This window comes from Cupriavidus pauculus (genome assembly GCF_008693385.1).
GTDB classification, from domain to species: domain Bacteria; phylum Pseudomonadota; class Gammaproteobacteria; order Burkholderiales; family Burkholderiaceae; genus Cupriavidus; species Cupriavidus pauculus_D.
Genome location: NZ_CP044065.1, coordinates 3,078,125 through 3,133,745 on the forward strand (window position 1 = coordinate 3,078,125; position 55,621 = coordinate 3,133,745).

At 67.8% G+C, this 55,621-nt stretch carries 56 protein-coding genes (2 of these 56 cut by a window edge); 20 read left to right on the forward strand and 36 right to left on the reverse strand.

Features of this window, described 5'->3' with window-relative positions:
- A protein-coding gene (gene argS, locus FOB72_RS14145) for an arginine--tRNA ligase (RefSeq protein ID WP_150373146.1) crosses the window boundary here: on the reverse strand, positions 1–96 show its 5' portion. The gene continues 1,710 nt to the left of window position 1, outside the view; 96 of the gene's 1,806 nt are visible here — the first part of the coding sequence; it begins with the start codon at positions 94–96; the stop codon falls past the left edge of the window.
- A gap of 186 nt (positions 97–282) precedes the next feature.
- On the opposite strand from argS, the gene FOB72_RS14150 reads away from it, so the two are divergent.
- Positions 283–597 carry a DUF1840 domain-containing protein gene (locus FOB72_RS14150; RefSeq protein WP_150373148.1) on the forward strand — a complete coding sequence of 105 codons (315 nt, stop codon included), beginning with the start codon at positions 283–285 and terminating at the stop codon, positions 595–597.
- Positions 598–889: 292 nt separating this feature from the next.
- Here FOB72_RS14150 and FOB72_RS14155 read toward each other — a convergent pair whose 3' ends face one another.
- On the reverse strand, positions 890–1,318 hold the full coding sequence (locus tag FOB72_RS14155) for a YqjD family protein (protein WP_150373149.1): 429 nt from the start codon (positions 1,316–1,318) through the stop codon (positions 890–892).
- 81 nt (positions 1,319–1,399) lie between these two features.
- On the reverse strand, positions 1,400–1,564 hold the full coding sequence (locus FOB72_RS14160; RefSeq protein ID WP_109582372.1) for a DUF1328 domain-containing protein: 165 nt from the start codon (positions 1,562–1,564) through the stop codon (positions 1,400–1,402).
- Between the two features lie 262 nt (positions 1,565–1,826).
- Between FOB72_RS14160 and FOB72_RS14165 the strand changes: the two genes are divergently transcribed.
- On the forward strand, positions 1,827–3,218 hold the full coding sequence (locus FOB72_RS14165) for a CHASE3 domain-containing protein (protein WP_150373151.1): 1,392 nt from the start codon (positions 1,827–1,829) through the stop codon (positions 3,216–3,218).
- Between the two features lie 14 nt (positions 3,219–3,232).
- On the opposite strand, the gene FOB72_RS14170 is transcribed toward FOB72_RS14165, so the two are convergent.
- From FOB72_RS14170 to FOB72_RS14190, 5 genes are all read right to left on the reverse strand, one after another.
- Positions 3,233–3,640 carry a response regulator gene (locus FOB72_RS14170; protein ID WP_150373152.1) on the reverse strand — a complete coding sequence of 136 codons (408 nt, stop codon included), beginning with the start codon at positions 3,638–3,640 and terminating at the stop codon, positions 3,233–3,235.
- 62 nt (positions 3,641–3,702) lie between these two features.
- A complete protein-coding gene (locus tag FOB72_RS14175; RefSeq protein WP_109582374.1) occupies positions 3,703–4,335 on the reverse strand; it encodes a response regulator transcription factor in 633 nt (210 codons plus the stop codon).
- A gap of 233 nt (positions 4,336–4,568) precedes the next feature.
- Positions 4,569–4,937: a hypothetical protein gene (locus FOB72_RS14180; RefSeq protein ID WP_150373153.1), complete on the reverse strand. Its 369-nt coding sequence runs from the start codon at positions 4,935–4,937 to the stop codon at positions 4,569–4,571.
- A 201-nt stretch (positions 4,938–5,138) separates the two neighbouring features.
- Positions 5,139–7,988, reverse strand: coding sequence for a methionine synthase (gene metH, locus FOB72_RS14185; protein WP_263364724.1), 2,850 nt, complete (start codon positions 7,986–7,988; stop codon positions 5,139–5,141).
- The gene (locus FOB72_RS14190) at positions 7,936–9,012 is read right to left on the reverse strand and encodes a homocysteine S-methyltransferase family protein (protein ID WP_150373156.1); all 1,077 of its coding nucleotides are present in this window, start codon (positions 9,010–9,012) and stop codon (positions 7,936–7,938) included. Before FOB72_RS14190 ends, metH begins: the two co-directional genes overlap by 53 nt.
- A 130-nt stretch (positions 9,013–9,142) precedes the next feature.
- On the opposite strand from FOB72_RS14190, the gene FOB72_RS14195 reads away from it, so the two are divergent.
- Positions 9,143–9,535, forward strand: coding sequence for a rhodanese-like domain-containing protein (locus tag FOB72_RS14195; protein ID WP_150373158.1), 393 nt, complete (start codon positions 9,143–9,145; stop codon positions 9,533–9,535).
- A 48-nt stretch (positions 9,536–9,583) separates the two neighbouring features.
- Here the strand turns inward: FOB72_RS14195 and FOB72_RS14200 are convergent, their stop codons facing one another.
- From FOB72_RS14200 to FOB72_RS14215, 4 genes are all read right to left on the reverse strand, one after another.
- Positions 9,584–9,841 (reverse strand): DUF3567 domain-containing protein, encoded by a 258-nt coding sequence (locus tag FOB72_RS14200; protein ID WP_150373160.1) that lies wholly within the window; start codon positions 9,839–9,841, stop codon positions 9,584–9,586.
- Between the two features lie 232 nt (positions 9,842–10,073).
- The gene (locus FOB72_RS14205) at positions 10,074–10,964 is read right to left on the reverse strand and encodes an alpha/beta fold hydrolase (protein ID WP_150373161.1); all 891 of its coding nucleotides are present in this window, start codon (positions 10,962–10,964) and stop codon (positions 10,074–10,076) included.
- Between the two features lie 94 nt (positions 10,965–11,058).
- A complete protein-coding gene (locus tag FOB72_RS14210) occupies positions 11,059–12,210 on the reverse strand; it encodes a DUF3108 domain-containing protein (protein WP_191002259.1) in 1,152 nt (383 codons plus the stop codon).
- Positions 12,161–12,997 (reverse strand): IclR family transcriptional regulator, encoded by an 837-nt coding sequence (locus FOB72_RS14215; RefSeq protein WP_150373164.1) that lies wholly within the window; start codon positions 12,995–12,997, stop codon positions 12,161–12,163. The genes FOB72_RS14210 and FOB72_RS14215 overlap by 50 nt, the downstream gene beginning before the upstream one ends.
- 107 nt (positions 12,998–13,104) lie before the next feature.
- Between FOB72_RS14215 and FOB72_RS14220 the strand changes: the two genes are divergently transcribed.
- From FOB72_RS14220 to rfaE2, 6 genes are all read left to right on the forward strand, one after another.
- Positions 13,105–14,085, forward strand: coding sequence for a fumarylacetoacetate hydrolase family protein (locus tag FOB72_RS14220; RefSeq protein ID WP_150373166.1), 981 nt, complete (start codon positions 13,105–13,107; stop codon positions 14,083–14,085).
- 46 nt (positions 14,086–14,131) lie between these two features.
- On the forward strand, positions 14,132–14,956 hold the full coding sequence (locus tag FOB72_RS14225) for an enoyl-CoA hydratase/isomerase family protein (RefSeq protein ID WP_150373167.1): 825 nt from the start codon (positions 14,132–14,134) through the stop codon (positions 14,954–14,956).
- Between the two features lie 52 nt (positions 14,957–15,008).
- Positions 15,009–16,166 (forward strand): PhaM family polyhydroxyalkanoate granule multifunctional regulatory protein, encoded by a 1,158-nt coding sequence (locus FOB72_RS32560; protein ID WP_223851344.1) that lies wholly within the window; start codon positions 15,009–15,011, stop codon positions 16,164–16,166.
- Positions 16,167–16,240: 74 nt separating this feature from the next.
- Positions 16,241–17,443, forward strand: coding sequence for a patatin-like phospholipase family protein (locus FOB72_RS14235; protein WP_150373918.1), 1,203 nt, complete (start codon positions 16,241–16,243; stop codon positions 17,441–17,443).
- 168 nt (positions 17,444–17,611) lie between these two features.
- Positions 17,612–18,451 carry a ferritin-like domain-containing protein gene (locus tag FOB72_RS14240; protein WP_150373169.1) on the forward strand — a complete coding sequence of 280 codons (840 nt, stop codon included), beginning with the start codon at positions 17,612–17,614 and terminating at the stop codon, positions 18,449–18,451.
- Entirely contained in the window at positions 18,448–18,942 is a 495-nt protein-coding gene (rfaE2, locus tag FOB72_RS14245; protein ID WP_150373170.1) for a D-glycero-beta-D-manno-heptose 1-phosphate adenylyltransferase, read from the forward strand. The genes FOB72_RS14240 and rfaE2 overlap by 4 nt, the downstream gene beginning before the upstream one ends.
- Here rfaE2 and FOB72_RS14250 read toward each other — a convergent pair whose 3' ends face one another.
- From FOB72_RS14250 to FOB72_RS14260, 3 genes are read right to left on the reverse strand one after another with little or no spacing between them, the layout of a single operon-like run.
- Positions 18,943–19,689, reverse strand: a complete 747-nt coding sequence (locus FOB72_RS14250; RefSeq protein WP_150373172.1) for an SPOR domain-containing protein — start codon at positions 19,687–19,689, stop codon at positions 18,943–18,945. It abuts the gene before it with no gap.
- A 44-nt stretch (positions 19,690–19,733) separates the two neighbouring features.
- Complete coding sequence (locus tag FOB72_RS14255; protein ID WP_150373174.1) at positions 19,734–20,564, reverse strand: type III pantothenate kinase; 831 nt, start codon at positions 20,562–20,564, stop codon at positions 19,734–19,736.
- Positions 20,561–21,475: a biotin--[acetyl-CoA-carboxylase] ligase gene (locus FOB72_RS14260; RefSeq protein ID WP_150373175.1), complete on the reverse strand. Its 915-nt coding sequence runs from the start codon at positions 21,473–21,475 to the stop codon at positions 20,561–20,563. The genes FOB72_RS14255 and FOB72_RS14260 overlap by 4 nt, the downstream gene beginning before the upstream one ends.
- 195 nt (positions 21,476–21,670) lie before the next feature.
- On the opposite strand from FOB72_RS14260, the gene FOB72_RS14265 reads away from it, so the two are divergent.
- The 5 genes from FOB72_RS14265 to FOB72_RS14285 are packed head-to-tail and all read left to right on the forward strand — an operon-like array spanning position 21,671 to position 26,692.
- Positions 21,671–22,801: an MlaE family ABC transporter permease gene (locus FOB72_RS14265; RefSeq protein WP_150373177.1), complete on the forward strand. Its 1,131-nt coding sequence runs from the start codon at positions 21,671–21,673 to the stop codon at positions 22,799–22,801.
- Positions 22,798–23,616, forward strand: coding sequence for an ABC transporter ATP-binding protein (locus tag FOB72_RS14270; RefSeq protein ID WP_150373179.1), 819 nt, complete (start codon positions 22,798–22,800; stop codon positions 23,614–23,616). The genes FOB72_RS14265 and FOB72_RS14270 overlap by 4 nt, the downstream gene beginning before the upstream one ends.
- Positions 23,616–24,563: an MlaD family protein gene (locus tag FOB72_RS14275; protein WP_191002153.1), complete on the forward strand. Its 948-nt coding sequence runs from the start codon at positions 23,616–23,618 to the stop codon at positions 24,561–24,563. The genes FOB72_RS14270 and FOB72_RS14275 overlap by 1 nt, the downstream gene beginning before the upstream one ends.
- Before the next feature lie 23 nt (positions 24,564–24,586).
- Positions 24,587–25,348: an ABC-type transport auxiliary lipoprotein family protein gene (locus FOB72_RS14280; RefSeq protein WP_150373181.1), complete on the forward strand. Its 762-nt coding sequence runs from the start codon at positions 24,587–24,589 to the stop codon at positions 25,346–25,348.
- A gap of 30 nt (positions 25,349–25,378) precedes the next feature.
- Complete coding sequence (locus FOB72_RS14285) at positions 25,379–26,692, forward strand: VanZ family protein (RefSeq protein WP_150373182.1); 1,314 nt, start codon at positions 25,379–25,381, stop codon at positions 26,690–26,692.
- A 6-nt stretch (positions 26,693–26,698) separates the two neighbouring features.
- Here the strand turns inward: FOB72_RS14285 and pcp are convergent, their stop codons facing one another.
- The 9 genes from pcp to FOB72_RS14330 form a co-directional block, all read right to left on the reverse strand.
- Entirely contained in the window at positions 26,699–27,349 is a 651-nt protein-coding gene (gene pcp, locus FOB72_RS14290) for a pyroglutamyl-peptidase I (RefSeq protein WP_150373183.1), read from the reverse strand.
- Positions 27,350–27,362: 13 nt separating this feature from the next.
- Positions 27,363–28,313 (reverse strand): DUF979 domain-containing protein, encoded by a 951-nt coding sequence (locus tag FOB72_RS14295; RefSeq protein ID WP_150373185.1) that lies wholly within the window; start codon positions 28,311–28,313, stop codon positions 27,363–27,365.
- Between the two features lie 15 nt (positions 28,314–28,328).
- A complete protein-coding gene (locus FOB72_RS14300; protein ID WP_150373186.1) occupies positions 28,329–29,069 on the reverse strand; it encodes a DUF969 domain-containing protein in 741 nt (246 codons plus the stop codon).
- A 53-nt stretch (positions 29,070–29,122) separates the two neighbouring features.
- Complete coding sequence (pxpA, locus tag FOB72_RS14305; protein WP_150373187.1) at positions 29,123–29,863, reverse strand: 5-oxoprolinase subunit PxpA; 741 nt, start codon at positions 29,861–29,863, stop codon at positions 29,123–29,125.
- Between the two features lie 51 nt (positions 29,864–29,914).
- The gene (locus tag FOB72_RS14310) at positions 29,915–30,934 is read right to left on the reverse strand and encodes a biotin-dependent carboxyltransferase family protein (protein WP_150373189.1); all 1,020 of its coding nucleotides are present in this window, start codon (positions 30,932–30,934) and stop codon (positions 29,915–29,917) included.
- Positions 30,931–31,581 carry a 5-oxoprolinase subunit PxpB gene (pxpB, locus tag FOB72_RS14315; protein ID WP_150373190.1) on the reverse strand — a complete coding sequence of 217 codons (651 nt, stop codon included), beginning with the start codon at positions 31,579–31,581 and terminating at the stop codon, positions 30,931–30,933. Before pxpB ends, FOB72_RS14310 begins: the two co-directional genes overlap by 4 nt.
- Before the next feature lie 361 nt (positions 31,582–31,942).
- Positions 31,943–32,929: a lipoyl synthase gene (lipA, locus tag FOB72_RS14320; protein ID WP_150373192.1), complete on the reverse strand. Its 987-nt coding sequence runs from the start codon at positions 32,927–32,929 to the stop codon at positions 31,943–31,945.
- Between the two features lie 51 nt (positions 32,930–32,980).
- Complete coding sequence (gene lipB / locus FOB72_RS14325; protein WP_150373194.1) at positions 32,981–33,727, reverse strand: lipoyl(octanoyl) transferase LipB; 747 nt, start codon at positions 33,725–33,727, stop codon at positions 32,981–32,983.
- A 58-nt stretch (positions 33,728–33,785) separates the two neighbouring features.
- Positions 33,786–34,154 (reverse strand): DUF2917 domain-containing protein, encoded by a 369-nt coding sequence (locus FOB72_RS14330; protein ID WP_150373195.1) that lies wholly within the window; start codon positions 34,152–34,154, stop codon positions 33,786–33,788.
- Between the two features lie 213 nt (positions 34,155–34,367).
- Between FOB72_RS14330 and FOB72_RS14335 the strand changes: the two genes are divergently transcribed.
- The gene (locus FOB72_RS14335) at positions 34,368–35,327 is read left to right on the forward strand and encodes a transcriptional regulator GcvA (protein ID WP_150373196.1); all 960 of its coding nucleotides are present in this window, start codon (positions 34,368–34,370) and stop codon (positions 35,325–35,327) included.
- Between the two features lie 4 nt (positions 35,328–35,331).
- Here FOB72_RS14335 and FOB72_RS14340 read toward each other — a convergent pair whose 3' ends face one another.
- The 7 genes from FOB72_RS14340 to FOB72_RS14370 all read right to left on the reverse strand — a co-directional run bounded on the left by FOB72_RS14340 (position 35,332) and on the right by FOB72_RS14370 (position 43,614).
- Entirely contained in the window at positions 35,332–36,408 is a 1,077-nt protein-coding gene (locus FOB72_RS14340) for a tyrosine recombinase XerC (protein ID WP_150373198.1), read from the reverse strand.
- 31 nt (positions 36,409–36,439) lie between these two features.
- The gene (locus FOB72_RS14345; RefSeq protein ID WP_150373200.1) at positions 36,440–37,111 is read right to left on the reverse strand and encodes a DUF484 family protein; all 672 of its coding nucleotides are present in this window, start codon (positions 37,109–37,111) and stop codon (positions 36,440–36,442) included.
- A gap of 71 nt (positions 37,112–37,182) precedes the next feature.
- Positions 37,183–38,325: a rod shape-determining protein RodA gene (gene rodA / locus FOB72_RS14350; protein ID WP_150373201.1), complete on the reverse strand. Its 1,143-nt coding sequence runs from the start codon at positions 38,323–38,325 to the stop codon at positions 37,183–37,185.
- A 12-nt stretch (positions 38,326–38,337) separates the two neighbouring features.
- Positions 38,338–40,758: a penicillin-binding protein 2 gene (gene mrdA / locus FOB72_RS14355; protein WP_150373202.1), complete on the reverse strand. Its 2,421-nt coding sequence runs from the start codon at positions 40,756–40,758 to the stop codon at positions 38,338–38,340.
- Between the two features lie 46 nt (positions 40,759–40,804).
- Positions 40,805–41,317, reverse strand: a complete 513-nt coding sequence (mreD, locus tag FOB72_RS14360; protein WP_150373204.1) for a rod shape-determining protein MreD — start codon at positions 41,315–41,317, stop codon at positions 40,805–40,807.
- Positions 41,314–42,303, reverse strand: coding sequence for a rod shape-determining protein MreC (mreC, locus tag FOB72_RS14365; protein ID WP_150373205.1), 990 nt, complete (start codon positions 42,301–42,303; stop codon positions 41,314–41,316). Before mreC ends, mreD begins: the two co-directional genes overlap by 4 nt.
- 267 nt (positions 42,304–42,570) lie before the next feature.
- Positions 42,571–43,614, reverse strand: coding sequence for a rod shape-determining protein (locus FOB72_RS14370; protein ID WP_011296266.1), 1,044 nt, complete (start codon positions 43,612–43,614; stop codon positions 42,571–42,573).
- Positions 43,615–44,272: 658 nt separating this feature from the next.
- Here FOB72_RS14370 and gatC point away from each other — a divergent pair.
- The 5 genes from gatC to gatB all read left to right on the forward strand — a co-directional run bounded on the left by gatC (position 44,273) and on the right by gatB (position 49,180).
- Positions 44,273–44,572, forward strand: coding sequence for an Asp-tRNA(Asn)/Glu-tRNA(Gln) amidotransferase subunit GatC (gene gatC, locus FOB72_RS14375; RefSeq protein WP_150373207.1), 300 nt, complete (start codon positions 44,273–44,275; stop codon positions 44,570–44,572).
- Between the two features lie 75 nt (positions 44,573–44,647).
- On the forward strand, positions 44,648–46,153 hold the full coding sequence (gene gatA, locus FOB72_RS14380; protein WP_150373209.1) for an Asp-tRNA(Asn)/Glu-tRNA(Gln) amidotransferase subunit GatA: 1,506 nt from the start codon (positions 44,648–44,650) through the stop codon (positions 46,151–46,153).
- A 21-nt stretch (positions 46,154–46,174) separates the two neighbouring features.
- A complete protein-coding gene (locus FOB72_RS14385; RefSeq protein WP_150373210.1) occupies positions 46,175–46,636 on the forward strand; it encodes a hypothetical protein in 462 nt (153 codons plus the stop codon).
- Positions 46,637–46,646: 10 nt separating this feature from the next.
- On the forward strand, positions 46,647–47,681 hold the full coding sequence (locus FOB72_RS14390; protein ID WP_150373211.1) for a dienelactone hydrolase family protein: 1,035 nt from the start codon (positions 46,647–46,649) through the stop codon (positions 47,679–47,681).
- A 35-nt stretch (positions 47,682–47,716) separates the two neighbouring features.
- Positions 47,717–49,180 (forward strand): Asp-tRNA(Asn)/Glu-tRNA(Gln) amidotransferase subunit GatB, encoded by a 1,464-nt coding sequence (gene gatB / locus FOB72_RS14395; protein WP_150373213.1) that lies wholly within the window; start codon positions 47,717–47,719, stop codon positions 49,178–49,180.
- Between the two features lie 16 nt (positions 49,181–49,196).
- Here the strand turns inward: gatB and FOB72_RS14400 are convergent, their stop codons facing one another.
- The 5 genes from FOB72_RS14400 to FOB72_RS14420 form a co-directional block, all read right to left on the reverse strand.
- Positions 49,197–50,168 carry a transglutaminase N-terminal domain-containing protein gene (locus FOB72_RS14400; RefSeq protein WP_150373214.1) on the reverse strand — a complete coding sequence of 324 codons (972 nt, stop codon included), beginning with the start codon at positions 50,166–50,168 and terminating at the stop codon, positions 49,197–49,199.
- Complete coding sequence (locus FOB72_RS14405; RefSeq protein ID WP_223851345.1) at positions 50,165–52,807, reverse strand: circularly permuted type 2 ATP-grasp protein; 2,643 nt, start codon at positions 52,805–52,807, stop codon at positions 50,165–50,167. The genes FOB72_RS14400 and FOB72_RS14405 overlap by 4 nt, the downstream gene beginning before the upstream one ends.
- A 16-nt stretch (positions 52,808–52,823) precedes the next feature.
- Positions 52,824–53,591: a tetratricopeptide repeat protein gene (locus FOB72_RS14410; protein WP_150373217.1), complete on the reverse strand. Its 768-nt coding sequence runs from the start codon at positions 53,589–53,591 to the stop codon at positions 52,824–52,826.
- Positions 53,592–53,731: 140 nt separating this feature from the next.
- Positions 53,732–54,427 (reverse strand): two-component system response regulator KdpE, encoded by a 696-nt coding sequence (gene kdpE, locus FOB72_RS14415; protein ID WP_150373219.1) that lies wholly within the window; start codon positions 54,425–54,427, stop codon positions 53,732–53,734.
- Between the two features lies 1 nt (position 54,428).
- Positions 54,429–55,621: the end of a sensor histidine kinase gene (locus tag FOB72_RS14420; protein WP_150373221.1), read on the reverse strand. It continues 1,714 nt past the right edge of the window; the window shows 1,193 of its 2,907 coding nt (coding positions 1,715–2,907); the start codon falls outside the window, past its right edge — the gene reads right to left on this strand; its stop codon occupies positions 54,429–54,431.

Genomic DNA, 55,621 nt, shown 5'->3' on the forward strand with positions numbered 1-55,621 from the left:
GAACGTGACGGCGGGCAGGGCCGCATCGGCCGGGGCGAGCGACCGCACGGCATCCGTGAACGCGGCGGCAAGAATGGAGGTCTGAACAGGCAGCATGGTGGTCGGGCCCTGGGTCCCGCGGCAGCATCGTCAAGTGAACGGCGCGCCGCGCGACATGTATGAATTCGGATAAACGCCGAATTTTATCAGGTGCTATGCTGACATCATGCGGTTGCTTATGCGTGCATCCTCAAGGACACCATGGGACTCCATGGTTTCCGTGACTCGAAGAAAGGACACATCATGCTGATCACCTTCAAATCCCACGCGGCGCAGGACCTGATCATGATGAAGGACCTCGCCATCACGCTGCTTGGCATCATCGGCAAGCACCTGGGTGAGCGTGGGGTGATCACGACCGAAGAATTGCCGCGCGCCATCCAGAAGCTGGAAGCCGCGGTATCGGACGCGAAGAAGACCCACCCCGCGAACTCGTCCGTTGCCGAGGACGACGAACACGAAGAAGAGCCGCTGCACCTCGGTCAGCGCGCCTATCCGTTCCTCGACATGCTGCGCCTCTCGCAGAAGGAAGGGGCCGACGTGCTCTGGGGCGTGTAAACCCGGCCCGGCATCTCCTCCCACCGCGGCCCGCCGGGCCGCCGCCCCTCGCTCCCGGCCGCGCGCGGCGGCCGCGGGCGCTCGCCTCCGCGCCGAACTGAAAGCCCGCCGTAAGTTTCCCGCCGCCGTTCTTCCAACCCGCAACGCCCCAAAAAAAGCGCCCGGACGCACCGTGGAGGTGGCCGGGCCGCCGGATCAGGGATATATCCGGAAAGGGGGGGTGCTGCAGGGGTAAAACGGAAATCGGGATGGCGGTTACCCGCCCATCGGTTTCGTGTCAGTCGGGTGCGGGTCAGTCGCTACGGCGACCCGCGAGCAGCAGACCGATGAACGCACCGGCCAGCGCCGCGATCCCCACCGCCTTGAGCGGGGATTCCACGACGCGCTGCCGGCCGGTGTCCACGGCCGCATCGACGTGATCGCGCGCCCAGTGCACGCCATCGTAGGTTTGCGCCCGCACGCGGTCGGCAAGCTTGTGCGCGCGTTCGCGCAGACGTTCGCCGGCCTGCATGCTTTCGGCCGAGCCTTCGTGCGCGAGCACCTCGATCGTTTGCTGCAACTGCGAGATCAGCGCGCGCACTTCGTCAGACACCGGTGCCGCGGCATCGCGGGCGGCATCGCGCGTGTCGCGCGCCGAGTGCTTGATCTGGCGGACAGTGTTCTGCGCACTGTCGGCAAGGTGATTCATTTCCTTCCGGACCTTCGGATTCTGCGTAAGCATGTTCAACTCCTTCTTCACGGATTGGGCGCCTTCAAAACACGATGACCGCCCGGGGGCGGCCATCGTGCCGCTGCGCTTCAACTACCGGCGTCGCACCAGGCCCATCACGAAGGTGACGAGCGCCACGACCAGGAAGATGAAGAACAGGATCTTGGCGATTTCCACGGCGCCGGCGGCGATACCGCCGAAGCCGAAGATCGCCGCGATCAGGGCGACAATGAAAAAGACGAGTGCGTAGTGCAGCATGGCCGGTCTCCCGAGGTTAGCGAAGTGCACCGGCTTTCGGCGCCTTCTGCTTGCGCCACGGTGCGCAAGCTCATAGGCTCATCGTAGGGGCCGGTTCCTCCACCAAAAACCGAAACGGCGCCGATTCACATGTCAGCCGAGTCCTACATCGCGCCACGCTGCGCGCTGGATGCGGCCAAATGGGGCGGCCGGTACGATTGACCCCGCGCGCATGATGTGATCCCATGGCCGCGCAAATCTTCTGTCTCCCAGGCCCAACGACATGGTCAAGCACTCCTTACTTCTCAGAAACACGCTGCTGCTGGCCGGCGGCATCGTGCTGACGCTGGCCGTCCTCATCGCCTCGGAAACCGGCAACCTCAGGCTGCGCGAGGGCTATACGCAGGCCGTGCGCTCGCAGCAGCTGCAGAGCGACCTCGGCGCGCTCGTGGGCGAACTGGTCAATGCGGAAGCCGGCCAGCGCGGCTTTCTGCTGACCGGCAAGGAAAGCTACCTCGACCCCTACTACAAGGCGCTACCGCGCATCACGACCCTCATGGGTCAGATCCGCCAGCACTACGCCGACGATCCCGAGGGCCTGCGCCTGTTCGCCGAGACCTCGCAGTTCGTCACGCGCAAGGTCAACGAGATGGCGCTGACGCTCGTCTACGGCAAGCGCGACGTTGACGTGGCGCTCGACCTCATCCGCACCGACTACGGCAAGCAGACCATGGAGAACGCGCGGCGCGGGCTCGAACATCTGCAGGCGCGCGAGTCCGGTACCGTCACGCACAACCTCGAGGCGGCCGAGCACGACCTGCAGCTTTCACGCTATGGCATCGGCCTGCTGACCACGATCAACATCCTCCTGCTCGTCGCGGTGGGACTCGGCCACTCGCGCCGCATGACGATGGCGGAAGCCGCGCGCGTGCAGCTGGAAGAAGAAAGCGCGCGGCTGGACCGAAAGGTACGCGCGCGCACGCGGCAGCTCTCCGCCCTGGCCGCCCACTTGCAGCGCGTGACCGAGGACGAGAAGACGCGCCTGGCGCGCGAGCTGCACGACGAGCTCGGCGCGATTCTCACCGCCATCAAGCTCGATCTGCACTGGGTACGGCTGCGTGTGCAGGAGACCCATCCCGAAGCGCGCGACAAGATCACGCGCGTGATGCTCCACGTGGACCAGAGTATCCAGATCAAGCGCCGGCTCATCGAGGACCTGCGCCCCACGGTGCTGCTCAACCTCGGGCTGCGCGAGGCGATCGTGCAGACCGTCGAGGACGTCGGCACGCGCAACGAGTGGGAGACCACGGTCGATCTTCCGGAAACGGTGCCGCCGCTGCGCGACAGTGCCGCCATCGCGCTCTACCGTATCGTGCAGGAGTCGCTCAACAATGCGAGCAAGTACGCCGAGGCCCATCACGTGTCCGTCAGCCTCGCCTGCACACCGCAGGAACTCACGCTCGTGGTGCGCGACGACGGCGTCGGCCTGCCGCCCGATTTCGATGCGGGCAGCACGGCGGGCCATCATGGACTGCTGGGCATGGAACAGCGCGTGACCGCGCTCGGCGGCACGATGCATATCGACTCCGCGCCAGGCAAGGGCGTGACGGTACGCGTGGTGGTGCCGCTGACGACGACGGTACTCGCGCCGCCGGAAGAGGAAGTCGAAGCCTGAGGTTCAATGCCCCGTCACTGGGGCGAGGTCGCGTAGTCCTCGATGACGCGGAACACCTGTTCCAGCTCGAGCGACTTGTCGAAGAAGTAGTCGGCACCGGCCTCGGTGCACTGGCGCCGGTACATCGAGACCTGCGCGTGGTTCGTATAGACGATGCGGATACCGGACAGCCCGGTCTTCTGCATTTCACGCAGCACGTTGATGCCGTTGCCCTGGCGCAATTGCAGGTCGCAGATCACGACGTGATAGCTGCCTTCGCTCACGAGCCGGATGGCCGTGCTTTCGGTGTCGGCCCAGTCCACGCTTTCCACGAACGGGAACGCATTCAGATACTCGAGCAGCATCCCACGCAGCACCGGCGAGTCCTCGATCAGGAGGACTCGCAGCAATCGGTGCGAGGAGGCCGCGGCTTGCTCCGGCATGGCGCTGTGGGATTCGGTAACTGACTGGGCGATGGGGTGAATGCGATAGAGGTTGGCGCGGCTTACTCGACCAGGCCGTTCTTGATGGCGTAATAGGTCAGGTCGGCATTGGTCTTCATGCCCATCTTCTCCAGGATGCGAGAGCGGTAAGTACTGACGGTCTTCACGCTCAGGAACAGTTCATCGGCAATCACGGATACGGACTGCCCGCGCGAGAGCTTGCAGAAAATCTGGAACTCGCGCTCGGAAAGCGTCTGGTGCACCGGCTGCTCGGTCGGCTTGTCGAGGCCGCCGATCAGCAGGTCGGCGACGGTGGCGCTCACATACCGGCGGCCCTGCGCCACGGTGCGGATCGCCTTGACGAGGTCGTCGGGCGCGCTTTCCTTGGTCAGATAGCCCGAAGCGCCGGCACGGATCAGGTTGATCGCGTACTGGTCTTCCGGATAGGTGGACAGGATCAGGACTGGCAGATTGGGCAGACGCTGTCGGATCAGCTTGAGCACGTCGATGCCGTTGCGGTCCGGCATGGAAATATCGAGCACGAGCACGTCGAACTCGCTGTCGCGCAACTGCGCCATCACTTCATCGCCGCTGGCGGCTTCGCCCGTCACCTTGATGTCGGGTTCTTCGGAAATGAACTGGCGCAAACCCGCGCGCACGATCTCATGATCATCGGCGATCAAGACGCGGATCATCGGTGTCTCCACGGTAAAGGGGCAGCCCGGATGCACGAGGCGGAACGGGCCGGTTTCATGCATTGTAGTGCGGCGCCGTGCGCAAAGATGTCGGTGTCAGGCTGACATGACGTGCAGGATTTACAGCGGCTTGCGGGCGTAAGGGGTTGCCGGACAGGGGCCGGGCCGGCCGGTGGCGGACGCAAAAAAGGCGCCCGAAGGCGCCTTTGCTGGAGGGGTGGCGGGTCCGCCGGTTACTGGATCTTGCTGCCGGCGTCCGTGCTGCCGCCCGTCACCGCGCTCGTGCCGAGGCTGGCCTCGGTGCCCTTCTTCGACTTGGCGCCCTTCGCGTCCTTGCTCGCGTGCCTGCCGTGCTTGGCGCCCGCCTTGCTCTCTGCCTTCGTGTCTGCCTTGGTGTCTGCCTTAACGTCAGCGCCGGTATCGGTCGCGCCCTGGGTGGACGCACTGGCACCGCCCCCGACCTGCGCCCCAGCCGATGCGCCCGGCGCCGTCAGGCCGGCGCCGGCCTGCGTGCCGGTGGAGACGCCAGTACCTTGTGCCATGGCCAGCGAAGAGGCGGCGGCAATCGAGAGAGCGGACAGGGAGATCAGCAGCTTTTTCATGGGAGAGACTCCTTTCAGATGCACCGTGGCGAAACATTCGCCGCGGCATTCACGCGATGTCACGTGAACTGAGGCTCAGTCTATGGAGTCCGTCCCGCACCGTCTGTGAGCACTTGTAATGCCCTGTAAGCAGCCGTGAGCGGCAAACCGGTGCTTGCCCCGGTGTACGCGTGGCCGCGCACACCGGGCGCTGACATGCCGTTACAGGTTCGGCGCGAGCGCGCGTTCCATCGTGGCGCGATCTTCGCCGCGGCGCGCGGCCATGTCCTCGAGCTGATCGGTGCCGATCTTGCCCACGCTGAAGTACGTCGCGTCCGGATGCGAGAGGAAGAAGCCGCTCACCGAGGCGGCCGGCGTCATCGCCAGCGATTCGGTGATGCCCATGCCGATATCGGCGGCATCGAGGTACGCGAACATCGGCCCCTTCACCGTATGCTCGGGGCATGCCGGATAGCCCGGCGCCGGACGGATACCGCGATACGCTTCCTCGATCAGCTGCTCGTTGTTCAGCGATTCGGCCGCGTCGTAGCCCCAGAGGTCCGTGCGCACGCGCTGGTGCAGGCATTCGGCGAACGCCTCGGCCAGACGATCGGCCAGCGCCTTGAGCATGATGGCGCTGTAGTCGTCGTGGTCGGCCTCGAACTGCGCCTCCTTCTTCTCCACGCCAAGACCCGCCGTCACCGCGAACAGCCCGATGTAGTCGGCGATGCCGCTCTCCTTCGGCGCGATGAAGTCCGCGAGCGAACGGTTCGGGCGGCGCACGCCATCGACGACGGGACGCTCGCTCTGCTGGCGCAGGTTGTGCCACGTCAGCGCGACCTTCGTGCGCGACTCGTCGGTGTAGATCTCGATATCGTCGTCGTTGACCGTATTGGCCGGCAGCAGCGCGATCACGCCATTGGCGCTGAGCCAGCGGCCCTGGATCAGGCGCGCGAGCATGCTCTTGCCGTCCGAGAACACGCGCCGCGCGGATTCGCCGACGATCTCGTCGTTGAGGATGTCCGGGTATTTGCCGGCAAGGTCCCACGTCTGGAAGAACGGGCCCCAGTCGATGAACCGGGCCAGCTCGGACAGATCGTAGTTGCGGAACACGCGGCGGCCGATGAACTTCGGCTTCGGCGGCACGTACGTGCTCCAGTCGATCTTCGTCTTGTTCTCGCGCGCCTGCGCCAGCGTGACCATCGGCGTCGCCTTGCGGCCCGCGTGCTGCGTGCGGATACGGTCGTAGTCGCTCTTGAGGTCGTCGAGGTACTTCGCCGCGCCCTCGTCGGACAGCAGGCTCGAGGCCACGCTCACCGAACGCGAGGCGTCCGGCACGTACACGACCGGCCCTTCGTAGTTCGGGGCGATCTTCACCGCCGTGTGCACGCGCGATGTCGTGGCGCCGCCGATCAGCAGCGGAATCTTCTTCACGCGGAAATAGTCGTCGCGCTGCATTTCGGAAGCGACGTAGGCCATTTCCTCGAGCGACGGCGTGATCAGGCCCGACAGCCCGACGATGTCCGCGCCCTCGACCTTGGCGCGCGCCAGGATCTCGTTGCACGGGACCATCACGCCCATGTTGACCACCTCGAAGTTGTTGCACTGGAGCACCACCGACACGATGTTCTTGCCGATGTCGTGCACGTCGCCCTTGACCGTGGCGATCACGATCTTGCCGCGCGCGCGCACGTCGCCGCCGGCCTCGGCCAGCAGACGTTTCTCTTCCTCGATGAACGGCAGCAGATGCGCCACGGCCTGCTTCATCACGCGCGCGCTCTTGACCACCTGCGGCAGGAACATCTTGCCCGCGCCGAACAGGTCGCCGACGACGTTCATGCCGTCCATCAGCGGCCCTTCGATGACCTCGATCGGGCGGCCGCCGCGCGCGGCGATCATCACGCGCGCTTCCTCGGTGTCCTCGACGATGAAGTTCGTGATGCCGTGCACGAGCGCGTGCGCGAGGCGATCGCCCACGGACACCGGCGCCTCGGGCGTACCGCGCCACGCGAGGTTTTCTTCCTTCTTGGCGGCGCCGCCCTTGAAGCGGTCCGCGATCTCGAGCAGGCGGTCGGTCGCGTCCTCGCGGCGGTTCAGCACCACGTCTTCCACGCGCTCGCGCAGTTCGGGGTCCAGCTGGTCGTACACGCCGAGCTGGCCCGCGTTGACGATGCCCATGTCCATGCCCGCCGCAATCGCGTGGTACAGGAACACGGTGTGGATCGCCTCGCGCACCATGTCGTTGCCGCGGAACGAGAACGACACGTTCGACACGCCGCCGCTCACCTTCGCGTACGGCAGGTTCTGCTTGATCCAGCGCGTGGCCTCGATGAAGTCCACCGCGTAGTTGTTGTGTTCCTCGATCCCGGTGGCCACCGCGAAGATGTTCGGATCGAAGATGATGTCTTCGGGCGGGAAGCCGATCTCGTTGACGAGCAGATCGTAGCTGCGCTTGCAGATCTCGGTCTTGCGCGCGAACGTGTCGGCCTGGCCCTTCTCGTCGAACGCCATGATCACGGACGCCGCGCCATAGCGGCGGATCAGGTTCGCGTGATGGCGGAACTGCTCCTCGCCTTCCTTGAGCGAGATCGAGTTCACCACGGGCTTGCCCTGCACGCATTGCAGGCCTGCCTCGATCACTTCCCACTTCGACGAGTCGATCATGATCGGCACGCGCGCGATATCGGGCTCCGACGCGATCAGGTTCAGGAACCTGACCATCGCGGCCTTCGAGTCGAGCATCGCCTCGTCCATGTTGATGTCGATGATCTGCGCGCCGTTCTCCACCTGCTGCCGCGCGACGGCCAGCGCCTCGTCGAACTGGCCCGCGAGGATCATGCGCGCGAACGCCTTGGACCCCGTGACGTTGGTCCGCTCGCCGACGTTGACGAACAGGGTGCCGTCGTCGATCGAGAACGGCTCGAGGCCGGACAGGCGCATCGGGCGCGGGGGCAGGTTTTGCTGGCTCATGGCGAATGCTTTTGTTAGGGGCGCTGCGTTGAAGACGTGTCTGGCGGAATCAGGCGGCGTCGCGATAGTGGCCGGGCCACGCGCGCGGGGCCTTGTCGGCAACGCGCTTCGCGATGGCGGCGATATGCTCGGGCGTGGTGCCGCAGCATCCGCCCACCAGGTTCACGAGGCCCGAGGCCGCGAACTCTTCGACCAGCGACGACGTGACCTCCGGCGTTTCGTCGAAGCCCGTGTCGCTCATCGGGTTGGGGAGGCCCGCGTTCGGGTAGCACGAGATGGGCACGTCGCAGACCTTGGCCAGCTCCGCGACATACGGGCGCATCAGCGTGGCGCCCAGCGCGCAGTTCAGGCCGAACGTCACGGGCCGCGCATGGCGCAGGCTGTTCCAGAACGCTTCCACGGTCTGCCCGGACAGGATGCGGCCCGAGGCATCGGTCACGGTGCCCGAGATCATCACGGGTACCCGTTCGCCGGTATCCTCGAACAGCTGGTCGATCGCGAACAGCGCGGCCTTGGCGTTCAGCGTGTCGAAGATCGTCTCGACCAGGAACACGTCGGCGCCGCCTTCGAGCAGCGCCTTGCCCTGCTCGTAGTACGACGCGCGCAGTTCCTCGAAATCGACGTTGCGCGCGCCCGGGTCGTTGACGTCGGGCGAGATGCTCGCGGTCTTCGGCGTGGGGCCGAACGCGCCCGCGACAAAGCGCGGCTTGTCCGGCGTGGAATACTTGTCGCACGCGGCGCGCGCCAGGCGCGCGGCCTCGACGTTCATCTCGTACGCGAGGTCCGCCATCTTGTAGTCTTCCTGCGCCACGCGCGTCGCGCCGAAGGTGTTGGTCTCGATGATGTCGGCACCGGCGGCGAGATACTGCTCGTGGATCTCGCTGATGACCTGCGGGCGCGAGAGCAGCAGCAGCTCGTTATTGCCCTTGACGTCGATATGGTGGTCGACGAAGCGCGTGCCGCGGTAATCGGCCTCCGACAGCTTGTAGCGCTGGATCATGGTACCCATCGCGCCATCGAGAATCAGGATGCGCTCGCGCAGCAGTTGCGGCAGGCGGGCGCCACGCGTATAGGGGCGGGCGTCCGGGCGCGCGTCGGGACGGATGGCTTGGGTGTCGGCACTCATGATGGGAGTTCGGTTCGGTTCGATGCGGCAAGACCGCGATTTTACCAGTTGCGTCAATGGTTTGCGGTTGCGGACCGCGGGGCGCCGGCACTACACTGGGAGCTCTATCCGCCGCCTGTCGCTTTTCCGCATGCAACCGCTGATTCCCAACGACGCCAGACAACTGCTCGACCGCGAGCCCGACGCGCTGTTCATCGACTGCCGCAGCGAGATGGAATACCTGTTTGTCGGCCATCCCAAGGGCGCCCACAACGTACCGTGGAACGACGGCCCCGACTGGGAGGTCAACCCGCATTTCGTGCAGAACGTGAAGAAGCTCGCGGGCCATGTCTCGGCGCGGCCCGTGCTGCTGATCTGCCGCAGCGGCAACCGCTCCACTGCCGCGGCGCGCGCGCTCGAAGGCGCGGGCTTCGTCACGGTCTACTATGTCCAGCACGGGTTCGAGGGCGACCTCGATACCGATCGCCATCGCAATACGGTCAATGGCTGGCGGCACGACGGGCTGCCGTGGGAGCAGTACTGAATGAAAAACGCCCGCTTGCGCGGGCGTTTTTTTTCCGCTCATCAAGCGTCAGTGCATGACCAGCGGGTTGTTCATCACCGTATCGAACTTGCCGAGAAAATCGTCGACCTCTTCCACGGAAGGCTCACTCTCAATCAGACGTTTCACGTCCGCGCGGAAGGTCTCGGCCATCTGGCCGCCGAGGAAAATCTCGCGTTTCAGGTTCTTGTCCACAATCTCGAAGCCGCCCGAGGCTAGGGGCGCATGCTCGACGTCTGCTCCAAACTCGACAATGCAGTAATTGTCGCTGTTGTAGATCATTTGCATCGCACTACCTCCTGGCATTGGTTGGCGGCTATCGCACCGATAGACGGCGCAAGAACCGCGATTTCACCTCCAAGGTGAGGGTAGTCGCCCGTGAATCAAGTGCCTGGCGTCTGGGCGCGCTTCGAACTCTTCCCAACCCCTCTTCTTTTCCCTCTACGTACATTGGGCATCGGCATCGCGCGCAAGTTTCTTGAGCATTGCGCATCAGTGTGTTTCAACACGCTCAACCGCGTTACGGAATATCACACTGGCCTCCGCATGCCGCATGGCCCAGGAACGCGTCGAACGCCTCGTGGAACCGCTGCGGTTGCTCGATGAAAGCGAGGTGGGCGGCGTCCGGCAACACGACGAGCCGCGCGGCCGGTATCGCCTTCGCGATCGACTCGGCCATCGCCACCGGCGACCCTTCGTCATCGGCGCCCACCACCACAAGAGTGGGAACGTGGATACGTGGCAGTGCGTTGACCAGATCGAATGCCATGATGGCCTGCGCCACGCCGACGAAGCCCTGCTCGGGCGTGCCGAGCAGCATCGCGCGAATGCGTTCGACGACTTCCGGATGCGCGTCCCGGAACGGTTTCGTCAGCCATCGCTCGAGCGTGGCCTCGGCCACACCGGCCATGCCATGCGCTTCCACCTGGCCGATGCGGTTGGACCACATCGGATGCGCGGTCATCGGCGTATGGCTGATGGTATCGACGAGGGTCAGCGACAACAGGCGCTCGGCGTACCGCACGGCGAAGGTCTGCCCGACCATGCCGCCGACCGACACGCCGCAAAAGTGCGCCTGATCGATCTCCAGCGCGTCCATCGCGCCCGCGATGTCGTCCGCGAGGCGCGTCATCGTATAGGCCCCGACCGGCGCATCGCTGCCACCGTGGCCGCGCAGATCGACGCGCAGCACGCGATACCGCCCCGACAGGTGCCGGGCGGTGTCGTCCCAGAGCGTCAGGTTCGCGCCCAGCGCGTGTACGAGCACCACCCAGGGTCCCTCGGTGCCATCCACGCGAACCTGCAGCGCGATATCGCCGACGTGCACGCGGCGCGTGCCGGGTTCGGAGGAAGGTGTCCGGGACACTTCCGCGGAGGGTGTGCCGTTGGGGGTGTCGTTGTTCGAGGCCATACCTTCATGGTTGGCGATGACGAACGTTTGAACAATCACCAATGGCGTATTTTTTTGTCGGTGGAACGCTGACGTTGTAAATCGCCCACCGAAATCAGCGTCCGCTGCCCTCGCCCGATACGCCACGATAGACCAGATCGATCTGCGTCCCGTCGGGTTCCGTCTGTCGCAACCGCGCCGGCATCCACCCGAGCGAGGGCGCCAGCCAGATTTCCACCCGGCGCTTGTCGTCGGCGCGCCGCGGCAGGCGCACGAAATGCTTGGCGCGCGTGATGAACTGACCATTGCCCACGTCGATGTCGTCCTCGCCGACGTACTGCACCTGGATGGCTTCGACGTCGCTCGTATCGGCCAGATGGAATGTCTCCGTCACACCCGGGGTGGCGTAACGCGTCGGGTCGCCACGCACCCAGCCGACGATCTGCAGGAATACGCTGAAGCGGTCCTGGATATCGGGCGGCAGCGGGACCTGGTTGCCGCGCGATTCGAATGCGACCACGCCGGCCGCGCGATCGATGCGCGTCGCGCGCACCTTGCCGCGCCAGTTTTCTTCGTACCGGTCCGGCGCAAGTCCGCGCTCGGTCAACGTGCCCGTGCTCTGGAACGCGAAGCGGAACCACAGCACGCGCGTTTCCACGGCCAGCCGGTAATGCGCGCCGTCCTGCTCCCAGCGGATCAGGCCGTCGGGATTCTGCACGCCGTTGACGTAGCTCGCGTAATGCAGCGTCTCCGATGCCGGGGCCGCGTACGCGGGGGCCGGCGGGCCGGGTGTGGGGCCGGGGGTGGGACCGGTTGTGGCCCCGGATGCGGGGCCGGATGCCTCCGATGGCCCGCCGGCGGCGGCCGCGCCCGGCGCGGCGCCATCGGTGCCCGCGCCAGTCGCCGCGGTGGTGTCGCCGGCCGGTGCCGTGGCCACAGGCGGCGCGGCGGGCTGCGGCGCAGGCGCGGGTTCGGGCTGCGCCGCAGGCGGCGCCGGCGTGGGGACGTGTTCGGGCGCGCGCGGCAGCGGTGCCACGGCAGGTCTGGGAACCGAAGGGGGTGGCGGAGGCGGCAGCAGGATGGCCTGCAGCATCGGCATGTCCGGCATGTCCGGAACGCGCGGCAACGGCAGCCGCACGAGGCCGAGCAGCAGCAGCGCATGGACGCCGAGCACGAGGGCGACGACACCGCCCCAGCGCCAGCGGCGCGCGCGTCGTTCAGCAGGTGCGAGAGGGGCCGGCGGTGTCGGCCGGCGGGGTGCCGCCAAGATAGCCAAGTTCCGAAGAGATGCGTTGGGCGATGTCGCGCACGCGGCGGTCGACCGCACCGCCCCATTCTGCATCGAATACGCTTTCCGCGCCGAGCACGATCAGCGCAAGCGCAAGATGTCCCGTCGCGTCGAACACCGGTACCGAGATCGCATTGATGCCCGGCAGCACGCCACCCAGCGTGCGCGCGGCGCCTTGCGCGCGCACCTCCGCGCAGATCGCATCGTAATCGGTCAGGGACATGTGCCCGGCCGACGCGCCGCGCAGCGCGAGTTCGCGCTCGATCATCGGCAGCGTCTGCCGGCGCGACAGGTACGCGCCGTAGAGACGCCCCGTGGCGGAATTGAGCATCGGCATCACGTCGCCGAGCCGCAGGCTCACGGTGACCGGATGGCTCGACGCTTCCCAATGGACGATGGTGGGGCCCTGATTGCCCCAGACCGCGATGCCCGCCGTGTGATCGAGCTCGTCGCGCAACTGCGACAGCAGGGGGCGCGCCTTGCGCAGCGGGTCCAGCCGGTTGAGGCCGGCAAGCCCCAGCTGCAGCGCGAACGGTCCGAGGTCGTAGCGGCCGCTGACCGGGTCCTGCACCACGGTGCCGAGCCGCTGGAAGCTGACGAGGTAGCGATGCGCCTTGGCCGGCGGCATGTCGGCGGCGGCGGCGAGGTCCCGCAGCATCATCGCGCGCGGGGCGGCGGCAAGTACCTGCAGCAGGCGGAATCCGACCTCGATGGACTGGATGCCGGCGCGCGATTTCGATTCGTCGGTGTCCGGTTCTTCGGTCATGGCGCGGCGATGCGTGAGCGGTGAGGGTTGAAGTCGGCGATTCTAACCGGCGGGCGCCGGGCGCTCCGTTACACTACGGCACATCCCGCAATGCCATCGATAATCGCATGAAACTCGCCACCCTCAAGGACGGCTCCCGCGACGGCCAGCTCGTGGTCGTCTCCCGCGACCTCAAGACCGCGCACTTCGCCACGGCCATCGCCAGCACGCTGCAGACCGCGCTCGACGACTGGACGTTCTACTCGCCGCAGCTGCAGGACCTCTACGAAGCGCTGAACGCGGGCCGCGCGCGGCATCCGTTCCCGTTCGCGCCGAAGGACTGCATGGCACCGCTGCCGCGCGCCTATCAATGGGCCGACGGGTCGGCCTACGTGAACCACGTCGAACTCGTGCGCAAGGCGCGCGGTGCCGAGATGCCGGCCGAGTTCTGGACCGACCCGCTGATGTACCAGGGCGGCTCCGACGACTTTATCGGTCCGCAGGACGATATCGTGTGTCCGAACGAAGCGTGGGGCATCGACTTCGAAGCCGAGGTGGCCGTGATCACCGGCGACGTGCGCATGGGCTCGACGCCGGAAGTGGCCGCCGAGGCGATCCGCCTCGTGATGCTGGCCAACGACGTGTCGCTGCGCAACCTGATTCCCGCCGAGCTCGGCAAGGGCTTCGGTTTCTTCCAGAGCAAGCCGGCCACGGCGTTCTCGCCGGTGGCGGTCACGCCCGACGAACTGGGCGACGCCTGGCGCGAGCGCCGCGTGCACCGGCCGATGATCGTGCACTGGAACAGCAGGAAGGTGGGCGCGCCCGAGTGCGGCACGGACATGGTGTTCGACTTCGGCCAGCTCATCGCGCATATCTGCAAGACGCGCAACGTGCGCGCGGGTTCGATCGTGGGATCGGGCACGATCTCGAACGTCGATCGCAGCAAGGGCTATGCGTGCATCGCCGAGCAGCGCATGATCGAGACGATCGAAGGCGGCAAGCCCGTGACCGAGTTCATGAAGTTTGGCGACGCGGTGCGCATCGAGATGTTCGACGCGCAGGGCCACTCGATCTTTGGCGCAATCGATCAGGCGGTGTCGCAACGCTAGGCACGACACTGTCCATCGCAGAGGGATAACGATACCGGAGACAACGATGGACGCAGCACAACAGGCGCTTTCCCCACGCTTCGAACGCTACCGCGCGCTCACGCTGCGCCGGCACGGACCGATCCTCGAGATCGTGATGGGGGCCGGGCAGTCGGCCAACGGCAAGCTCGCCACGGCCGACGCGACCATGCATCGCGAACTCGCCGAGATCTGGCGCGATGTGTCGGCGGACCCCGATATCCGCGTGGCGCTGATCCGCGGCGAAGGCAAGGGGTTCTCCGCGGGCGGCGACCTCGCCCTCGTCGAGGAGATGGTCAACGACTTCGGCACGCGCACGCGTGTGTGGCAGGAAGCGCGCGACCTCGTCTACAACCTCATCAATTGCGACAAGCCCGTGGTGTCGGCCATGCACGGCCCCGCCGTGGGTGCCGGGCTCGTGGCCGGGCTGCTCGCCGATATCTCCATTGCCGCGCGCGGCGCGCGCATCGTCGATGGCCACACGCGGCTCGGCGTGGCGGCCGGCGACCATGCGGCGATCGTCTGGCCCCTGCTGTGCGGAATGGCCAAGGCCAAGTACTATCTGATGCTGTGCGAGTCGGTCACGGGCGAGGAAGCCGAGCGGATCGGCCTGGTATCGCTGGTGGTGGACGAGGATGCGCTGGTGGCCAAGGCCTTCGAGGTGGCCGAACGCCTCGCGGCGGGCTCGCAGACCGCGATTCGCTGGACCAAGTACGCGCTCAACAACTGGCTGCGCATGGCGGGTCCCGCGTTCGATACCTCGCTGGCGCTCGAGTTCATGGGGTTCTCCGGGCCCGACGTCCACGAGGGTGTGGCGAGCCTGCGGCAGAAGCGTCCACCCGAATTCAGGTAACCCCGACCGTCTTTCATCCCGTCATCAACCTGCCTTGAGGGAGTGCGTGACCATGTTTGGACAGATTCCCGATTTCACGAACGGCTTCGAGTTCCTGCGCAACCTATGGGGCGCGGGCAGCGGCATGCCCAACGGCCTGATGCCGGGCCTGCAGGCGATGACGCCGCCGATGGACCTCGACGAGGTCGACAAGCGCATCCACGACCTCAAGGCCGTCGAGAGCTGGCTGCAGCTCAACGTCAATCTGCTGCGCACCACGATCCAGGGCCTGGAGGTCCAGCGCGCGACGCTGGTCGCGCTGCAGACCTTCGGCAAGGCGCTCTCGCCCGATGCGATGCAGAGCGCGATGGAGAACGTGGCGCGCGCGGCCAACGCGCCGAGCGCGACGCCCCATCATCATCCGTTCACGATGCCCACGCGCGCGCCGGAGCCCGAGAGCGTCGATGATGAGGAAGAGGAAGAGGACGACGACATCGAGTACCCGCCCGACCTCAACGCTGCCGATGCGGAAGACGGGGAGGATGGGGCGGGCGACGACGAAAACACCGAGGCCCTGCCCGACGATGGGCCCGTCGAGGGTGCGACCGATAGCGCAACCGATAGCGCGACCGAAGGTGCGACCGATAGCGCAACGGACAGCGGCACCGAACTGCCGCCGAACGCGGCGCTCTGGTGGAATCTGCTGCAGCAGCAGTTCAACCAGATCGCGAGCAGCGCGGCCGCGGCGAGCATGGTGCCGTTCGGCAATCTCGGCGGCATGAACGCCGCCGCGCCGGCGACGGGTACGGGTACAGCGGCGGCGGGGCCTGGCGCGTGGCCCTCCGCGCAGGCCGCGACGCCGGCGAAGAAGACTGCGGCGAAGCAGCCGACGACAAGGACGGCGTCCGCAAGAAAGCCGGCCACAAAGCAAGCGGCCGCAAAGAAGGCCGCGGCAAAGAAGGCTGCTGCAAAGAAGGTGACTGCAAAGAAGGCGACTGCAAAGAAGCCTGCCGCGAAGGCCAACACGAAGGCCGACATGAAGGCCGACACGAAGGCGACCCCGAACGCGACCCCGAAGAAGCCCACGACTCAAGCCACGGCCACAAGCAGGACCGCGAACAAGGCCGCGGTAAAGCCACCCACGACAAGGCAAGCGACCACAAGGCAGGCCGCTGCCAGACAGGCGCCCGCCAACGCCCCGGAGCCGCCCGACACGGACGATAACGCGTGACCGCTCCGGCAAGCCTTCCCGTCCCGCCCCCGGCGGCATCCGCCACCACGCGGCGCCAGCAGACCGCGCTGATCATGATGGGCGGCGGCGCCCGCGCCGCGTACCAGGCCGGCGTGCTCGCCGGCATCGCGCGCATCGCCGAACGCCATGGCCTGTCCCACGGGCCGTTGCCGTTCGGCATCATCGCGGGCACGTCGGCCGGCGCGGTCAATGGCGCGGGGCTCGCGATCGGTGCCGCCGACTTCCAGGCGGCCACCAACAGCCTGGCCGCGCTCTGGCACAGCATCCACGCCGACGACGTCTACCGGACCGACGTGCTGCGCGTGGGCGCGTCCGGCGCGCGCTGGCTCTCGTCGCTTGCATTCGGCTGGGCCACGCGCCAGGCGCCGCGCGCCCTGCTCGACAACACGCCGCTGGGCGGCATGCTGAGCGAGCTGTTCGATGGCGACCGCGTGCAGGCCAGCCTCGATGCCGGCGTGCTCAACGCGTTCGCGGTCACGGCGCTCTCGTACTCGACCGGGCGCCATGTCACGTTCTACCAGTCGCACCGGCGCATCCACCCCTGGCATCGGAGCCAGCGCGTGGCCGTGGAAGCGCGTATCGGCGTGGACCATCTGCTCGCGTCGTCGTCCATCCCATTTCTGTTCCCGTCGATTCCGCTCGAGATCGAAGGCCATCACGAATGGTTCGGCGACGGCACGATGCGGCAGATGTCGCCGCTGTCGCCGGCCATCCATCTGGGCGCGTCGCGCATCCTCGCCATCGGCGCGGCCTCGCGGCAGCGCGCGGGCTGGTTCGACACGGTGCCCGCGGGCGGCTATCCGTCGCTGGCGCAGGTGGGCGGCCAGGCGCTGGCGAGCATCTTCCTCGATGGCCTGCAGGCGGACCTCGAGCGGCTGCTGCATATCAACCGGCTGCTCGCGCGCATGCCCGAGGTGGCGGGCGACGCGGAGGGCTGGCGCCCCGTGGAGGTCATGACGATCTCGCCGAGCGAACCCATCGAGAACATCGCGGCCCGGCATATCGAACGCCTGCCGCGCACCGTGCGCGCGCTGATCGCGCCGCTGGGCGGCACCGAGGCGCGCGGGGCGGCATTCGCGAGCTATCTGCTGTTCGAACCGGCCTTCACGCAGGCGCTGCTCGCGCTCGGCGAGCGCGATGCGGACGCCCAGGCCGACGAGATCGCGGCGTTCCTCTACGGCGTGGTGCCGGCGGACAAACAGGCGTTTGGGCAGCAGCCGCCGGCCCGACAGCCCGAGGCATCACAGCCGGCATAGCACTTTCGCCACTTTGCACATTGCCTTTGGCATTTCTGTCAAGTCAAACAGGCGAACGCTGGAAATCGCAGTTGCAATCCATAGCTTTACAGCTAAAAAGGAATTAGAGAAAAGATTCGAGAATGATTCCCATCTGGTAGAATCCGCCCGTAATTTCAAAGGCTTACCATGCTCTACCCCGAACTGTTCAAATCGCTGGAATCGGTCCGCTGGCACATGGACAAGGACATCCCATGGGATGACTTCGACGCCAATCTGCTGACCGACGACCAGGCCAAGACCATTCGCATGAACGCCATCACGGAATGGTCGGCACTGCCGGCTACCGAGATGTTCCTGCGTGACAACCGGCACGATTCGGACTTTTCGGCATTCATGAGCATCTGGTTCTTCGAGGAACAGAAGCATTCGCTCGTGCTCATGGAGTACCTGCGCCGCTTCCGCCCGGACCTCGTGCCGACCGAGGAAGAACTCCACGCCGTGCGCTTCGAGTTCGACCCGGCGCCGCCGCTGGAAACGCTGATGCTGCATTTCTGCGGCGAGATCCGCCTGAACCACTGGTACCGCCGGGCCGCCGAATGGCACTCGGAGCCCGTGATCAAGCACATCTACCGCACGCTGTCGCAGGACGAGGCCCGCCATGGCGGCGCCTACCTGCGCTACATGAAGAAGTACCTCGCGCAGTTCGGCGACTCCGCGCGCGCGGCATTCGCGAAGATCGGTGTGCTGATGGCGTCGGCGCGCCGTACCGAAAAGCCGCTGCACCCGACGAACCTGCACGTGAACAAGGCGTTGTTCCCGAACGACACCGTGCAGTCCCGCCTGCCGGACCCGGACTGGCTCGAGCACTGGCTCGACGAACAGATCCGCTTCGACGAAGGCTGGGAAAAGAAGGTCATCGAACGCATCCTGCACAACATGTCGCTGCTGTTCGAACGCACGTTCGACTCGGTGCAGGACCTGAACCGGTACCGCAAGGAACTGAACGCCAGCCTGCAGGGCGCATGACCGCTCCCGCCTTCGAATCCAAGGTCGTCCCCGTGGACGATGTGGCCGCGCTGCAAGCCGCGGTTGCCACGCTGCCGCGGCCGCTCGTCTTCACGAACGGCGTGTTCGACATCCTCCATCGCGGCCACGCGACCTACCTCGCGCAGGCGCGCGGGATGGGCGCCAGCCTCGTGGTGGGGGTGAACAGCGATGCGTCGGTGAAGATGCTCGGCAAGGGCGACGACCGGCCGCTCAATCAGCAGGACGATCGCATGGCGCTGATCGCGGCGCTGGGCTCGGTCGATCTCGTCGCGATGTTTCGCGAGCAGACGCCGGTCGAACTGATCCGGCTCGTGCGCCCCGACATCTACGTCAAGGGCGGCGACTACGATATCGATACGCTCGAAGAAACACGGCTCGTGCGCAGCTGGGGCGGACAGGCGTACGCGATCGACTTCCTCCACGACCGCTCCACCACCAAGCTGCTGACCAAGGTCCGGCAGCAGCGCTGATCAGCTCGCCAGCGCGCAGGCCTGCAGGTCTTCCGCGCCGAGGCGCTGCCTGACTTCCTCGAGCCGCGCGCGCAGCGTGTCATCCACGCGGCGCACACGCAGCCACTGGCGCGACACCGCGCGCGGCGCATCGCTGATCAACGCGGTGCGCACCCCCTGACCCCGCAGCATCTCCAGATACCGCTCGGCCCGTTCGCGCTCGTGGAAGAGCCCGAGCGAGACCGTGAACGACTGCTGCGTGTCCGGCGCGCCAGTGCTGACCACCGCCACATCGGTCACGTTGCGGCGGCGCAGTTCGGCGAGCTTGCGGTCCGCGTTCTCGCGCGTGGGTTGCGCGGGCAGGTGGACCCACCAGCGGACCTGCTGCTCGCGCTCGAACGCCTCCACGGCCACCTCGCCGCCCAGCGCTTCCGTCGCGCGGCGCGCACCCGCGGCGGTGAAGCCGCCCATCTCCAGACAGACGCCCGTTGCGGCCGCGACGAGGCGCGTCGCGGCAACTCCGGCAACACCGAGGCTGCCACGCGTCGTGCCGGCGCCGTTACTCCCCGACTTTGCGGCGGGCTCGCTGGCCGGCACCACCTCCATCCGCTCCCTGCGCACCTGCTGGTCCAGGCGCTGGGGCTCGCGCGGGCTCTCCATCCAGCCGGCCAGCGGTTCGGGGCCGAACGCGCCCGACGCGGCGGCGAGCAGCATCGCGTTGAGGACCAGCAGGATCAGCAGCGAGACGGTCAGGCCCTTGTTCGGCATCGAGGCGGCGAATAATGGTAGAGACGGTGATGGAGACGAAGGCGTCAGGCACGCAGCGCCATCGCGTGCAGCCCAAGCAACACCAGATTATCGTGCAACTCGCACGGCATCGCGAGTGCACCGGCGAGCGCATGGCGCGCGCCGCCCGACAGCACGCAGCGCACGGGGCCGCGGGCCGCGAGCGCACGCCACGTCTGGGCGATGGCGCCGGTCTGGGCGGCCAGGCAGCCTGCCGCGATGGCGTCGTGAGTGTTGTCGGCACCCAACGCCATATGGCCCGCGGCGGCGGCGTCCACGCCGTCGAGCGAGGGCAGCTGGGCCGTGTTGCGCGCGAGCGAGCCAAGCATCAGGGCGAGGCCGGGCAGGATCAGGCCGCCCTCGAACCGCGCGCCGGCGGGCGCTGCGTTGGCGTTGGCGGTGACGATATCGAGCGTGGTCGCGGTGCCCGCGGTGACGAGCAACAGCGTTTCACCGGGATACCGGCGATGGGCGCCGATGGCGCCAACCCAGCGGTCCACGCCAAGCTGCGAGGGCTCGCGGTAACCATTGACGAGGTCGCCATAGGCGGCCGTCGTGCGTACCCATTCCAGCGGGGCCGCGGCGCCGAACGCCTGCGTGACCAGCGCGGTGGCGCGCGCGGCCGCGCCCTCGCCCGCCACGTTGGCAATCCAGACGGCCGGCACCTGCGCGCCCGCCGCGGCCAGCGCGCGCCATGCCTCGACGGTCTGTCCGAAGTCGTTGGCCTCCTGCGCGGCGCCGTGCGCGATGGCGCCGTCGAACTGCCACGGCTGGGCCACCGACGGATCGGCTTCGAGCGCCGTGCACCACGCCCACTTGAGCCGGGTGTTGCCGATATCGATCAGCAGCGCGCTCATGCTTCGGCTCCGCGCAGCGACACCTCGCCGCTCGTCACGCGCTGCAGGCCCGCGTCGGTCTCGAGCAGCAGATGGCCCTCGTCGTCGACGCCGCGCGCGAGGCCTTCGGCAATCAGGTTCCCGTCCTGCAACAGCCGCACGGGCTCGTCGCGAAACGCGTCGCGCGCGGACCAGCGCGCGGTCATCGGTGCCAGGCCCTCGGCCACGAACACCTCTCGCATGGCGGCAAGACGGTTGAGCACGGCCGCGAACACGCGCGTGGCGTCGCGGTGGACATCGAAGCCCCGCACCACCTCGGCCACGCCCGCCAGCGCGCGGCCCAGCGCGGCCTCCGCACCGGCGTCGCGCACGAGGTTGAGGCCAATGCCCACCACGGCCCAGACGCGGCCCGGGCCCGCCGGTACCGTTTCGATCAGGATGCCGCCGAGCTTGCGACCCTCCACCTGCAGGTCGTTCGGCCATTTCAGGCGCACGCCCGGGGAGCCGGCCTCGGCATGGGCCCGCTCGCGGACGTCTTCGATCCCCTCGGCCACGGCCAGCCCGACGGCAAGGCTCAGCCCCGCCAGGCGTGCCGGGGCGAGCGGCAGCGGCAGCGCCACCGAAAAGGTGAGCCCGGCCTGTCCCTGTTTCCATGGCCGCCCCTGCCGGCCGCGGCCGGCGGTCTGGAGGTAGGTATGGCGGACCTGCGCGGCCGCCGCGTCCTCGTCGGCGGGCCAGTCGGCCATGCGGCAGGCATGCACGAGGTCCGCATTGGTGGAGCCCGTTTCCTCGACCGTCTCCACGACCCAGTCGCGCGCGGGGCCGGCGAGCGCCGCGCGCAGCACGGCCGCGTCGATGCGCCATACTTGGGCGCCAGCGGCGGCACGCACGGAGGAACGGGGGGATGCGGACGAATGAAGCAGGTCGGACATGACGGCTGACGTGGGCGATGACGCCTCTATGCTGGAACGAGCCCCCGGGACCGGGGAGCGTGCATTGTAGCCGTGCCCTTTGGGAACCATCGTGTTTCTCCGTGTCAGAGGAAGTCTCATCGCCACATCGTGATCGGTAGCTTAGAATCGGGACTCAACCTTCGGGACTCAACCATCACATCGCCGGTATTTCATTTGGATCGCCCGACGACGCCCGCCATCGACATCCAGCGCCAGGATGGAACCTGCAGGATCGCCCTGCAGGGGGACTGGACCGCGCTCGCGCTCGCGGACTGCGGGGGTGCGCGCGGCCTGCGCGCCCAGCTCAAGTCGCTGGCCAACACCCCCGACAGCGCCGAATGGACGCTCGCGGGGGTAGGCCGGCTCGACCATATCGGCGCGCAGCTGATCTGGCAGGCGTGGCAGGGCAAGATGCCCGAGCGCCTGACCGCCGACGACGGCCAGCGCCGCGTGTTCGGGCGCATCGCGGCCCTGAAGACCGACGGCTGGAAGAAGCGCATGGTCGATCGGTTCAATCCGATCACCCTGTTCGGCGCGGGCATCCTGTCGATGATCATGCAGCTGGCCAACGGCGTCACGATGCTGGGGCAGCTCACGTTCGACCTGCTGCGCTTTGCACGCGCGCCGCAGCGCGGCCCGTGGCGGGAGATCTCCGCGAATATCTACAATATCGGCTACAAGGCGCTGGGCATCACGGCACTGGTCGGCTTTCTGATCGGCATCGTGCTGTCGTACCTGTCGTCGAACCAGCTGCGCACGTTCGGGGCGAGCACGTTCATCGTGAACATTCTCGGCATGGCCGTGATCCGCGAACTCGGACCGGTGCTCGCGGCCATCCTGATCGCGGGCCGTTCGGGCTCCGCGATCACCGCGCAGATCGGCGTGATGCGCGTGACCGAGGAACTCGACGCGATGAGCGTGATGGGCATCTCGCACGGCTTCCGGCTGATCATGCCGCGCGTGATCGCGCTAGCCGTATCGATGCCGCTGCTCGTCGCATGGACCGATCTGCTCGCGCTGTTCGGCGGCATGACGGCCGCCAAGCTCCAGCTCGACATCAGCTATTCGTACTTCCTGCGCCAGTTGCCCGACGCGGTACCGGTGGCCAACCTGTGGCTCGGCCTCGGCAAGGGCGCGGTGTTCGGCATGCTGATCGCGCTGACCGCATGCCATTTCGGCCTGCGTATCAAACCCAATACGCAAAGCCTCGGCGAAGGGACGACGGCATCCGTGGTCACGTCGATCACGATCGTCATCGTCGCGGATGCAATCTTCGCGATCCTGTTCAAGGACGTCGGGATATGAACGCACCGGACAAGGCGCCGCAAACGCACGGCGAGACCATCATCGAGGTCCGCAACCTCGTCAAGCGCTACGGCGATGCCGTGGTCCACGACGGGCTCGACCTCGACGTCTATCGCGGCGAGGTGCTGTCGATCGTCGGCGGCTCCGGCACGGGCAAGACCGTGCTGCTGCGCCAGATCGTCGGGCTCGAACGCCCCACGTCGGGCACGATCAAGGTGTTCGGCGAGACGCCCGCGTCGCTGCGTCCCGCGCAACTGCAGGCGCTGCGCAACCGCTGGGGGCTGCAGTTCCAGCGCGGCGCGCTGTTTTCCGCGCTGTCCGTCATCGACAATATCGCGCTGCCGATGCGCGAGCTGCGCGCGCTGCCCGACAACCTGATCTGCCAGGCCGCGCTGCTCAAGCTGCAGCTGGTCGGGCTGTCCGCGCGCGATGCGGACAAGATGCCCTCGGACCTGTCCGGCGGCATGATCAAGCGCGTGGCGCTCGCGCGCGCGCTGTCGCTGGAGCCCGAGCTCGTGTTCCTCGACGAACCGACGGCCGGTCTCGACCCGATGGCCTCGGACGACTATGTGTCCCTGATTCGCGAGCTCCACACGGAGCTCGGCCTGACCGTGGTGATGATCACGCACGACCTCGACACGCTCGTCGCGCTGTCGGACCGCGTGGCCGTGCTGGCCGACCACAAGGTGCTCGCGGCCGCGCCGATCTCGGAGGTGATCAAGGTCGATCATCCCTTCATCCACGAATACTTCCTGGGCGAACGCGCCCAGCGAGCGATGCAGGCGCTGGCAGTGCCGCCTCACGGAGAAGCCTGATGGAAAACAAATCGAACGCCTTCCTCGCGGGGGTCTTCACGATCGGCCTGGCCGTGCTGGTGCTGTTCTCGGTGTTCTGGTTCAGCAGCGACCATGCGGTGCGGGTGCCCTACGACCTCATCACGCGCTCCACCGTCAACGGCCTGGGCCCGCAGGCCGACGTCAAGTATCGCGGTCTCGACGTGGGCAAGGTGGTGTCGATCCGTTTCGATCCGCAGGTGCCGGGCCAGATCATCGTGCGCATCACCGTGAACCAGGACACGCCGATCACGCGCACCACGTACGCCACGCTCGGGTTCCAGGGCGTGACCGGCATCGCATACGTGCAGCTCGACGATACCGCGCGCGAGGAAGGCGCCGGCCAGGCCTCGCCGCCGCTGCGCACGTCCGCGCGCGAGCCCGCGCGCATCGTGATGCGGCCGGGGTTCTTCGAGGAACTGGAGAAGCGCGGGGACTCGCTGCTGACGCAGACCGAGACGCTGATGTCGTCGCTGAACGAGATGTTCCAGACCACCAATCGCGACGAACTGATGGCGACGATCAAGTCGATGCACGAGACCGCCGAGAACTACTCGAAGCTCGCGAAGACGCTGCAGCCCACGGCGGACAAGCTGCCGAAGGCCGTGGACAACCTCAACGCGACGCTGGCCTCGGCGCGCCGCATGACCGACGAACTGGCGAGCCCCAACGGCACCGTGATGCGCACCGTGAACAAGGTGGGCAACGACCTGCAGGTCGCCGCGGACTCCGTGCAGGCTGCCGCGAGTACCATCAACGAAGAGACGCTGCCGCAGATCAACGGTCTGGCGCGCGATGCGCGCCAGACGGTCCGCAGCATCGACCGCGCGGCCGGCACGTTTGGCGATCAGCCCAACAGCGTGCTGTTCGGCGGTCCGACGCCCACGCCCGGCCCGGGTGAGTCCGGCTTCAAGACGCCATCACCATGAACCGACTTCGAGAGTCCACCGCCATGACCACCGCCGCCCCGCTGACTGCATCGTTCGCCACGGTTGCGCGCCGCCTGCCGCAGGCGGCCGTGGCCCTGCTCGTGCTGCCGCTCCTGCTGACCGGCTGCAGCGTGCTGTCGTCGAATCCGCCCGCCACGACCTACGACCTCGGCCCGCTCGCGGCCGCGCCCGCGCAGCCGCCGGCGCCGCTGCCCAAGATGCGCGTGGCCCAGACCGAGGGGCCGGACTGGATGGACGGCAGCCAGCTTTATTACCGGCTGCAGTATTCGCAGCCGCAGAGGCTGCAGGCCTATTCCACGCAGCGCTGGGTACAGCCCGCGCCACGGCTGTTCGACGACCGGCTTCGCGAAGCGGTGTCGGCGCGCGGCGCGCTCGGCTGGATCCGCGATGCCTCGGCGCCGGGCATGCGCGTGGACCTGCTCGCGTTCGAGCAGGTCTTCGACACGGCCACGTCGAGCCGCGGCGTCGTGCGCGCGCGCGTGACCGTGTACCAGAAGGGCCAGATCGGCCAGAAGACATTCGTGGCGGAGCAACCCGCGCCCACGGCCGATGGCGCGGGCGGCGTACGCGCGCTCGCGGCCAGCAGCGACGCCGTGATTGCCGCGATCCTCGACTGGGTGGCCACGCTGCCGCTGGACCCCGGCGCGCCCGGCACGACCGTCAGCGCGGCGCCGCTGTTCCCCGGCACGACCATGCCGGTGCCCGAGGCGCCCCCGGCACCCGCGCCCGGGCCCGGGGCCGTCCCCACGCGCACGATGCGCTGAGGACACGCGCGCCGCGCCCAGCATCCGGCCATGGCGAAGCACGCACCGGCTCCTCCGCCGAGCCCGCCCCCGAGTCCACCGGCGTATCCACGCCAGCCCGAACTGGAGGGCTGGCTGCCGCGTCATTCGCCGCTCGCGCGCGTCGGCCTCATCTGCTTCACGCTGCTCGTCGTCTACGCGAGCCTCTATCCGTTCTCGGGCTGGGTGAACAACGGCATCTCGCCGTTTGCATACCTCAGCGCGCCCAAGCCGCGCTACATCACGGACTTCGACCTGATCACGAACGTCCTTGGCTATTGCCCGTTCGGCGCGCTGGTGGTGCTGGCGCTGCATCCCCGCATATCGGGCGCGCGCGCGACGCTGCTCGCGTTCGTCTCCGGCGCACTGCTGTCGGCGGCCATGGAAGCGTTGCAGACATGGCTGCCCAATCGCATTCCGTCGAATATCGACCTCATCACGAACGCATTGGGCGCGCTGCTCGGCGCGGCCGTGATCGCGCCCTTCAGCAGCGCGCTGATCGACCGCGGCACGCTGACACGGCTGCGCATGGCGTGGTTCGAGCCGCATGCGAGCTTCGCGATCATCCTGTTGCTGCTGTGGCCGTTCGCGCAGGTGTTTCCGCAGGAGCATCTGTTCGGCATGGGCGGCATCGTGCGCGAATGGCTGACCGATCCGGATTCGTGGCCGATGGAATGGCTGCAGGCGCTGTTCCCGATGCTGCTGACCTGGCAGGATTCGGTGGGACTGCGGCCCGACGACATGCAGAGCCAGCTGTTGCTGGAGACGCTGGTCACGGCCAGCAGCTGGTTGGGCACCGGACTGTTCGCGTCGCTCGCGATGCGGCGCACGGCGCCGATGCTGCGCATTCTCGCGGGACTGCTGGCGTCCGCGTTGCTGATCAAGGCCGCGGTGGCGGAACTGCAGTTTCCCGAGGACAACTCGTTCAACTGGCTGTCGGAGGGAGGACGCTTCGCGCTGCTGACGAGTTCGCTGCTGCTCGTGCTGCTGCTGCGCCTGCCACGCTGGCTGCGCGCCACGCTGGCGATGCTGGCGCTGGCCACGCTGGTCGTGCTGACCAACGTGCTGCCATCGAATCCCTACGCGTGGATTTCGGAGCAAGGCTGGCGCATGGGCCGCTTCGTGCATTTCAACAGCCTCGCGCAGTGGCTCGGCTGGTTCTGGCCGCTGCTCGCGTTCTGCTATGTGATCTGGCGGCTGGAGCAGGTGACGCTGCGGCGCAAGCTGCAACGCCGCGCCCAGCGCCGCGCCACCGCCCGCGCGGTGGCCGCGGCGACCGAACGCCACGACACGGCGGACCACACGGTTGACGGCAAGACGCGCTAGACCCGCTCAGTGAAGCTGGCCGCCCTGCTCGCGAACGTCGGCGGCAGTGTTCAACGTGGTGGCCACCGCGACACGCAGGCCCGCGATCAGCGTCTCGAGCGCAAGACTCGGTGCGCCCGGATGCCGGGCCGCCTGCTCGGGCAGATACGGGATATGAATAAAGCCGCCGCGCGCGTCCAGCTTGCGCCGCGCGAGCGCATGCATAAGCCCGTAGAACACGTGATTGCACACGAACGTGCCTGCCGTCTGCGACACCATCGCCGGCACCCCGGCCGCGCGCAGGTCGCGCGTGATGGCCTTGATTGGCAGCGTGGAGAAGTACGCGGCGGGACCCTCCGTGGCGATCGTCGTATCGATCGGCTGCGCGCCCGCGTTGTCCGCGATGCGCGCGTCATCGACATTGATCGCGATACGCTCGATCGACATCTCGGTCCGGCCGCCCGCCTGGCCGACCGCGATCACCACCTCGGGCTTCAGTTCCTCGAGCAGCGACTCCATGCCGGAGATGGCCGCGCCGAACACGCAGGGCAACTGCCGGGCGACGATGACGGCATCGTCGCCGACGCGCTGCCCTTCGAGCGCGCGCACCGCCTCCCACGATGGATTGACCGGTTCATTCTCGAACGGCTCGAAGCCGGTAAGCAGTACGGTGCGCATGCAAAGGCCCTCGTTACATCAGGAAGTACAGCAGGACGATATTGGCCACCAGGATCGCGAGCGCGGTCGGCACCTGCGCGCGGATCACGGCGTTCTTGTCGTCGAGTTCGAGCAGCGCGGCCGGCACGATGTTGAAGTTGGCCGCCATCGGCGTCATCAGCGTACCGCAGTAGCCGGAGAACATGCCGATCGCCGCCATCACCGCCGGGTTCGCATGGAACATGCCGACCAGAATGGGCACGCCCACGCCGCCGGTCATCACGGGGAATGCCGCGAAGCCGTTGCCCATGATCACGGTGAACAGCGCCATGCCGACGCAGTACACGGCCACGGCCACGAGCTTGTAGTCCATGTTGATGTACGCGGTGGTCAGGTGCGCGACGGCCTTGCCCACGCCCGCATCGGCGAACACGAGGCCGAGCATCGCGAGCATCTGCGGCAGCACGAGCGCCCAGCCGAGCGACTCGATCAGGCGGCGCGATTCCTTCACGCCCTGCGCGACCGTGTCACGCGTGAGCCAGCACACCACGGCCAGCGAGATCAGGCAACCGATACCGAGCGAGACGAACGTGACGTTCTTCGGGTCCAGCAGCGCCAGGCCCGCGATCTTCACGTCCTTGAACAGCACCGTGCCGAGCACCGTGACGAGCGGAATCAGCAGCGCGGGGATGAACAGCTTGTTGCCGAGGCGCTTCGCGCTCGCGCGGCGCTCCTCTTCCGGCAGGCTGCCGTGCTTGCCCTGGCCCACACCGCCAAAGCCCGCGATCAGCGCCATGACGACGGCGGCGATACCGACGATGGCCGGCGGAATCTTGTCGCCGATCAGGAAGATGATTGCGTACAGCAGCCAGAACAGTCCCGTGGACAGGCGACGCGGGTGCGTCTTGTCCGTGAACGTCATCAGTGCCGTGATGGCCAGCACCAGGCCCGCGAGCCAGTAGAGATATTCGATGGATACGATCATGATGTCCGGCTCCCGTTATTCGCTCTTGCCGGCGGCAGCCGGGGTCGCATTGGGGGGCACGGCAGAGCGGCCCGCGAGTTCGCGCGCGAGCCAGCCGTCCAGGCGTTTCAGGCGCACGGCATGGATCAGGAATGCGCAGATGGCGGTGGGGATCCCCCACACGGCGATATGCAGCGGCTCCACGTCGATGTTCGACGACAGCAGGAACGTGTGCATCAGCGCGATGGCGCCGAACGCCACGAAGATGTCCTCGCCGAAGAACAGGCCCACGTTGTCGGTGGCCGCGCAGAATGCGAGCACGCGCTGGCGCACGGGTTCGGGCAGCTGGCCGAAGCGGTTCTCGGCAGCGCCTTCCGCCATCGGGGCCAGCAGAGGACGCACCATCTGTGGATGGCCGCCGAGGCTGGTCAGGCCGATCGCAGCGGTGAGTTCGCGCACCGCGAGGTACACGATCAGCAGGCGGCCCACCGTGGCCGAGGCGATCCGCGAGATCCACGCCTGTGCATGCTCGCGCAGGCCGTGGCGCTCGAGCAGCCCGATGACCGCGAGCGGCAGCAGGATGATCAGCGGCAGGTTGCGTGCCTTGACGAACGCGGTACCGATCGCCGTGAAGATCTGCATCAGCGGCATCGATGCGGCGAGCCCGGTCGCGATGGCCGCGAGCGCGACCACGAGCATCGGATTGAATCGCAGCACGAAGCCGATGATGATGACACCGACCCCCAGCAGGGGCCAAAGATTGACAGCTGATTCCATGAAGGACACCAGATAGAGTGTGATGGATCGACGCCAGCCTGCGGGGGTACCCCTCAGACGCCAGCCCGTACAACAATGCCTTCCGAGCCGAGCCGTTCCCGGATACGGCGCGCGAATGCAAGCGCGTGAGCGCCGTCGCCATGCAGGCACACGGTTTCGGCGCGGATGGGGACCCAGCTGCCGTCGATGGCGCGCACGCGCTGCTCGCGCACCATGCTCAGCGTCTGGTTCAGGGCCACTTCCTCGTCGTCGTGCAGCGCGCCGGGCGTGCCGCGTTTGACGAGCGTGCCGTCCGGGTTGTAGCCCCGGTCGGCGAACACTTCTTCCTTCACGCGCAGGCCGTGGGCGCGCGCGATCGTGATCATCTGGCTGTTGGCCAGCCCGAAGAACACGAGGTTCGGGTTGTAGTCGCGGACCGCGCGGACGATCGCCTCGCACAGTTTCGCGTCGCGTACCGCCATGTTGTAGAGCGCGCCGTGCGCCTTCACGTGCGCGAGCTGGCCGCCCTGCGCGCGGACCATCGCGTCGAGCGCGCCGATCTGGTACAGCACGTCGGCATACACGGCTTGCGGGTCGCGCTGCATTTCCGTGCGGCCGAAGTTCTCGCGGTCCGGAAAGCTCGGATGCGCGCCGATGGCCACGCCGTTGGCGATCGCCCATTTCACGGTCTGCAGCATCGTCGCCGCATCGCCGGCGTGCCAGCCGCACGCAACGTTCGCGGAACTGATCAGCGTGAGCAGCGTTTCGTCATTGCCGCAGCCTTCGCCGAGGTCGGCGTTGAGGTCGATTTCCATGGGGTTCTCCTGCGAGGGGTTCTGATTGTCTGGAAGCGCGCGCGATGCGGGTTACGCCACCGCGCGCGTCTGGGTACGCCGTCGCGCGGCGATCACCATGCCGTCGCCCTGCCACCGCAGGGCCTGATCGATCTGCCGCAGGTAGCGGTCCACTTCCGCCTGCGCGGCCGCGGCCCCATCGAGCGACACCTGCATGAAGCGCACCGTTGCGCCGAGCGGCACCTGCGCCAGACGCCACAGGTCGGCGCCGATGACCACGCCGATCTTCGGATACCCGCCCGTGGTCTGCGCATCGCTCATCAGCGCGATCGGCTGGCCGGCCGGCGGCACCTGCATCACACCGGGCACCACGCCGTGCGAGAGCAGGTCGGCGCTGCGGTCCGCGCGGCGCGCGAGCGACGGCCCCTGCAGACGCAGGCCCATGCGGTTGCTCTGCGGCGTGATCGTCCACTCGGCCTCCCACAGCGCGGCCTGCGATGCGGGTTCGAAATCCTCGTACTCGGGGCCGGCCAGCATGCGCACGACCCATGCATCGCCTTCGCGATTGACGGGCAGCGCCCACGCGGGCGCGGCCACGCCGAGCCAGTCCTGCTCGCTCGCAAGGCCCACGCGGCCGACGGGCAACCGGTCGCCGTCGCGCAGCACGCGGCCCTGGAAGCCGCCGTAGCCGGACTTCAGGTCCGTGCTGCGCGAGTTCATGACCAGGGGCACGTCGATACCGCCCGACACGCAGAGGTAGGTCCGCGTGCCGCCGCGCGCGGCCGGCAGCGTCAGCACCTGCCCCTTGCGCACGTCGAACGCATGCCACGCCCACACGGGCAGGCCATCCAGATTGGCGCCGCACTCGGCGCCCGTCAGTGCCACGCGCATATCGGCGTGGAAGCGCATGGCCGCGCGGCCCAGCGTGAATTCGATACCCGCGTCACCGGGCGCGTTGCCGAGGAGGCGATTGCCGACGTCGAGGGCGAGGCCGTCCGCCGCGCCCGAGCGGCCCACACCGAAGCGGCGAAACCCGATACGGCCGAGGTCCTGGACCGATGCCTGTGCGCCAGGGCGAATGATTTCAATCACGCGACAAATTCCTCGATGACGAAGCGCACCGTGTCACCCGGCGCAAACAGGGACGGCGGATCGCGGTCCGCCACGAACAATTGCGCATCGGTATGGCCGATCAGCTGCCAGCCCCCCGGCAGCACGGCCGGATAGATGCCGGTCTGCTCGCCGCCGATGCCGACGGCGCCCGCCGGCACGGCCAGCCGCGGCTCGCGGCGGCGCGGCGTGGCCAGCGCGGCCTCCATGCCGCCCATATAGGCGAAGCCCGGCTGAAAGCCGAGGAAGTACACGACGTATTCGCCGGCGGCATGGCGCCGCACGACCTCTTCGGCCGACAGTCCGGTATGCGCGGCCACGTCGGCCAGATCCGGGCCGTACTCGCCGCCGTACCGGACCGGGATCTCCACGAGCTTGCCGGTGGCATTGCGGGTCTCGCCGGACGCCCAGGCGACCTTGAGGTTGCGCTCGAGCGCGCTCACGTCGGCGTCGCCGTCGAAGACCACGGTCAGGTTGTTCATGCCCGGCACGACGTCGACCACGCCGCGCCAGTCCGCGGCCCGCTCGGCCATGGCCCAGATCCGGCGCTGTACCTCGAGGGAAGCTGGCGGGGCGACGCTATACAGCAGCGCCTGTTCCGCCAGGCGGTGAACGGTGCATTGGGGCATGGTGGGTGCCGTTGTGATGAGGACCGGACTTGTCAGGTCAGTGTAGGAATCCCAGTGCGAACCGGAAGTCCCGAACGCCGTCGTCTAGAGCAAGTTATGGGCCTGCTTGACGATCCAAACGTGACGTTTAGCTATTTCATCGATGTTTTATCGATAAATTCATCATATCGAAACAAGCGAACGGCGACCACCTCGGGATGTCCCTAGGTCCATCTGCACATAAAGGGTGCCGCCGTGCCCCGAAAAGCAGCCAAAATCCCGTCCCGTGCCCTGTTCTGCGCCGTTGCGCATTCGCACGGAAAACAAAAACGGCCGGGAGGTCCCGGCCGTCTGGCAGTGCTTTCAGGAAGCGATCAGGCGATCAGGCAAACCCGGCCTGATGGGCCTGCTGGTCCGCGTGATACGAGCTGCGGACCATCGCGCCCACCGCGGCGTGGGTGAAGCCCATCTTGTAGGCCTCGTCCTCGAACATCTTGAACGTATCCGGATGGACGTAGCGCAGGACCGGCAGGTGATGGTTCGACGGCGCCAGGTACTGCCCGATCGTCAGCATGTCGATATCGTGCGCGCGCATGTCGCGCATGACCTCGAGGATTTCCTCGTCGGTCTCGCCCAGGCCGACCATCAGGCCGGACTTGGTCGCGACGTTCGGGTTGCGGCGCTTGAATTCCTGCAGCAGCTTGAGCGAGTGCGCATAGTCGGCACCCGGGCGTGCCTGCTTGTACAGGCGCGGTACCGTCTCGAGGTTGTGGTTCATCACATCGGGCGGACCGGCCTGCAGGATGTCCAGCGCCTTGTCGAGGCGGCCGCGGAAATCGGGCACGAGTACCTCGATGCGCGTCACCGGCGACAGCTCGCGCGTCTGCGTGATGCAGTCCACGAAGTGCTGGGCGCCGCCGTCGCGCAGATCGTCACGATCCACGCTGGTGATCACCACGTAGTTGAGCTTCAGCTGCGCGATCGTGCGGGCGAGGTTGCCCGGCTCGTTGACGTCGAGCGGATCGGGGCGGCCATGGCCCACATCGCAGAACGGGCAGCGGCGCGTGCACTTGTCGCCCATGATCATGAACGTGGCGGTGCCCTTGCCGAAGCATTCGCCGATGTTCGGGCAGCTGGCTTCCTCGCACACCGTGACCAGGTTGTTCGCGCGCAGGATGTCCTTGATCTCGTAGAAGCGCGAATTGCCGGTGGCGGCCTTCACGCGAATCCACTCGGGCTTCTTGAGCTTTTCGGCCGGCACGATCTTGATGGGGATGCGCGCGGTCTTGTCGGCGGACTTCTGCTTCCGGGTCGGATCGTAGTCGGCCTGCGGGGCTTCGCTGGAGGTGGCGATCAGGGCGTCGCTCATAATGTTCTTTCCGCTAAAAATTGGGGAGCCGGCTGTCTGAGCCGACCACATTCATATGGCCGCGGCAGTTTCTGCCCCGGCCACGGCAGCGGGCCCGTTGGCCACGGCACGCGCCTCGCGCGCCGCAAGCACCTCGCACAAGGCCGCCGCCAGGCGCCGTGCGATCTCGGGGTGATGAACCGCGGTCACCGGCAGGGGCGCCGCGCCTTCGCGCGCATCGTCCGCCACCACGGTGGCGCCCGCGGTCGCCATGTCGACCGTTTCCAGTCCGGCATAGCCGCAGGGATTGATGCGCAGGAACGGCGAGAGGTCCATCTGCACGTTGAGGCTGACGCCGTGATAGCTGCAGCCGTTGCGGATCTTGAGGCCCAGCGCGGCAATCTTGGCACCCCGGTGCGCTCCATCCGACAGATAGATGCCCGGTGCGCCGGCCTTGCGCTCGGCTGCGAGATTATACGCCGCGAGTGTATCGAGCACGGCCTGCTCGATATCCTGGACCAGTTCCCGCACCATCAGATGGCGCCGACGGAGGTCCAGCAGCAGGTAGGCCACGATCTGGCCCGGTCCGTGATAGGTGATCTGCCCCCCGCGGTCGATCTTGACGACGGGAATCGCCGCATCGGGCACGAGCAGGTGCGCGGGATCGCCGGCCTGGCCGAGCGTGTAGACCGGCGGATGCTCGACCAGCCAGATCTGGTCGGGGGTGTCGGCGTTGCGGGCTTCGGTGTACGCCCGCATCGCGTCGAAACAGGGTGCGTACGGCTCGCGACCCCGATCGATGACTTGTATGGGATGCATGCCCGCCAGTGTAACGAAAAGGGGGCGGGCCTGCCCGCCCCCCTTCATCGCGCGGTCTTCACAGTACCGTGACCTGATCCTTGCCCGGCGTCCATTCCGTGCCGCGCACGAGCCGGCGCGCGGCGCGCCAGGCCATATGGACGACATCGCCAAGCGTCAGCGACGGGCGGCGCGCCTCGGCGATCAGCGCGAGCTGGATGGCCTCCGGCGCCGCCGGGTCCACGCTCAGCACGATCTCGTCGCCACGGCGCAGCAACAGGCTACTGCCGCAACGGAGCCAGTAGTCCTCCGAATCGTTCTCGCGCGTGACCCAGAGGTGCGTGCCGGCGGCTTTCTGTACCGTGAGGCGCTGGGCGGCATGGAGCGAGAGGGCGGTGACTTCGCCGGGATTCAGGGTAAAGACTGTCGTTGTGAGCAGAGTTTTCATGATGGCTTCTCCGATAACCGAACTGCCGTGGCTTGGCCGCCGCACCGGAACTGGCCCGGCGCCTCGACCGGGCCAGTTTTGTTCGCTTCATTGCATTGATTTGCGGCGTCCGGTGCATTGCATTCTAGGGATTGCCCTAGCACGATCAAAACGATATATTTTCCATTCGCTTGTCAATGAAACTCACATAGAAAACGGTAGAGACTGTCATTTATGGCTGGAAAGGGCTCCTGGCACCCCGACGACGCGCGCAGCTGGCGCCGCGAATTTCCGCGCCTGCCGGCGCTGGCCGCGCTCCGCGCTTTCGAGGCCGCCGCCCGGCACGAGAGCTTCTCCCGCGCGGCCACCGAGCTGTTCGTCACGCACGGCGCGGTCAGCCACCAGATTCGCGCGCTCGAGGAGGAACTGGGCCAGCCGCTGTTCGAGCGCCGCGGCAAGCGGGTCGCGCTGACCGCCAACGGCCGCGTCTACGCCGAGCGCGTTCGCGACGCGCTGCTGCAGATCGCCGATGCCACGCGCGTGCTCCAGGCCGGCAACCGCGACAAGCGGCTGACCATCAGCACCATGCCGTCGTTCGCCGCGCGCTGGCTCACACCGCGCATCGGCAGCTTTATCGAGCGGCATCCCGAGCTCGACGTCGAACTACTCTCATCGAACTCGCTCGTCGACTTCGCGAGCGAGGAAGTCGATATCGCGCTGCGCATGGGCAGCGGCGACTATCCGGGTCTCTATGTGGAACAACTGCTGGACGACCGGTTCTTCCCGGTCTGCAGCCCCGATTTCAATGGCGGACGCCTGCCCGAACTGCCACAGCACATGGCCGGCATGCCGCTGCTGCGCGGCGAGGGCGATCCGTGGAAACCGTGGTTCGAGGCCGCTGGCCTCGACTGGCCAGAGCCGCGCAAGGGCCTGCTGCTGCAGGATTCGTCGCTGCTGCTGCAGGCGGCGGCCGAGGGCCAGGGCATTGCGCTGATCCGCTCGTCGCTCGCTTACAACGATCTGCTGTCGGGGCGCGTGGTGCGGCTTTTCGACGTGAGCATCGCGTGTCCGTGGCTGTTGTATTTCGTGTGTTCGCCGGACAGCCTCGAGCTGCCGAAGGTGCAGGCATTCCGGCAATGGCTGCTGCCGGAGATGGAGCGCTTTCGCGGCATCCTGTCGCAGTGGATCGACTAGGGACCTAGCCGGTCTCGTCGTCCGGCTCGGGTCCGGCTCCGGGCTCGGCCTTGGCCGCGCGCCCCGCCCGCGGGTGGGCCTTGTCGTAGACCTTGGCCAGATGCTGGAAGTCCAGCGACGTATAGATCTGCGTGGTCGAAATGCTCGCGTGGCCGAGCATCTCCTGCACCGCGCGCAGGTCGCCCGACGACTGCAGCACGTGCGTCGCGAACGAATGCCGCAGCATGTGCGGATGGACATCGGTCGGCAACCCCGCGGCGATCGCCTGTTTCTTGATGCGCTGCTGGATCGTGCCACCCGACAGGCGCCCCCCGCGCGCGCCCAGAAACAATGCCGTGGCATCCTCGGGCGCCGCGCCCGGACGCGCGAGCTGATCGCGCACCGCAAGCCACGCGCGCAGCGCTTCGAGCGCCTTGCTGCCGACGGGGACCTTGCGCTGGCGCGAGCCCTTGCCGATGACCGTGACCTCGCCCTCCGCGAGATCGAGCCAGCCGGACGAGCGATAGTCGCCATCCTCGGTATAGCGGACGTCGAGCTGCACGAGCTCCGATAGCCGCAATCCGCTCGAATAGAACAGCTCGTAGACGGCCTGATCGCGCCGCGCGGCCGCATCGTCGTTGCCGCGATGGCCCACCAGCGCCACCGCGTGCTCGACCGACAGGGCCTTGGGCAGCCGATGGCCACGGCGCGGCGCGCGCACGCCATCGACGGGATTCGCCGGTACGCCGAGGCCGTGTTGCGCGGCCCACAGATAGAACCCGCGCCACGCCGACAGCGCGCGCGCGATGGTCGCGCCGGACAGGCCGCCGCCATGCATGCGGGCGGCAAATGCGCGGATATGGTGGGTCTGGAGCGCGAGCAGGTCGACGCCCGGCGCATGGCGCGCGGCATGCGCTTCCAGCACGGCGAGGTCGTGCGTGTAGTTGATCAGCGTATGGCGCGCGAGCTTGCGGCCGGTTTCGAGCCACGCGAGGTAGCGTGCCACCCGTGCATCGGTGGCGGGCCGGCGATCGCTATCCCGCTCGGCGTCGGCCCCCTTGACGATAGCGGTGCTGTCGGACGACGGTCGGCGGGACGCCATGGCGGAGGATCGGCAGCGAGAGGGCCGGGCCTCAGTCGCGCAGACGATTGAGGGCGGCCCCCGCCACCTCGCCGATCTGCGCGAGATACGCGGTGCCCATGCCCTCGTGGAACCGGCGCGCATCGGGCGAGCCCAGCACGAGCAGGCCGAACGTCGGGCCCGCGCCCTCCTCGCCCACGCGCGCCGGCGCGCGCAGCGTCACCATGGCCAGCGATGCGATATCGGCGCGCTCCAGCAGGCGGGCCGCCTCGAAGCCGCTGTTCGGGCCGCAGTACGGCGCGCGCAGGCCCTCGGCGAACAGGCGCAGGTCGTCGCTGGCGCCCTGTGCCACTTCCATATGCGAGTAGGCCTGGCCCACGTTCCACAGGCGCAGCGCCACGGCGGGCACGTCGAACACCTGCTGCAGGCCGTCCTGCACCGCATACGGCAGCGCGTGCGAGTCCACTTCCGCCAGCAGGCGCAGCTGCCATGCGTGCATGCGCTGCTGCGTGCGGTCGTTGTCATGCCCGTGCCGCACGAGGTCCGCCAGCTTGAGCTCGAGGCCCTTGTTCTTCTCGCGCAGGATTTCCATCTGGCGTTCCTGCAGCGACACGGCACGGTGGCTGTGCGGGCTCGTCAGCTGGACCGCCGCGAGCAGCTCGGCGTGATCCTCGAAAAACTGCGGATGGCTCTGCAGCCAGCTTGCAACGTCTTGCGAATTCATGGCGTCTCTACCAGGCATGGGTGTTGTGGTCGGCAGTGTAGCAAAGGGCAGCTTGAGTCGCCTTCGATGGGTCAGGTCTGGATCAGCCGCTTCTGACGCGAGATGCTCATCAGGATGCCGATGCCCATGCCCAGCGTGACGAGCGCCGTGCCCCCGTAGCTCAGCAACGGCAGCGGCACGCCCACCACGGGCAGGATGCCGCTCACCATCCCCATGTTCACGAACGCATAGGTGAAGAAGATCAGCGTGATCGCCCCGGCCAGCAGCCGCGAGAACAGCGTCGGCGCATTGGCCGCGATATACAGCCCGCGGAAGATCAGCAGCAGGTACAGCACGAGCAGCACCGCATTGCCGATCAGCCCGAACTCCTCCGAGAACACCGCGAAGATGAAGTCGGTGTGCTTCTCGGGGATGAACTCGAGGTGGGTCTGCGTGCCCTTGAGCCAGCCCTTGCCCGTCACGCCGCCCGACCCGATCGCGATGATCGACTGGATCGTATGGAACCCCTTGCCCAGCGGATCGGTGGTCGGGTCCAGCAGCGTGCAGACGCGGTGTTGCTGGTAATCGTGGAGAATCGGCCAGTTCACCCCGGGCGCGCAGATCTGGGTCTCGTAGGAGACCAGCAGCGTGATCGCCACGACGACGATCGCCAGCAGCGGCAGGATGATGCGCCACGACAGCCCCGCGAAATAGATCACGTAGAGGCCCGCGGCAAGCACCAGCAGGCCCGTGCCGAGGTCTGGCTGTTTCGCGATCAGCCCGACGGGCACGCCGAGCAGCAGCAGCGCCACGACGAAGTCGAACCACTTGATCACGCCCTCGCGCTTCTGGAAGTACCACGCGAGCATCAGCGGCATGGAGATCTTCATGATCTCCGACGGCTGGATGACCATGCCGACGTTGAGCCAGCGCCGCGCCCCCTTTCTGATCAGCCCGAACATCGCCACCGCGATCAGCAGCGCGACGCCGACGGTATAAAGCGGCACCGCCACGCGCATCAGCAGCTGCGTGGGCATGTAGGCGATCACCATCATCACCACGTACGACAGCAGGATGTTGCGCAACTGGTCCTCGACCCGGCCCGGCATGTCGATGGCGGCCGAGTACAGCGCCACGATGCCCGTGGCGAAGAGCAGGAACACGATCAGCGCGAGCGGCTTGTCGAAGCCCGTGAATGCGGTCCGAAGCACGGACAGGACGCGACGTTTTTCCATAAGCGCCTCTCCTTATTCGGTGACGGTTGGGGCGGCGGTCGCCGCGACGGGACGCGCGCGCGGCTTCGCGGGCACGGCGGGCGCGCCCTGCTGCCCGGCCGGCGCTACCGGCTTCTTGACCGGACCCGCGGGTGCCGCCGGCGTGGCCGTGGCCGACGCGGGCGCCAGCCGGCTGTGGCCGAGCGCCTGCAGCATGCGCGCGTCCAGCGTATCGACGGCCGAGGCCGGCGCGATCGCGTCGGGGTCCAGCCGCTGCGCGAGCGCTTCCGAAGCACTGTGCGCCGCGGACTGTCCCGCCGCCGCGCTGGCCGCCGCCATGTTGGCGGCACCGGCGCCGCTCGCTTCGGCCACGGCCGCGCTGACGCCGCTTGCGGCACCGGCCGCGCCACTGGCGGCGGCCGTCGGCGCGGTCATCATCACGGTGGCGCTGGCCACGCTCGCGGTCTGGCCGGTCGTGAACACGCTCGGCGTATCGACGGGCGGCTTGCCGCCCGCGCGCTCGCGCTCGGCCGGCGGCGGCGCGCTGGCCTGCAGTTCCTCGGGCCACTTGCCGGTCAGGTAGTAGTCCATCACCTTGCGCGCGATCGGCGCCGCCACGGCCGCGCCGAACCCCGCGTTCTCGACGATCAGCGCGAGCGCGATCTTCGGATTGTCGGCCGGCGCGAACGCCGTGTAGAGCGAGTGGTCGCGCTTGCGCTCTTCCAGCGCATGGTGGTTGTACTTCTCGTTCTTGCCGAGCGTATAGGTCTGCGCGGTACCGGTCTTGCCGGCCGACTCGTAGGCCGCGCCCGCGAACACGCGCGCGGCGGTACCGGAGTGGGTCACGGCGACCATTGCCTTCTTGATCACGTCGATATCGGCCTGCTTGAGCGGAATCCGGTAGCTCTCTTTCGGCACCGTCAGCGTGCGCTGGCGCGTGACCGAGTCCTCCACGGCCTTGACCAGGTGAGGCTTCATCACCGAGCCGTTGTTGACGATGATCGACACCGCATTGGCCAGCTGCAGGATGGTGAAGCTGTTGTAGCCCTGCCCGATACCGAGCGAGATCGTTTCGCCGTCGTACCAGCGCTGCTGCTCGGGCTTGCGGTACGCCTTGCGCTTCCAGTCGGTGGACGGCAGGATGCCGCGGCTTTCGCCCTCGATATCGATGCCCGTGATCTGGCCGAAGCCGAGCGGCTTCATGAAATCGTGGATGCCGTTGACACCCATGTCGCGGGCCAGCGCGTAGTAATACGTGTCGCACGACTGGACGATGGACGCCTGCATATCGACCCAGCCATGGCCGCCGGGCTTGTCGTCGCGGAACGTGTGGTTGCCGAACGTGAAGAAGCCCGGGTCGTGCATGCCCCATGCGGCCGTGCGCTTGCCCGTGGTCAGCGCGGCCAGTGCCATGAACGGCTTGTAGGTCGAGCCCGGCGGGTACGTGCCGCGCAGCGGCCGGTTCAGCAGCGGCTTGTCCGGCGAGTTGTTGAGCTCGTTCCAGGTGTTCGTGTCGATGCCCTCGACGAACAGGTTCGGATCGTAGGTGGGCTTGGAGACGAACGCGAGAATGTCGCCCGTAGCCGGCTCGATCGCCACCAGCGCGCCCCGGCGGTCGCCGAACAGCTGCTCGGCCAGTTGCTGCAGGCGGATGTCCAGCGACAGGATCAGGTTGTTGCCCGGGGTGGAGGGCGACGTGGACAGCGTGCGGATCGGACGTCCGCCCGCGCTCACTTCCACTTCCTCGAAGCCCGTCAGGCCGTGCAGCTCGCTCTCGTAGCTCTGCTCGAGGCCGATCTTGCCGATGTAGTTGGTGCCCTTGTAGTTGTCCGCGTCCTTGCGCGGATCGTATTTCGCGCCCTCGGCATCGTTGGCCGTGTCCATCTCCTCGATGCGCTCCTGGTCGCGCTGCGAGATGCGGCCGATATAGCCGATCACGTGGCTCGCCGACTCGCCGAGCGGATACTGGCGGAACAGGCGCGCGCGCACATCCACGCCCGGAAAGCGGAAACGCTGCGCCGAGAAGCGCGCGACTTCCTCGTCCGAGAGCTGGCTGCGGATCGGCAGCGACTCGAAGCTCCGCGATTCCTCGAGCAGGCGCTTGAACCGGCGCCGGTCGCGCGGCTGGATATCGATAAGGGTCGCCAGCGCGTCGATCGTGTTGTCGAGCGTGTCGGTCAGCTTGGACGGTGTGATTTCGAGCGTGTACGCCGAGTAGTTGCGCGCGAGGATGACGCCGTTGCGGTCCATGATGAGCCCGCGGTTGGGCTCGATCGGCGCCACCGAAATGCGGTTGTCCTCGGCCTTGGCCGAATACTGGTCATGCTTGTACCACTGCAGCCACAGGAAGCGCGTGAAGAGCAGGCCGAAGCAGATCACCGTGAACAGCGCAGCGGCCGCCACGCGGATGCGGAAGCGGCCGATTTCGAGTTCGACGTTACGGATTTCTGTCATGGCACGGTACTGCTAGGAGAATCTCTGACGAGGGCGTCGGATCGGGTCAGATCGGGCGCGTCTCGTCCACGTCGTTGGAGCGGCGCTGCGGCGCCAGCAATACGCTGGTGGCGAGCGGCCATAAGAGGGCTTCGATACCCGGGGCGAGCAGAAGTTGCCAGCCCGGCAGCGGCGCGCCCATCGCCAGCCGGATCACCACCGGCACCGCGTGGGTGACGAACAGCAGGGGCAGCACATGCAGCGCCTGCGCATAGACCGAGAACCACAGCACACGCCGGTGGATCGTGATCGCGAAGTACGCAAGAAGCGTGTACGCCATCGCGTGCTCGCCGAGCAGGCGCGCGTCGTGCACGTCCATCAGCAGGCCCAGCAGGAACGCCACGCCCATGCCGACCTTGCGCGGCTGGTGGATGTTCCAGAACACGAGCACCAGCGCCACCATGTCCGGGATCCACAACGTGGTGCCCCAGGGCATCAGGTTGAACAGGAACGCCATCACGAAGCTCATCGCGATGAACACGGGGTTCACGGGGCGCAGCAGATACTGACGATTGGTCATTGCGCGGACTCCCGGGCAGCCTTGTTCTCGGATTTGCCGTCGGCCTTCTCGGCCGCCTTGCTTTCGGCCGCCGCGCGGGCCGCCGCCGAGCGCGCGCCGCGCTCCGCCTTGTCGGACTTGCCGGTCGGCTCGTCGGCCGGCCGCGGCGGCAGGTTCGCCTCGTACTGGACCACGAGCAACTGGCGGTGAGCGCGCACACCCGCCACGGGCTCGCAGTACACCCGCGAGAACGCGGTATCGGCCTTGCGCTCGATCTGCACGACCTTCGCCACGGGCAGCCCCGGCGGATATGTGCCGTCGAGCCCCGAGGTCACGAGCAGGTCGCCCTGCTGCAGATCCGCGGACGCCGCCATGAAGCGCAGGTCCAGCAGGCCCGCGCGCGCGCCGCCGAAGGCCACGCTGCGCAGGCCGTTGCGCACGACCTGGACCGGAATGGCCTGGTCCTTGTCCGTGAGCAGCGTCACTTCAGACTGGAACGGCGACACGCGCGTGACCTGGCCGACCACGCCGCGCTCGTCGATGACCGGATAGCCGGCGCGCACGCCCTGCTGGCTGCCGCGGTCGATCACGATGCGCTGGCTGTACGGATCGCGCGCGTCATAGAGGATCTCGGCCGTGGTCACCGGCGTGGCCGAACGCTCCTTGAGGCTCAGCAGCTTGCGCAGCTGGTTGTTCTCGGCTTCGAGCTCGGCCTGGCGCACGGAGGCCTCGGCCTGCTGCACCGCATTGCGGCGCAGTTCGCGGTTCTCGGTGGCCAGGGTGACGGAGGACTGCGCGTAGTCGAACACGCCGCGCACCATGTCGCGCGGCACCAGTACCACGCGCTCCACGGGCAGCAGCACCGTGGCGGCGACCTGGCGCGCGACGCTCAGCGCGTTGAAGCGGGCATCGACGATCAGCAGCGCGAGAGAGATCGCCACGAAGACGACCAGTCGCGCCACGGCGGACGTGCCCTGCTTGAAAAGAGGCGGCGGAGAGTAATCCATTCGAGGCACTATCAAAATGATCCTGGCGTCGTTGCGCGGCCTTGCCGTACCATTTGTACTGTCTGCGGCCGCGCGCCTAGCCAGGACCGCTTCGCTTCATTTTGCTAGCGCCTCGAAATCCAAGGACGCAACCACCCATCCCGCAGCGGGCGATGGGGTCGTATCGGAAAGCCTGACGGCGAGCGGAGCCCGACGCAGCAGGGACGCCGCCCCCGTCGCATGCGCCGGCAGGCCGCGTATCGCCACTGTCAGGTTCCCCGGCTCGCGTTATTCGTACGAGAAGATGCTGCCCAGCTTGTCCATGCGCTCGAGCGCCATGCCGGAGCCACGCACCACGCAGGTCAGCGGGTCCTCGGCGACGAGCACCGGCAGGCCCGTTTCCTCGGCGAGCAGGCGGTCCAGGTCGCGCAGCAGCGCGCCGCCACCGGTCAGCATCATGCCGCGCTCGGCGATGTCCGCGCCCAGTTCCGGCGGGGTCTGCTCGAGGGCGATCTTCACGGCGGAGACGATCTGGTTCAGCGGATCCGTCAGCGCCTCGAGGATTTCGTTCGACGACACCGTGAACGCGCGCGGGATGCCTTCGGACAGGTTGCGGCCCTTGACTTCCATTTCACGCACTTCCGAACCCGGGAACGCCGAGCCGATTTCCTTCTTGATGGCCTCGGCGGTCTGTTCGCCGATCAGCATGCCGTAGTTGCGGCGGATGTAGTTGACGATGGCTTCGTCGAACTTGTCGCCGCCCACGCGGACCGAACCCTTGTAGACCATGCCGCCCAGCGAGATGATGCCCACCTCGGTGGTGCCGCCGCCGATATCCACGACCATCGAGCCCGACGGCTCCGAGACCGGCAGGCCGGCGCCGATCGCGGCCGACATCGGCTCCTCGATCAGGTACACCTGGCTGGCGCCGGCGCCCAGCGCCGATTCACGGATCGCGCGGCGCTCCACCTGGGTGGAGCCGCACGGCACGCAGATGATGATCCGCGGGCTCGGACGCAGCAGCTTCGAGTCGTGGACCATCTTGATGAACTGCTTGAGCATCTGCTCGGTCACGGTGAAGTCGGCGATCACACCGTCCTTCATCGGGCGGATCGCCTCGATATTGCCGGGGACCTTGCCGAGCATCTGCTTGGCTTCCTTGCCGACCGCCTGGATGGTCTTCTTGGCATTGGGGCCGCCTTCCTGACGAATCGCCACCACCGACGGCTCGTCGAGCACGATGCCCTTGTCGCGCATGTAGATCAGCGTGTTGGCCGTGCCCAGGTCGATGGCCAGGTCGTTGGAGAAATAGCTGCGGAGAAATCCGAACATCAGGAATCCTGTCTTCTGTTGGTTCGCGGGTATGCGAAGCGGCCAGCGCCACATGTCGATACTGCATGCGGCCCGGCCACGAATTTGGTCGTCACGATAGAGGGTTCACGGGCCCCCGGGGGCGCGGTACCGGTGCGTCGCACCTGAAACCTACGGGAACCTTTGATTAGACTCTGCGCGAAAGTTCGCCGGAGACACATGACAGGTCAAAAAATAACCTGACGGTGGCAGAAGCCTAATCGGAGGTACCTGATTGTGACAGCGAAAAATGCGATCAAAACTGGCCGCTAATTCACCGCTGGACATCGCCCGCGCGGTGTCAACCTGCCATCGGTGTCAGGGATTGCGGCGCCAGCACTGCGGCGCCTGCTTTCCAGCGTCTGGACGCGCACATTTCATCTCACATTGCCCCGGAGCAACGGCACTGGGGGGCGCATCCGGTGACACATGGGGCGGCAATGTGGTGAAGACGTGGCCGGGGGCCGGCAGCGACGCGTAATGATACCTTATAATTCCTGCTGTTTCGGGGCGTTTGGCCCCGGAAAAACTTGTAACTTCGACGGTAATTTCGGTAACTCCGGGGACACCTCCCGGTAACACCCCGCCAGCGGCCCCAACCGGCCGCGCATCCCCGCGGCACCGTCTGTCACTCCACGCCATGGCCCTCGATCTGAACGACGTCAAGCGCATTGCCCATCTGGCCCGCATCGAAACCAGCGATGAAGAGGCCGCCCATATGCTTGGCCAACTGAACAACTTCTTCTCGCTCGTCGAGCAGATGCAGGCGGTGGACACCACCGGCATCACGCCGCTGGCCCATCCGCTGTCCGCCGTGCGCGATATCGCGCAGCGCCTGCGCGAGGATGCGGTCACCGAGTCCGACCGCCGCGCCGACTACCAGCGCCCCGCGCCGGCCACCGAGGACGGCCTCTATCTGGTGCCGAAGGTCATCGAGTAAGCGCGCGGGCCATCCGCACCCGCACGCCCGCCCGCGACTTTCGTCCGCCACCATCAGACGCCCACCCCGAACGACATGTCCTTTTCCGCTGATTCCGTGAATTCCCTGCGCCAGATCGCCGATGCCCTGGCGGCGCGCACCGTCTCCGCCGAGGAACTCGCGCGCGAGTACCTGGCCCGCATCGAAGCCGCCGGCGCGCTCAACGCGTTCGTCGATGTCCAGCCCGAACGCACGCTCGCGCAGGCGCGCGAAGCCGACGCGCGCCGCGCGCGCGGCGAGGCCACGCCGCTGACGGGCGTGCCCATCGCCCACAAGGACGTGTTCGTGACGCGCGGCTGGAAGTCGACGGCCGGCTCGAAAATGCTGGCCGGTTACGAGAGCCCGTTCGACGCCACGGTCGTGGAACGGCTGGCCGCCGCCGGCATGGTCACGCTGGGCAAGACCAACATGGACGAGTTCGCGATGGGCTCGTCCAACGAGAACTCGTTCTTCGGCCCCGTGCGCAACCCATGGGATGCCGCGCGCGTGCCGGGCGGCTCGTCGGGCGGTTCGGCCGCGGCCATCGCGGCCGGCCTCGCGCCCGCCGCCACGGGAACGGACACGGGCGGCTCGATCCGCCAGCCCGCGTCGTTCTCGGGCATCACCGGCATCAAGCCCACCTATGGCCGCGTGTCGCGCTACGGCATGATCGCGTTCGCCTCGTCGCTCGACCAGGGCGGCCCCATGGCGCGTAGCGCCGAGGATTGCGCGCTCCTGCTCAACGCGATGGCCGGCTTCGACGAACGCGATTCGACGAGCCTCACGCCCGCGCAGGGCGGCGTCGAGGAAGACTTCACGCGCCATCTGGGCCAGCCGCGCGCGGGCGCCACCGCGGACCGTCCGCTGGCCGGCCTGCGCATCGGCCTGCCGCGCGAGTACTTCGGCAAGGGCCTGTCCGCCGACGTCGAGCTGGCCGTGCGCGCCGCGCTGGCCGAGTACGAGAAGCTGGGCGCGACGCTCGTCGAGGTTTCGCTGCCGAAGACCGAGCTGTCGATTCCCGTGTACTACGTGATCGCGCCGGCCGAGGCATCGTCGAACCTCTCGCGCTTCGACGGCGTGCGCTACGGCCATCGCGCGGCCGAGTACCGCGATCTGCTCGACATGTACAAGAAGAGCCGCGCCGAAGGCTTCGGCGCCGAGGTCAAGCGACGCATCCTCGTGGGCACCTACGTGCTGTCGCACGGCTACTACGACGCCTACTACCTGCAGGCACAGAAGATCCGCCGCATCATCGCCGACGACTTCCAGGCCGCGTTCGCGCAGTGCGACGTGATCATGGGCCCGGTGGCGCCGACCGTCGCGTGGAAGCTCGGCGAGAAGAGCGCGGATCCGGTGCAGATGTACCTGGCCGACATCTTCACGCTGTCCACGAGCCTGGCCGGCCTGCCCGGCATGAGCGTGCCGTGCGGCTTCGGCGAGGGCAACATGCCCGTGGGCCTGCAGCTGATCGGCAACTACTTCGACGAGGCACGCCTGCTGCAGACCGCGCACGCGTTCCAGCAGGCCACGGACTGGCATCTGCGCCGTCCCGTCGCGGCCTGACCGACAAGGAAACAGACGACGATGACGAGCAACCGGATGCTGCGCCGCGCCCTGGCCGCCATGGCACTCGCCCTGGCGGTGAGCGGCTGCATCCAGTTGCCGTTCGGACGTCCCACCCCGATCGCGAGCCGCGACATCGACCTGGCGGGCAACTGCCAGCGCACCGAGGAAGACGGTTTCCGCGAGGATGCGCAGCTGAACGTCGATGACAACACGGTACGGCAGCTGTCGTGGAAGCTGTGGGTGGGCAAGCGCGGCTCGTGCAGCTTCGACCTCGCCGACTTCCGGCAGGTCCGCAAGTCCCCGCACATCGAGCTGCGCGCGAACGATGGCAGCGGCTGCAAGCTGATGGTCTGGCAGGATCCGCGCCGCGTCACGCTCGCGCATGCGAACTGCCAGCAGCGCTGCACGCCGGGCATCTACGAGCAGGCATGGCCCGTGATGTTCGACCCGGGTACCGGCGCGTGCGCCGCGACGCGATAGGGGCACGAACATGACGATCGACAGCGCTACGGGTCTCGGCGACTCCGCCCTCGCGGTCCGGCTCGCCCGGGCCCTCCAGCGGAGGCTGGCACGAACCACGACGCGCGCGTTTGCCGCGCTCGCCGTCGCCGCGTGCGCGTTACCGGCCGCGGCCGTGCCCGCGATGATGCCGTCCTCCCCCGCCAGCGCGGTGCTGACGCCGCCCTCGCCCGCGAGCGCCGCACTGGCGCAGCCCGTGCCCGCGCAGCGCGTGACGGTACCGGGCGAACCCGGCATGCCCACGCTCACCGCATACTGGTTCCTGCCGCGCGAGAGCGCGGGTACGCGCGCCGGCGGCATGCCCGTGGTGGTGGCCCTGCACGGCTGCAACGGGCTCGACGAGACACGCAGGACCGGCGTGCTGCAGACGCGCTACCGCGAATACGCGCAGTGGCTCAACGAACGCGGCTACGCGGTGCTCATGCCCGACAGCTACGGCCCGCGCGGCAAGGACAACAGCTGCAACGAAGCGCCCGACGCGCGCGGCCTCGACGACAAGGCGCGACGCGCCGACGCGCTGGCCGCTCTTCGCTGGCTCTCGGGCCAGTCCGGCATCGACATGCGCCGCGTGGTGCTGCTCGGCTGGTCCAACGGCGCGCAGGCCGTGCTCGCGACGATCGACGCAAGCCGGCCCTGGCCGGCCGCCACGCCGAACGTCGAACGCGCGGTGGCGTTCTATCCGGGCTGCCGGCGCGCGGTGCAGCAGCACAATTTCCGGCTGCGCTCGCCGCTGCTGGTCATGATCGGCGGCGCCGACGACTGGACGCCCGCGACGCGCTGCGCGATGCTGCAGAGCGCGGTGCAGGCGCGGCAGCCGAACGCGCGCTTCCGCCTGGAGATCTACCCGGGCGCCTATCACGGCTTCGACGGCACCAGCGAGCTCCATGTGCGCCGCGATGTCGCCTCGACGCGCCGCGGCGGACATGTCACGGTGGGCGGCGATGCCGTCGCGCGCGTGGCGGCACTTGCGCAACTCGATTCGTGGCTGTCCAGCACCGAACCGTAATACACAAGATACAGAACACGTACAGGAATACCGCCATGCAATCCACGCAATGGGAAGTGGTGATCGGCCTGGAGACGCATACGCAGCTCTCCACGGTCTCCAAGATTTTCTCGGGCACGTCCACCGCCTTCGGTGGTGAGCCCAATACGCAGGCTTCGCCGGTGGACCTCGCGCTGCCGGGCGTGCTGCCCGTGCTCAACAAGGGCGCCGTCGAGCGCGCGATCGAGTTCGGGCTGGCCATCGGCGCGAAGATCGCGCCGCGCAGCATCTTCGCGCGCAAGAACTACTTCTATCCCGATCTGCCGAAGGGCTACCAGATCAGCCAGTACGAGATTCCCGTCGTGCAGGGCGGTGCCATCACGATCCAGGTGGAAGGCAAGCAGGGCGTCTACGAGAAGACCGTGCAGCTGACGCGCGCGCACCTCGAGGAAGACGCGGGCAAGTCCCTGCACGAAGACTTCGCGGGCATGACGGGCATCGACCTCAACCGCGCCGGCACGCCGCTGCTCGAGATCGTGACGGAACCCGACATGCGCAGCGCCGCGGAGGCCGTGGCCTACGCGAAGGCGCTGCACTCGCTCGTGGTCTGGCTCGGCATCTGCGACGGCAACATGCAGGAAGGCAGCTTCCGCTGCGATGCGAACGTGTCCGTGCGCCCCGTGGGCCAGAAGGAATTCGGCACGCGCCGCGAGATCAAGAACCTGAACTCGTTCCGCTTCCTGCAACAGGCGATCGAATACGAGATCCAGTGGCAGATCAACGAGATCGAGGACGGCCGCAAGATCGTGCAGGCCACCGTGCTGTTCGACCCCGATACCGGCGAGACGCGCGCGATGCGCACGAAGGAAGACGCGCACGACTACCGCTACTTCCCCGATCCGGACCTGATGCCGCTCGAGATCGACGACGCCTGGATCGAGCGCGTGCGCGACAGCCTGCCCGAGCTGCCGGCGACGATGCAGGCGCGCTTTGTCGCGCAGTACGGCCTGTCCGCGTACGACGCGAGCATGCTGACCGCGAGCAAGGCGCTCGCTGGCTACTACGAGGCCGTCGTGAGCGAAGTGGGCGCCTCGAGCGCCAAGCCCGCGGCCAACTGGCTCATGGGCGACGTGGCGTCGCAGCTGAACCGCGACGGCATCGCGATCGACGCGGCGCCGGTCCGCCCGGCGCAGCTGGCCAGGCTGCTCGCGCGTATTGCCGATGGTACCGTCTCGAACAACACCGCCAAGAAGGACGTGTTCCCGGCCATGTGGGCCGGCGAGTCCGGCGGCGATGCCGACGCGATCATCGCGGCCAAGGGCCTCAAGCAGATGTCCGATACCGGCGAGCTCGAGAAGATCATCGACGACGTGCTGGCCGCCAACGCGAAGTCGGTCGAGGAATTCCGCTCGGGCAAGGAAAAGGCCTTCAACGCGCTGGTGGGTCAGGCCATGAAGGCCACCAAGGGCAAGGCCAACCCCGCGCAGGTCAACGAGCTGCTGAAGAAGAAGCTGTCGTAACCCGTCGCCTGGCGTGTCAGGTCTGCGGCACCACGCTGACCTGCACCGCCACCTCGTGTTCCCCGCCGCCGACGATGACGCCGTGCAACAGCGGGATATCGCTGTAGTCGCGCGCCATCGCCAGCGTGACGTGGCGCGTGTCGGCCAGTACATCGTTGGTCGGGTCGAGGTCGATCCAGCCGAGCACCGGGCACCAGACGCCCGCCCACGCATGCGACGCGTCGGCCCCGAGCAGGCGCGCCTCGCCCGGCGGCGGATCGGTCAGCAGATAGCCGCTCACATAGCGCGCCGCGAGTCCGAGCGAGCGCAGGCAGCCGATCATCACCTGCGCGAAGTCCTGGCATACCCCGCTGCGTAGCGCGAACGCTTCCAGCGCGGGCGTATGCACCTCCGTCGTCTCGCTGCGATAGGCGAAGTCCGCGTGGATCCGATGCATCAGGTCGATGGCCCCCGCGGCCACGGTCACGCCCGGCCCGAAGCTTTGCAGTGCGTACGCGCGCAGGTCCGGATGCAGCGCCACGTTCGGCGATGCATAGACGAACTCGGTCTCGCGATGGAACGGCTGCCCCGCCGTGAATCGCAGGCATTGCGCGGCCGCTTCCCACGGCATGCTGCGCGCGGCATCGAACCCTTCCCACCGCGGCATCAGCGTGACGAGGCTCGTTGCGCTCACGCTCATCTCTTCGTGCAGCACGTCGAGCATGAAATGCAGCACGCCGTTGCCGAATGCATCGGTTCGCATATGCTGATGCGCGGGCCCGGGATGGACGACGATGCCGTGCGCGTGCACGCTCTGCCATGGATACGAGGACGGCGAAGCGACCGCGCGCTGCTGCGCGAGCTCGACCGGATGCGCGTAGCGATAGGTCGTCACGTGCTGCACGGCAAGCGTCGTCAGCGTCGCCGGCACGTCCGAGAGGATGCACCGCCTGCATCCGGCGGCCGCGTTCGCCGCGGTCGATGCGTCCGGTGTGCTGGACTGGCTCATGACAACTCCTTGCCCGGCGCCGCGCCCGCGTGGCTGAAATAGCGCGAGGCGATCTCCTCCGATATGCGCGCCATGCGCTCGCCGAGGTGGTCGCACAAGGCCGCGAGCTTCGCGTGGCGGCCCGCGGGATCGGCCTCCACGAGCCCCGTGAGCGACGGCAGCGCCGTGGCGGGCGGCAGCATTTCCACAAGCGGCACGCGCGCCTGGCCGCTGGTGCCCGCGGGAATCTGCGCGAGCTTGTCGCGCAGCCGCTCCAGCACGCCATAGAGTCCGCGCGGATTGGTCGGTTCGATCACGAGCAACTGCACGAGGGGGGCGAGGTCCGTCCTGCCCGGATACCGCGAGCGGAAGGTCAGCGTGCTGTCGAACAGGTGCAGCAGCAGGTCGAAGCCGCCCCGCGTAAGCAGGGCGCCGGTTTCCACGGCAGTCTCCAGCATCGGCGCGAGGCCGCCGATCCGTTCGATATGCCGGCCGATAAAGACCAGCCGCCAGGCCTCGTCGCGCGTCATGCGGTCGCCCTGCGCGCCGCTGATCGCGCCGAGCTGCATGCTCAGGTGGTCGAGCGCCGCGAGCACGCGCGTGCGGTCGTAGCCGAGGCCGGCACCGTCGGCACGATCGGCACCCTCGCCGCTCCCCTCGGGCGTGCAGGCGGCCGCCATCGCCGCGCGGAAGTCGTTGCGCGCGGCGAGAATCGTGCGCCAGTGATCGTTGGAGAGCCGGTTGCGGATCTGGCTCGCGGCGCGCGCGTGGCCCGCGAGGGCATACATCACGCCCGAGCGGCCGGACGGGTCGGCCAGCGACATGACGAGGCGGCGCTCGAACGCCGCGAGCGACGCCGGAGACGAAGCGGGCGCGGATGCATCGGGTGTCGGCGTGTCCTCGGGCACGAGGCTGAACCACCGTGCAAGACTGCCGATCATCGCCAGCGCGCCTTCGTCGGTTTCCTCATGCCGCTCGATGGAGCCGAGAATCTGGCGGCAGAGGCGCACCGTGTTCTCGGCGCGCTCGGCATAGCGGCCACCCCAGTACAGATTCTCCGCGGCGCGGCTGGACACCGTGAGCGCGGCCTGTGCCTGCGCGGCGGGCGCGGCGAGGCCCGTGCGCGCGGTCAGCGGCGTGGCGCCGATCGGCTGCGTCGATAGCACCCACGTGTCCGCGCTCGTGCCGCCGGTGCGCATCGATACCGCGTCGCAGCCGGCGGGCGCGAGCCGCGTGAAGCCGCCCGGCATCACCTGCCAGCCACCGTTGCCATCGGACACGGCGTACACGCGCAGCATGGCCGCGCGCGAGCGCATGCGGCGATCGCCCGCATCCCAGCAGGGCGTGTGCGAGAGCGCGAGCGGCGCCTGGATCGTGTAGCGGTCGGGCATGGCCTCGATGCGCGCGCGCCAGTCGGGCAATGGCTGCACGCCGCGTTCCTGCCCGGGGAGCGTTTCGCAGTCGATGTCCGCTTCGATCTCGGCTTCCGTGCCCGCTTCAATCTCCGCGTCCGCTTCCGCCTGGGCTTCCGGGTATGTCGGCATGACGTACGCCTCGCCCAGCGCCTCGAAGGCCCGCTCGCGCGCGGCCGCCTCGCCGCACCACCACGTGTCCACATCGGGCAGCCGCAGCGACTCGCCGATCAGTGCCTCGGCGATGCCCGGCAGAAACCCGTGAATCGCCGGCGACTCGAGAAAGCCCGAGCCCGGCATATTGGAGATCAGCACATTGCCCGCGCGCATCGCCTCGAGCAGCCCCGGCACGCCGACCATCGAATCCGCGCGCAATTCGAGCGGATCGCACAGCACGTCATCGACGCGGCGAACGATCACATCGACGCGCTCGAGGCCGCCGAACGTCTTCAGGTAGACCACGTCGTTGCGCACCGTCAGGTCGCCGCCCTCGACGAGCGTGATACCGAGGTAACGCGCGAGGAACGCATGCTCGAAGTACATCGCGCTCGCCGGGCCCGGGGTCAGCAGCACGAGATGCCGCTCGCCGGAGACGCCCTCGATCGGCAGGTGGGTGAGCGTGGAGATCAACTGCGCGAAGGCCGGCGGCAGACGCCGCACATGCTGCGCGCGGAACGCCTCGGCAAGCTGGCCCGCGACGATGAGCCGGTTCTCGAGCGCGTAGCCCATGCCCGCGGGGGTTTCGGTGCGATGCGCGAGCACGGTCCAGCCTCCCTCGCCATGGACGAGGTCGACCGCGACGATCTGCAGGAAGCTCCCGCCGGGGGGCTGGTAGCCCTTGAGCCCGCGCAGATAGCAGGGATGTCCGAACACGAGGCCCGGCGGCAGCAGGCCGCGCGCGAGCAGCGTCTGCGGCCCATAGATATCGGCCATGATCGCGTTGGCCAGCACCGCGCGCTGGGTCACGCCCGCCTCGATCGCGGCCCAGTCGTCCTCTGCAATCAGGAACGGCAGCAGTTCCAGCGCCCAGTCGCGCGCGCTGTCCTCCTCCGCATGGACGTTGAAGGTCACGCCGTTGTCGCGGACCTGCCGCGCCACGGCGGCGGCGCGGGCGGCAAGCGTGTCCGCGCGCGGCGCGCCCAGCGCCTCGTAGAAGCCGCCCCATGGCGCGCGCATCGCCCCGTCGGGTCCGCGCAGTTCGTCGAGATGGCCGTCCGGCACGGGCGGCGGCATGAGTGTGTCGGCCATGGCATGGCCGCCGGTGCTACATCGCTTTGGCATTGGCTCCCTTGTTGCCATTTGCGCGTACGGTTTCCTCGAGCAGCGATCGCAGCTTGGCCAGCGCGCCGGGGTCCCCGTGCGCGGCCGACCGGGCGTACCAGATCTTTGCCTGCTCGATATCCTTTTCCACCACGCCCGGCTCGCCACGCTCGTAATAGCTGCCGACGATGTACTGCGCGCCGCCGTCCCCGGCCGTCGCGGCACGGCTGTACCACGTGAACGCCTTGCCGTAGTCGAGATCGACCCCGCGGCCGGTGAAGTAATTGGTGGCCAGCGCCATCTGCGCCTGCGTATGCCCGCCCTGCGCGGCCATCGCGTACCAGCGGTTGGCCTCGGCGAGCGATTTCGGCACGAGGCCGCCCCGTTCGTAGAGATCGCCGAGCGTGTACTGCGCGTGTGTCATCTGGTTATCGGCAGCCTTGCGCAACCACACGAGGGCTTCCTCGGGCTTCGCGGGCGTACCTTCTCCGCGCAGCAGCATCATCGCGTAATTGAATTGCGCCAGCCGGTTGCCCTGCCTGGCCGCGGCGGCAAAACCCTGCAGCGCGGCGTCGTAGCGGCCCGCGTCGTAGTCGGCCACGGCGGCCTGGGTCTGCGATTGCGCGGGAGCGGGCCGCTCCGTGGCGACGGCCCGGGTGGCGGCCGCCGCGGGCAACGCGATGGCGAGCGCCATCGCTGACGCCAGCGCGGCGCGCCAGATCGGCGGGATGCGCGCGCCGGAGGCGCGGCGCGGCGGGGGCAAGGCAGGCATAAGGAGGCTCCGGTTCGCCAGTCACCTGCCAGTGTAGTGGGGAAGGCTCGCGTCCGGTGTAGGCGCCCTCCGCCATTCACAGGAGAAATACCACCGTTATGAAATTACGGCCTTGTATTTCTCCCGCATATAGCGCATCGCTATCCCGCGAAGCGGTAGCCGACGCCGACCTCGGTCAGCAAATGTGCCGGCTGGGCCGGATCCGCCTCCAGCTTGTGCCGCAGATGACCCATATATACGCGCAGGTAGTGGCTGCTTTCCGAGTGCGACGGGCCCCAGACCTCGCGCAGCAGTTCCCGGTGCGTCATGACCTTGCCGCGATGGGCGATCAGCACCGCGAGCAGCCGGTATTCGATCGGCGTCAGGTGGATGGAGGCTTCGCCGCGCGTCACGAGGCGGTTGGCGAGATCGACCTTTACGTCGCCGAACGCGATCTGTGGCGTCCCCTGCGGATTGGTCCTGGCGTGGCGCCGCAGCAGCACGCGCACGCGCGCGACGAGTTCTCCGACGCCGAAGGGCTTGGTCAGGTAGTCGTCGGCGCCCGCATCGAGCGCGGCGATCTTGTCCGACTCCTCGGTGCGGGCCGACAGCACGAGCACCGGTACCTCGGTCCAGGTGCGCATCTCGCGGATCAGCGTCATGCCGTCGCCATCGGGCAGGCCGAGGTCGAGGATCACGATATCGGGCTGGCGCGTGCCGGCATCGATCAGGCCGCGCTTGAGGGTGTCTGCTTCATGGACCGTGCAGCCCTCGGCCTGCAGCGACTCGCGCACGAACCGGCGAATATGCGGTTCGTCTTCGACGAGCAGGACGGTGGGCGAATAATCGAAAGGCATGTCAGTGAGAATCCTTGCCGCGCATCGATGGCGGCGCGACGTCCACAGTTTCCAGGATTTCCGGCTCGATCGCCGGCGGATTGCCGCGCGGCAGCGCCAGCGTGAAGCGCGCGCCCGCGCCCTCCACCGCATCGGCCCAGATCCGTCCGCCATGCGCCTGCATGATCGCATCGCATACCGCGAGTCCGAGGCCCACGCCGGCCGTCGCCGATTCGCTGTCGCCCCGCACGAACTTCTCGAAGATCTGCCGCTCGCGGCCGCGCGGGACGCCGGGGCCATCGTCCTCGACGACCAGACGCACCTCGTCGCCGACGATCGCGCCGTGCAGCCGAATCTCGGTCCCCGCCGGGGTGTACTTGGCCGCGTTCTCGAGCAGGTTGCACAGCACGCGTTCCATCAGCACGCCATCGCATTCGACGAGCGGCAATGCGGACAGGTCCGCCACGCGCACGCGATGTCCGGCCAGCGCATCGCGCAGCGACGCGAGCGCGGCACCGACGAGTTCTTCCAGCGACTGCCACGTGCGCTGCAATGCCACGTCGTGCCGCTGCAGGCGCGCCATGTCCAGCAGGTTCACGACCATCGTGCGCATGCGCTGTGCCTGCCCGCGCATCGCATCGACCGTCGCCGCCACGTCGTCGCGCAACGGTGGGTCCGTTCGTTGCAGCGTCTCTGCCATGCCGATCAGCCCCGTGAGCGGCGTGCGCAGATCGTGCGATACCGCGGCCAGCAGCGAACTGCGCAGCCGCTCCGATTCGATCGACAGCAGCGCCTGCTGCGCGACCTCGACGTAGTGCAGCCGCTCGATCGCAATCGCGATCAGCGTCGTGAACACGTCCGCCTGGCGGCGCAGGTCGGGCGCCGCGAGCGCGCGCCATGCGCGCGGCTCCACCGCGAGCACGCCGCGCGTCTGCATCGGCGCCTTCAGCGGCAGGTACAGCACGGTGCTGCCCGGCAACGTATGCGTACCCGTGCCTGCGGGCTGGCCGTGATCGAACACCCATTGCGCCAGTACCTTGTCGATGGCCTCGCCCCTGCGCAGGTCGGCGGCATCTCTTTGCGCCGCGTCCGGGCCGCCGTCGATCGCAAGCGATACCAGCCGACCCTGCGCGCCCACCACGAACAACGTCGCCTGCGCGTCGAACGCGGCGCGCAGAAAGCGGCTGCCGATCTCGCCGATCTGCTCGACGGTCA

Excerpts from the sequence above, each read along its gene's own strand:
- FOB72_RS14150 (WP_150373148.1), top strand. The coding sequence starts at position 283 with ATGCTGATCACCTTCAAATCCCACGCGGCGCAGGACCTGATCATGATG.
- FOB72_RS14155 (WP_150373149.1), bottom strand. The coding sequence starts at position 1,318 with ATGCTTACGCAGAATCCGAAGGTCCGGAAGGAAATGAATCACCTTGCC.
- FOB72_RS14160 (WP_109582372.1), bottom strand. The coding sequence starts at position 1,564 with ATGCTGCACTACGCACTCGTCTTTTTCATTGTCGCCCTGATCGCGGCG.
- FOB72_RS14165 (WP_150373151.1), top strand. The coding sequence starts at position 1,827 with ATGGTCAAGCACTCCTTACTTCTCAGAAACACGCTGCTGCTGGCCGGC.
- FOB72_RS14170 (WP_150373152.1), bottom strand. The coding sequence starts at position 3,640 with ATGCCGGAGCAAGCCGCGGCCTCCTCGCACCGATTGCTGCGAGTCCTC.
- FOB72_RS14175 (WP_109582374.1), bottom strand. The coding sequence starts at position 4,335 with ATGATCCGCGTCTTGATCGCCGATGATCATGAGATCGTGCGCGCGGGT.
- FOB72_RS14180 (WP_150373153.1), bottom strand. The coding sequence starts at position 4,937 with ATGAAAAAGCTGCTGATCTCCCTGTCCGCTCTCTCGATTGCCGCCGCC.
- FOB72_RS14190 (WP_150373156.1), bottom strand. The coding sequence starts at position 9,012 with ATGAGTGCCGACACCCAAGCCATCCGTCCCGACGCGCGCCCGGACGCC.
- FOB72_RS14195 (WP_150373158.1), top strand. The coding sequence starts at position 9,143 with ATGCAACCGCTGATTCCCAACGACGCCAGACAACTGCTCGACCGCGAG.
- FOB72_RS14200 (WP_150373160.1), bottom strand. The coding sequence starts at position 9,841 with ATGCAAATGATCTACAACAGCGACAATTACTGCATTGTCGAGTTTGGA.
- FOB72_RS14205 (WP_150373161.1), bottom strand. The coding sequence starts at position 10,964 with ATGGCCTCGAACAACGACACCCCCAACGGCACACCCTCCGCGGAAGTG.
- FOB72_RS14215 (WP_150373164.1), bottom strand. The coding sequence starts at position 12,997 with ATGACCGAAGAACCGGACACCGACGAATCGAAATCGCGCGCCGGCATC.
- FOB72_RS14220 (WP_150373166.1), top strand. The coding sequence starts at position 13,105 with ATGAAACTCGCCACCCTCAAGGACGGCTCCCGCGACGGCCAGCTCGTG.
- FOB72_RS14225 (WP_150373167.1), top strand. The coding sequence starts at position 14,132 with ATGGACGCAGCACAACAGGCGCTTTCCCCACGCTTCGAACGCTACCGC.
- FOB72_RS32560 (WP_223851344.1), top strand. The coding sequence starts at position 15,009 with ATGTTTGGACAGATTCCCGATTTCACGAACGGCTTCGAGTTCCTGCGC.
- FOB72_RS14235 (WP_150373918.1), top strand. The coding sequence starts at position 16,241 with ATGATGGGCGGCGGCGCCCGCGCCGCGTACCAGGCCGGCGTGCTCGCC.
- FOB72_RS14240 (WP_150373169.1), top strand. The coding sequence starts at position 17,612 with ATGCTCTACCCCGAACTGTTCAAATCGCTGGAATCGGTCCGCTGGCAC.
- rfaE2 (WP_150373170.1), top strand. The coding sequence starts at position 18,448 with ATGACCGCTCCCGCCTTCGAATCCAAGGTCGTCCCCGTGGACGATGTG.
- FOB72_RS14250 (WP_150373172.1), bottom strand. The coding sequence starts at position 19,689 with ATGCCGAACAAGGGCCTGACCGTCTCGCTGCTGATCCTGCTGGTCCTC.
- FOB72_RS14255 (WP_150373174.1), bottom strand. The coding sequence starts at position 20,564 with ATGAGCGCGCTGCTGATCGATATCGGCAACACCCGGCTCAAGTGGGCG.
- FOB72_RS14260 (WP_150373175.1), bottom strand. The coding sequence starts at position 21,475 with ATGTCCGACCTGCTTCATTCGTCCGCATCCCCCCGTTCCTCCGTGCGT.
- FOB72_RS14270 (WP_150373179.1), top strand. The coding sequence starts at position 22,798 with ATGAACGCACCGGACAAGGCGCCGCAAACGCACGGCGAGACCATCATC.
- FOB72_RS14275 (WP_191002153.1), top strand. The coding sequence starts at position 23,616 with ATGGAAAACAAATCGAACGCCTTCCTCGCGGGGGTCTTCACGATCGGC.
- FOB72_RS14280 (WP_150373181.1), top strand. The coding sequence starts at position 24,587 with ATGACCACCGCCGCCCCGCTGACTGCATCGTTCGCCACGGTTGCGCGC.
- FOB72_RS14285 (WP_150373182.1), top strand. The coding sequence starts at position 25,379 with ATGGCGAAGCACGCACCGGCTCCTCCGCCGAGCCCGCCCCCGAGTCCA.
- pcp (WP_150373183.1), bottom strand. The coding sequence starts at position 27,349 with ATGCGCACCGTACTGCTTACCGGCTTCGAGCCGTTCGAGAATGAACCG.
- FOB72_RS14295 (WP_150373185.1), bottom strand. The coding sequence starts at position 28,313 with ATGATCGTATCCATCGAATATCTCTACTGGCTCGCGGGCCTGGTGCTG.
- FOB72_RS14300 (WP_150373186.1), bottom strand. The coding sequence starts at position 29,069 with ATGGAATCAGCTGTCAATCTTTGGCCCCTGCTGGGGGTCGGTGTCATC.
- pxpA (WP_150373187.1), bottom strand. The coding sequence starts at position 29,863 with ATGGAAATCGACCTCAACGCCGACCTCGGCGAAGGCTGCGGCAATGAC.
- pxpB (WP_150373190.1), bottom strand. The coding sequence starts at position 31,581 with ATGCCCCAATGCACCGTTCACCGCCTGGCGGAACAGGCGCTGCTGTAT.
- lipA (WP_150373192.1), bottom strand. The coding sequence starts at position 32,929 with ATGAGCGACGCCCTGATCGCCACCTCCAGCGAAGCCCCGCAGGCCGAC.
- lipB (WP_150373194.1), bottom strand. The coding sequence starts at position 33,727 with ATGCATCCCATACAAGTCATCGATCGGGGTCGCGAGCCGTACGCACCC.
- FOB72_RS14330 (WP_150373195.1), bottom strand. The coding sequence starts at position 34,154 with ATGAAAACTCTGCTCACAACGACAGTCTTTACCCTGAATCCCGGCGAA.
- FOB72_RS14335 (WP_150373196.1), top strand. The coding sequence starts at position 34,368 with ATGGCTGGAAAGGGCTCCTGGCACCCCGACGACGCGCGCAGCTGGCGC.
- FOB72_RS14340 (WP_150373198.1), bottom strand. The coding sequence starts at position 36,408 with ATGGCGTCCCGCCGACCGTCGTCCGACAGCACCGCTATCGTCAAGGGG.
- FOB72_RS14345 (WP_150373200.1), bottom strand. The coding sequence starts at position 37,111 with ATGAATTCGCAAGACGTTGCAAGCTGGCTGCAGAGCCATCCGCAGTTT.
- rodA (WP_150373201.1), bottom strand. The coding sequence starts at position 38,325 with ATGGAAAAACGTCGCGTCCTGTCCGTGCTTCGGACCGCATTCACGGGC.
- mrdA (WP_150373202.1), bottom strand. The coding sequence starts at position 40,758 with ATGACAGAAATCCGTAACGTCGAACTCGAAATCGGCCGCTTCCGCATC.
- mreD (WP_150373204.1), bottom strand. The coding sequence starts at position 41,317 with ATGACCAATCGTCAGTATCTGCTGCGCCCCGTGAACCCCGTGTTCATC.
- mreC (WP_150373205.1), bottom strand. The coding sequence starts at position 42,303 with ATGGATTACTCTCCGCCGCCTCTTTTCAAGCAGGGCACGTCCGCCGTG.
- FOB72_RS14370 (WP_011296266.1), bottom strand. The coding sequence starts at position 43,614 with ATGTTCGGATTTCTCCGCAGCTATTTCTCCAACGACCTGGCCATCGAC.
- gatC (WP_150373207.1), top strand. The coding sequence starts at position 44,273 with ATGGCCCTCGATCTGAACGACGTCAAGCGCATTGCCCATCTGGCCCGC.
- gatA (WP_150373209.1), top strand. The coding sequence starts at position 44,648 with ATGTCCTTTTCCGCTGATTCCGTGAATTCCCTGCGCCAGATCGCCGAT.
- FOB72_RS14385 (WP_150373210.1), top strand. The coding sequence starts at position 46,175 with ATGACGAGCAACCGGATGCTGCGCCGCGCCCTGGCCGCCATGGCACTC.
- FOB72_RS14390 (WP_150373211.1), top strand. The coding sequence starts at position 46,647 with ATGACGATCGACAGCGCTACGGGTCTCGGCGACTCCGCCCTCGCGGTC.
- gatB (WP_150373213.1), top strand. The coding sequence starts at position 47,717 with ATGCAATCCACGCAATGGGAAGTGGTGATCGGCCTGGAGACGCATACG.
- FOB72_RS14400 (WP_150373214.1), bottom strand. The coding sequence starts at position 50,168 with ATGAGCCAGTCCAGCACACCGGACGCATCGACCGCGGCGAACGCGGCC.
- FOB72_RS14405 (WP_223851345.1), bottom strand. The coding sequence starts at position 52,807 with ATGGCCGACACACTCATGCCGCCGCCCGTGCCGGACGGCCATCTCGAC.
- FOB72_RS14410 (WP_150373217.1), bottom strand. The coding sequence starts at position 53,591 with ATGCCTGCCTTGCCCCCGCCGCGCCGCGCCTCCGGCGCGCGCATCCCG.
- kdpE (WP_150373219.1), bottom strand. The coding sequence starts at position 54,427 with ATGCCTTTCGATTATTCGCCCACCGTCCTGCTCGTCGAAGACGAACCG.